This window comes from Corynebacterium sp. HMSC072G08, assembly GCF_001809185.1.
GTDB classification, from domain to species: Bacteria; Actinomycetota; Actinomycetes; order Mycobacteriales; family Mycobacteriaceae; genus Corynebacterium; species Corynebacterium phoceense.
In genome coordinates, this window is sequence record NZ_KV796382.1 from 1 (window position 1) to 45,735 (window position 45,735).

43 protein-coding genes are annotated in these 45,735 nt (G+C 63.1%); 26 read left to right on the plus strand and 17 right to left on the minus strand.

Going from position 1 to position 45,735, the window contains the following annotated elements; genetic code table 11:
• Nucleotides 1-23: 23 nt before the first annotated feature.
• Complete coding sequence (locus HMPREF2559_RS00795; RefSeq protein ID WP_070539235.1) at nucleotides 24-266, minus strand: hypothetical protein; 243 nt, start codon at nucleotides 264-266, stop codon at nucleotides 24-26.
• A gap of 218 nt (nucleotides 267-484) precedes the next feature.
• Nucleotides 485-1,144: an ACT domain-containing protein gene (locus HMPREF2559_RS00800; protein WP_066493331.1), complete on the minus strand. Its 660-nt coding sequence runs from the start codon at nucleotides 1,142-1,144 to the stop codon at nucleotides 485-487.
• Nucleotides 1,145-1,328: 184 nt separating this feature from the next.
• Here HMPREF2559_RS00800 and gatC point away from each other — a divergent pair, with 184 nt between their 5' ends.
• From gatC to HMPREF2559_RS00820, 3 genes are all read left to right on the plus strand, one after another.
• On the plus strand, nucleotides 1,329-1,625 hold the full coding sequence (gene gatC, locus HMPREF2559_RS00805; protein ID WP_066493333.1) for an Asp-tRNA(Asn)/Glu-tRNA(Gln) amidotransferase subunit GatC: 297 nt from the start codon (nucleotides 1,329-1,331) through the stop codon (nucleotides 1,623-1,625).
• Nucleotides 1,626-3,113 carry an Asp-tRNA(Asn)/Glu-tRNA(Gln) amidotransferase subunit GatA gene (gene gatA, locus HMPREF2559_RS00810; RefSeq protein ID WP_066493335.1) on the plus strand — a complete coding sequence of 496 codons (1,488 nt, stop codon included), beginning with the start codon at nucleotides 1,626-1,628 and terminating at the stop codon, nucleotides 3,111-3,113.
• 463 nt (nucleotides 3,114-3,576) lie between these two features.
• Nucleotides 3,577-4,680: a siderophore-interacting protein gene (locus tag HMPREF2559_RS00820; protein WP_353935769.1), complete on the plus strand. Its 1,104-nt coding sequence runs from the start codon at nucleotides 3,577-3,579 to the stop codon at nucleotides 4,678-4,680.
• A 104-nt stretch (nucleotides 4,681-4,784) separates the two neighbouring features.
• Here HMPREF2559_RS00820 and HMPREF2559_RS00825 read toward each other — a convergent pair whose 3' ends face one another.
• The 7 genes from HMPREF2559_RS00825 to HMPREF2559_RS00855 all read right to left on the minus strand — a co-directional run bounded on the left by HMPREF2559_RS00825 (nucleotide 4,785) and on the right by HMPREF2559_RS00855 (nucleotide 10,907).
• A complete protein-coding gene (locus HMPREF2559_RS00825; RefSeq protein ID WP_066493339.1) occupies nucleotides 4,785-5,498 on the minus strand; it encodes a hypothetical protein in 714 nt (237 codons plus the stop codon).
• A gap of 11 nt (nucleotides 5,499-5,509) precedes the next feature.
• Nucleotides 5,510-6,331, minus strand: coding sequence for an ATP-binding cassette domain-containing protein (locus tag HMPREF2559_RS00830; RefSeq protein WP_066493343.1), 822 nt, complete (start codon nucleotides 6,329-6,331; stop codon nucleotides 5,510-5,512).
• Complete coding sequence (locus HMPREF2559_RS00835) at nucleotides 6,328-6,687, minus strand: GntR family transcriptional regulator (protein ID WP_066493347.1); 360 nt, start codon at nucleotides 6,685-6,687, stop codon at nucleotides 6,328-6,330. Before HMPREF2559_RS00835 ends, HMPREF2559_RS00830 begins: the two co-directional genes overlap by 4 nt.
• 118 nt (nucleotides 6,688-6,805) lie before the next feature.
• Complete coding sequence (locus HMPREF2559_RS00840) at nucleotides 6,806-7,822, minus strand: ABC transporter ATP-binding protein (RefSeq protein ID WP_066493349.1); 1,017 nt, start codon at nucleotides 7,820-7,822, stop codon at nucleotides 6,806-6,808.
• A 7-nt stretch (nucleotides 7,823-7,829) separates the two neighbouring features.
• A complete protein-coding gene (locus HMPREF2559_RS00845; RefSeq protein ID WP_066493350.1) occupies nucleotides 7,830-9,431 on the minus strand; it encodes an ABC transporter permease in 1,602 nt (533 codons plus the stop codon).
• A gap of 1 nt (nucleotide 9,432) precedes the next feature.
• Nucleotides 9,433-10,470: an ABC transporter substrate-binding protein gene (locus tag HMPREF2559_RS00850; RefSeq protein ID WP_066493351.1), complete on the minus strand. Its 1,038-nt coding sequence runs from the start codon at nucleotides 10,468-10,470 to the stop codon at nucleotides 9,433-9,435.
• Nucleotides 10,471-10,583: 113 nt separating this feature from the next.
• Complete coding sequence (locus HMPREF2559_RS00855; protein ID WP_066493352.1) at nucleotides 10,584-10,907, minus strand: hypothetical protein; 324 nt, start codon at nucleotides 10,905-10,907, stop codon at nucleotides 10,584-10,586.
• A gap of 59 nt (nucleotides 10,908-10,966) precedes the next feature.
• Between HMPREF2559_RS00855 and HMPREF2559_RS00860 the strand changes: the two genes are divergently transcribed.
• The 3 genes from HMPREF2559_RS00860 to HMPREF2559_RS00870 all read left to right on the plus strand — a co-directional run bounded on the left by HMPREF2559_RS00860 (nucleotide 10,967) and on the right by HMPREF2559_RS00870 (nucleotide 14,540).
• A complete protein-coding gene (locus HMPREF2559_RS00860; protein ID WP_070539237.1) occupies nucleotides 10,967-12,367 on the plus strand; it encodes an MFS transporter in 1,401 nt (466 codons plus the stop codon).
• 25 nt (nucleotides 12,368-12,392) lie between these two features.
• Entirely contained in the window at nucleotides 12,393-13,424 is a 1,032-nt protein-coding gene (locus HMPREF2559_RS00865; protein WP_066493356.1) for a 6-phosphofructokinase, read from the plus strand.
• A gap of 123 nt (nucleotides 13,425-13,547) precedes the next feature.
• Nucleotides 13,548-14,540 (plus strand): bile acid:sodium symporter family protein, encoded by a 993-nt coding sequence (locus tag HMPREF2559_RS00870; RefSeq protein WP_066493357.1) that lies wholly within the window; start codon nucleotides 13,548-13,550, stop codon nucleotides 14,538-14,540.
• Nucleotides 14,541-14,543: 3 nt separating this feature from the next.
• Here the strand turns inward: HMPREF2559_RS00870 and HMPREF2559_RS00875 are convergent, their stop codons facing one another.
• From HMPREF2559_RS00875 to HMPREF2559_RS13445, 3 genes are read right to left on the minus strand one after another with little or no spacing between them, the layout of a single operon-like run.
• Nucleotides 14,544-15,338 (minus strand): DUF4261 domain-containing protein, encoded by a 795-nt coding sequence (locus tag HMPREF2559_RS00875; protein ID WP_066493358.1) that lies wholly within the window; start codon nucleotides 15,336-15,338, stop codon nucleotides 14,544-14,546.
• 17 nt (nucleotides 15,339-15,355) lie between these two features.
• Nucleotides 15,356-16,081, minus strand: coding sequence for a hypothetical protein (locus tag HMPREF2559_RS00880; RefSeq protein WP_066493360.1), 726 nt, complete (start codon nucleotides 16,079-16,081; stop codon nucleotides 15,356-15,358).
• 10 nt (nucleotides 16,082-16,091) lie between these two features.
• Complete coding sequence (locus HMPREF2559_RS13445) at nucleotides 16,092-16,295, minus strand: Wadjet anti-phage system protein JetD domain-containing protein (protein ID WP_082723344.1); 204 nt, start codon at nucleotides 16,293-16,295, stop codon at nucleotides 16,092-16,094.
• Nucleotides 16,296-16,477: 182 nt separating this feature from the next.
• On the opposite strand from HMPREF2559_RS13445, the gene gatB reads away from it, so the two are divergent.
• From gatB to HMPREF2559_RS00905, 4 genes are all read left to right on the plus strand, one after another.
• Nucleotides 16,478-17,983 carry an Asp-tRNA(Asn)/Glu-tRNA(Gln) amidotransferase subunit GatB gene (gene gatB, locus HMPREF2559_RS00885; protein ID WP_066493365.1) on the plus strand — a complete coding sequence of 502 codons (1,506 nt, stop codon included), beginning with the start codon at nucleotides 16,478-16,480 and terminating at the stop codon, nucleotides 17,981-17,983.
• A gap of 100 nt (nucleotides 17,984-18,083) precedes the next feature.
• Entirely contained in the window at nucleotides 18,084-19,136 is a 1,053-nt protein-coding gene (locus HMPREF2559_RS00890; RefSeq protein WP_066493370.1) for an NAD(P)-dependent alcohol dehydrogenase, read from the plus strand.
• Between the two features lie 629 nt (nucleotides 19,137-19,765).
• Nucleotides 19,766-21,163 carry a YkvI family membrane protein gene (locus HMPREF2559_RS00900; protein ID WP_066493374.1) on the plus strand — a complete coding sequence of 466 codons (1,398 nt, stop codon included), beginning with the start codon at nucleotides 19,766-19,768 and terminating at the stop codon, nucleotides 21,161-21,163.
• Nucleotides 21,164-21,238: 75 nt separating this feature from the next.
• Nucleotides 21,239-22,264, plus strand: a complete 1,026-nt coding sequence (locus HMPREF2559_RS00905; protein ID WP_066493431.1) for an aldo/keto reductase — start codon at nucleotides 21,239-21,241, stop codon at nucleotides 22,262-22,264.
• Between the two features lie 64 nt (nucleotides 22,265-22,328).
• Here HMPREF2559_RS00905 and HMPREF2559_RS00910 read toward each other — a convergent pair whose 3' ends face one another.
• Entirely contained in the window at nucleotides 22,329-23,003 is a 675-nt protein-coding gene (locus HMPREF2559_RS00910; RefSeq protein ID WP_066493376.1) for a LysE/ArgO family amino acid transporter, read from the minus strand.
• A 70-nt stretch (nucleotides 23,004-23,073) separates the two neighbouring features.
• Between HMPREF2559_RS00910 and HMPREF2559_RS00915 the strand changes: the two genes are divergently transcribed.
• Nucleotides 23,074-23,922, plus strand: a complete 849-nt coding sequence (locus HMPREF2559_RS00915) for an ArgP/LysG family DNA-binding transcriptional regulator (RefSeq protein ID WP_066493433.1) — start codon at nucleotides 23,074-23,076, stop codon at nucleotides 23,920-23,922.
• A gap of 3 nt (nucleotides 23,923-23,925) precedes the next feature.
• Here the strand turns inward: HMPREF2559_RS00915 and HMPREF2559_RS00920 are convergent, their stop codons facing one another.
• Nucleotides 23,926-25,032, minus strand: coding sequence for a glutathione S-transferase family protein (locus tag HMPREF2559_RS00920; RefSeq protein WP_070539242.1), 1,107 nt, complete (start codon nucleotides 25,030-25,032; stop codon nucleotides 23,926-23,928).
• 161 nt (nucleotides 25,033-25,193) lie between these two features.
• Here HMPREF2559_RS00920 and HMPREF2559_RS00925 point away from each other — a divergent pair, with 161 nt between their 5' ends.
• The 3 genes from HMPREF2559_RS00925 (at nucleotide 25,194) to HMPREF2559_RS00935 (ending at nucleotide 27,068) form a co-directional block, all read left to right on the plus strand.
• The gene (locus tag HMPREF2559_RS00925) at nucleotides 25,194-26,108 is read left to right on the plus strand and encodes a DoxX family protein (RefSeq protein WP_066493383.1); all 915 of its coding nucleotides are present in this window, start codon (nucleotides 25,194-25,196) and stop codon (nucleotides 26,106-26,108) included.
• A 199-nt stretch (nucleotides 26,109-26,307) separates the two neighbouring features.
• A complete protein-coding gene (locus HMPREF2559_RS00930) occupies nucleotides 26,308-26,757 on the plus strand; it encodes a hypothetical protein (protein ID WP_141759184.1) in 450 nt (149 codons plus the stop codon).
• A complete protein-coding gene (locus HMPREF2559_RS00935; protein WP_066509565.1) occupies nucleotides 26,757-27,068 on the plus strand; it encodes a transcriptional regulator in 312 nt (103 codons plus the stop codon). The genes HMPREF2559_RS00930 and HMPREF2559_RS00935 overlap by 1 nt, the downstream gene beginning before the upstream one ends.
• Here the strand turns inward: HMPREF2559_RS00935 and HMPREF2559_RS00940 are convergent.
• From HMPREF2559_RS00940 to HMPREF2559_RS00950, 3 genes are all read right to left on the minus strand, one after another.
• Nucleotides 27,032-28,279, minus strand: coding sequence for a glycosyltransferase family 87 protein (locus tag HMPREF2559_RS00940; RefSeq protein ID WP_070539244.1), 1,248 nt, complete (start codon nucleotides 28,277-28,279; stop codon nucleotides 27,032-27,034). The two genes, HMPREF2559_RS00935 and HMPREF2559_RS00940, sit on opposite strands and share 37 nt — an antisense overlap.
• A gap of 76 nt (nucleotides 28,280-28,355) precedes the next feature.
• On the minus strand, nucleotides 28,356-30,209 hold the full coding sequence (gene ilvD / locus HMPREF2559_RS00945; RefSeq protein WP_070539246.1) for a dihydroxy-acid dehydratase: 1,854 nt from the start codon (nucleotides 30,207-30,209) through the stop codon (nucleotides 28,356-28,358).
• Between the two features lie 29 nt (nucleotides 30,210-30,238).
• Nucleotides 30,239-30,721 carry a PH domain-containing protein gene (locus tag HMPREF2559_RS00950; protein ID WP_066493399.1) on the minus strand — a complete coding sequence of 161 codons (483 nt, stop codon included), beginning with the start codon at nucleotides 30,719-30,721 and terminating at the stop codon, nucleotides 30,239-30,241.
• Between the two features lie 370 nt (nucleotides 30,722-31,091).
• Here HMPREF2559_RS00950 and HMPREF2559_RS00955 point away from each other — a divergent pair, with 370 nt between their 5' ends.
• The 12 genes from HMPREF2559_RS00955 to HMPREF2559_RS01010 all read left to right on the plus strand — a co-directional run bounded on the left by HMPREF2559_RS00955 (nucleotide 31,092) and on the right by HMPREF2559_RS01010 (nucleotide 45,650).
• On the plus strand, nucleotides 31,092-32,954 hold the full coding sequence (locus HMPREF2559_RS00955) for an acetolactate synthase large subunit (RefSeq protein WP_083297737.1): 1,863 nt from the start codon (nucleotides 31,092-31,094) through the stop codon (nucleotides 32,952-32,954).
• 5 nt (nucleotides 32,955-32,959) lie between these two features.
• Complete coding sequence (gene ilvN / locus HMPREF2559_RS00960) at nucleotides 32,960-33,475, plus strand: acetolactate synthase small subunit (RefSeq protein WP_066493401.1); 516 nt, start codon at nucleotides 32,960-32,962, stop codon at nucleotides 33,473-33,475.
• A 131-nt stretch (nucleotides 33,476-33,606) separates the two neighbouring features.
• Nucleotides 33,607-34,623 carry a ketol-acid reductoisomerase gene (gene ilvC, locus HMPREF2559_RS00965; RefSeq protein WP_066493403.1) on the plus strand — a complete coding sequence of 339 codons (1,017 nt, stop codon included), beginning with the start codon at nucleotides 33,607-33,609 and terminating at the stop codon, nucleotides 34,621-34,623.
• A gap of 138 nt (nucleotides 34,624-34,761) precedes the next feature.
• On the plus strand, nucleotides 34,762-36,552 hold the full coding sequence (locus tag HMPREF2559_RS00970; protein WP_066493406.1) for a GmrSD restriction endonuclease domain-containing protein: 1,791 nt from the start codon (nucleotides 34,762-34,764) through the stop codon (nucleotides 36,550-36,552).
• Nucleotides 36,536-37,417 (plus strand): hypothetical protein, encoded by an 882-nt coding sequence (locus HMPREF2559_RS00975; protein WP_066509561.1) that lies wholly within the window; start codon nucleotides 36,536-36,538, stop codon nucleotides 37,415-37,417. Before HMPREF2559_RS00970 ends, HMPREF2559_RS00975 begins: the two co-directional genes overlap by 17 nt.
• A gap of 64 nt (nucleotides 37,418-37,481) precedes the next feature.
• On the plus strand, nucleotides 37,482-39,068 hold the full coding sequence (gene serA / locus HMPREF2559_RS00980) for a phosphoglycerate dehydrogenase (protein WP_066493412.1): 1,587 nt from the start codon (nucleotides 37,482-37,484) through the stop codon (nucleotides 39,066-39,068).
• A gap of 101 nt (nucleotides 39,069-39,169) precedes the next feature.
• Nucleotides 39,170-40,183: a 3-isopropylmalate dehydrogenase gene (locus HMPREF2559_RS00985; protein WP_066493414.1), complete on the plus strand. Its 1,014-nt coding sequence runs from the start codon at nucleotides 39,170-39,172 to the stop codon at nucleotides 40,181-40,183.
• 37 nt (nucleotides 40,184-40,220) lie between these two features.
• Complete coding sequence (locus HMPREF2559_RS00990; RefSeq protein WP_068801705.1) at nucleotides 40,221-41,645, plus strand: hypothetical protein; 1,425 nt, start codon at nucleotides 40,221-40,223, stop codon at nucleotides 41,643-41,645.
• Nucleotides 41,646-41,656: 11 nt separating this feature from the next.
• The gene (locus HMPREF2559_RS00995) at nucleotides 41,657-43,504 is read left to right on the plus strand and encodes a DUF294 nucleotidyltransferase-like domain-containing protein (RefSeq protein ID WP_066493421.1); all 1,848 of its coding nucleotides are present in this window, start codon (nucleotides 41,657-41,659) and stop codon (nucleotides 43,502-43,504) included.
• 23 nt (nucleotides 43,505-43,527) lie between these two features.
• Nucleotides 43,528-44,160 carry an exonuclease domain-containing protein gene (locus HMPREF2559_RS01000; RefSeq protein ID WP_066493424.1) on the plus strand — a complete coding sequence of 211 codons (633 nt, stop codon included), beginning with the start codon at nucleotides 43,528-43,530 and terminating at the stop codon, nucleotides 44,158-44,160.
• Nucleotides 44,161-44,241: 81 nt separating this feature from the next.
• Entirely contained in the window at nucleotides 44,242-45,039 is a 798-nt protein-coding gene (locus tag HMPREF2559_RS01005; protein WP_181734630.1) for a fumarylacetoacetate hydrolase family protein, read from the plus strand.
• 26 nt (nucleotides 45,040-45,065) lie between these two features.
• Nucleotides 45,066-45,650, plus strand: a complete 585-nt coding sequence (locus tag HMPREF2559_RS01010; protein ID WP_066493426.1) for a class I SAM-dependent methyltransferase — start codon at nucleotides 45,066-45,068, stop codon at nucleotides 45,648-45,650.
• Nucleotides 45,651-45,735: the final 85 nt, after the last annotated feature.

A 45,735-nucleotide genomic window follows, 5' to 3' on the forward strand; every position in this document is an offset into this window, starting at 1 on the left:
GTCTAGTTTTCATCGCCATATGTTCAAGCCAGTTCCCGGCGAGCTCGTGCTACGCCTCCCGGGTAGTGCTTCTCCAGCTCGCTTTCGACGTCGCGAAAGATGTGCTCGCACAGTTCGTCGAGTGGGGACTTGAGCGTGATGCCGTGGTGCGTGAGCTCGGAATAGGAGCGCATGTCCGGGCTGTAGACGCGCAGGCTTCCGCCCATGAACGAGGATTCGATAACGACGTTTCCGAAGATGAGGCTAGTGAGCTTCTTTTCCTCCATGCCGTCAGACTAGCGAAAACACGCGGGGAGTCGTCCGTTGCGGGTTGCTTCGCCCGTGCTCGGCGGTACAAGGGCGCGTGCGACGTCCATAGGAGTTCTTCCATTTCTACGGCGGGCCACATGAGGAAGAGCGTCAATGACGAAACGATCGAAGGCGATTGAACTTCGATCGTTTAAGGCATTATCCGATCGTAGCGGTGCGCGCCGCGATCGGATACTTATTTCACAAAAGCACCCAAAATCGTGCCCAAGTGCCCCAAGTGGTCGACCTCGGAGGCCAAGTAGTCGGGTCCGCCTACTCGGCCGATGACCATGACGAGGCCGGTGTTGCCGAGCGGAGTGGCGGCCAGCGCCGAATCGAGAAGGGCCCAGGACTCCGGGATCCAGTCTTCGCGTTCAGGGTGGAGGACGCGGGCGCTGTCCACAGCAATGGAGGAGGGGATGGTGCCATCGTCCTCGGGGGCGGCATCGGAAGCAGCAATGCGATGGATGGGCTCATTGTTGTCGATAACGATGGCCCACGTGGAGGTGAGCGATTGCGGCATGGCGGCGCAGACCTCCTGCATGGCGGCGGTCGTGTCATGCTTCGCGGCGACGCGGGCGAGCAGTGAGATCTGGCCGCGGCGGTCGACGGTGCCGCTGAAGGGGCGGATGGAGTCGATCTCGACGCCGTCGACCTCGTTGGCGGCGGTAAAGAGGACGTCTGCCATGGTGCCGGCGGGCAGCTCCACCACGATGTCATCGGTGACGGAACCCTCGGGGGATGTCTCAACAATATCCACCGACTGGATGTTCGCGCCGGCGATGCCAAATGCCTCGGCGAGCTGGCCGAGGCTGCCGGGTGTGTCGGGAAGGATGACTCGGATGAGGAAGGACATGGCAAACTTTCGATGGATTTGGGCGTTCCGCCCCATGGTACTCGTGTCGTGGATCACTCCACAAGGAATTGGTCCAACCCTATGGGTGAAGGGAGTGAGCGCCCCGTGCCGCCGCATGCTGGACAGTGCAGTAACATGGTTGCCTAGCTACACAGACGTATCTGAATTAAAGGATGGAGTTCGCGTGTCTGAGATTTCGCGTGAAGAGGTCGCGCACTTGGCCAAGCTTTCCCGCTTGGCTTTAAGCGACGAGGAGCTGGAGCAGTTCGCCAGCCAGATCGACAAGATTGTGGACTCGGTCTCGGCCGTGGGCAAGGTCGATGCTGAGGGCGTGGAACCTATGAGCCACCCGCACTCCGTGGACGCGCCCATGCGTGAGGACAAGGTTATTCGCTTGCTCAACGCCGAGCAGGCCCTGGACCAGGCGCCGGCTCGCGAAGACGATCGCTTCGTCGTTCCGCAGATTCTGGGAGGAGAGTAAATGTCGACTTTTATCGCACCTACTGAGGGGATTACCTCCCTTACCGCCGCTGAATTGGCGGAGAAGATTCACTCCCGCGAGCTGACCTCCCGCGAGGTCACTCAGGCCTTCCTCGATCGCATCGCGGAGACCAACGGCGAGCTCAACTCCTTCCTCCACGTCGGCGCTGAGGAAGCACTTGCTGCTGCCGATGCTGTCGATAAGGCCCTCGACGCTGGCGAGGCCCCGGCCTCTGCGCTGGCTGGCGTCCCGCTCGCGCTCAAGGACCTGCTCGTAACGACCGATGCCCCCACGACCGCGGCCTCCAAGATGCTGGAGGGCTGGATGTCCCCGTATGACGCGACGCTCGTGAAGAAGCTGCGCGCCGCTGGCATTCCGATCCTGGGCAAGACGAACCTCGACGAATTCGCCATGGGCTCCTCCAACGAGAACTCTGCCTACGGCCCGGCCCACAACCCGTACGACACGGACCGCACCCCGGGCGGCTCCGGCGGCGGCACCGCGGCGGCCCTGGCTTCCGGCCAGGCCCCGCTGGGCATCGGCACCGACACCGGCGGATCCATCCGCCAGCCGGCCGCGCTCACCAACACCGTGGGTGTGAAGCCGACCTACGGCACCGTCTCGCGCTACGGCCTCATTGCTGCGGCGTCCTCCCTGGACCAGGCCGGCCCGTGTGCCACGACCGTGCTTGATACTGCGCTGCTCCACGAGATCATCGCCGGCCACGACGCTTTCGACGCCACCTCCGTGGATAAGCCGGTTGCCCCGGTTGTCGCCGCCGCCAAGGAAGGCGCCAACGGCGACCTCACCGGCGTCAAGGTGGGCCTTATCAAGCAGTTCGAGCGCGACGGCTGGCAGGACGGCGTCATGGAGGCCTACCACGCCGCCGTGGAGCAGCTGCGTTCCCAGGGTGCTGAGATCGTCGAGGTTGACTGCCCGCACTTCGACGACGCTCTCGCTGCGTACTACCTCATCATGCCGTGTGAGGTCTCTTCGAACCTCGCTCGTTTCGATGGCATGCGTTACGGCCTGCGTGTTGGCGACGACGGCACGCACTCCTCCGAAGAGGTCATGTCCATGTCCCGTGCCGCCGGCTTCGGCCCCGAGGTCAAGCGCCGCATCATGCTGGGTACCTACGCCCTGTCCGTCGGCTACTACGACGCGTACTACCTCCAGGCGCAGCGCGTGCGTACGCTCATCGCCCAGGACTTCGCCAAGGCCTTCGAGGTCGCCGACGTCCTCGTGTCTCCGACCACCCCGACCACGGCCTTCAAGCTGGGCGAGAAGGTCGAAGATCCGATGGCGATGTACAACTTCGATCTGTGCACCCTGCCGCTCAACCTCGCCGGCGTGTGCGGCATGTCCGTGCCGTCCGGTCTGGCTTCGGACACCAACCTGCCGACCGGCCTGCAGATCATGGCGCCGGCGTTCCAGGATGACCGCCTGTACAAGGTGGGTGCCGCGTACGAGGCTGGCCGCAACAAGTAGGCCTTAACGCGCATCAAGCCCCAGTTCACGCTGTGAACTGGGGCTTTCGTCTATGTCCTACTGTGCCGTGTCGTGCTCACGCGCGTACGCATTGAGTGTTCCTTTTACTGGTGGCGTCACTGCGCCCAGTTCTACAAGTCCGGGCACGGCATGCACGTGCCTTTGTTAGGGTAGGGGCCACGTAGACCTTAAGGAGGAGATCGTGTTCCGCGCGGCCCAAATCGTATCCCTCGTGTCGTTTGTCGCTCTTGTGACGTTGTTTGTACTGGCGGCCAAGGGGCTCTTGCAGACGACATCGGCTAGCCCGGTTATCTTGGTGTCCATCGCCGCGGTGCTGGTGGTTTCCACAACGGTTATGGGAGTCTTGGGGCTTCGCGCGCGGAGGGACAACCACCCCCGCGATTAGAAATGCTCATTTGAGTTAGGGTAGCCTTTGCTTCTAGTTGAACCTAGAGGAGGCACCATGAGCGCTGAGCAGCAACCTGCATCCGCACCGATCAACCCGTCGCCTGAGTGGACTGAGGGATTCAAAGCCGGGTATGCCGCCGCCTACGCCGAAGGCTATCGTGAGGGCATGGCGGCGGGCCGCGCCGATCTCTATGCCGCCTCCTACGCGGACCGCAAGCGCGCGAAGCACGATGCTAAGGCGCGCCGCTACCAGGAGAAGGAAGAACGGCGCGCGCAGTTCCTTGCAGCGGGCTCTGTCCAGCAGGAGTCACGGCCCGAACCGCCAAAGAAGAAGGGTCGCACAGCCATCGAGGCGACGATTACGGGCAAGGAGCAGATCTCGCCCGACATGGTGCGCCTCTTTGCGACGGCGCCGGGCATCATTGGGCGTGAGCTCGATAAGACAGACCACTACATCAAGATCCTGTTTGTCCCGGAGGGTGCCGATTACTCCTGGCCCTTCGACCTGGGGCACATCAAGGACACGCAGCCCAAGCACCTGCGCCCCGTAACCCGCACGTACACGCTGCGCACCGTGGACACGACGACGGGCGAAATGTCCATCGACTTCGTACTCCACGGCGACACGGGCTTGGCTGGTCCGTGGGCGCGCGACGTCCAGGTGGGCGAGAGCTTCGCCTTTGCTGGCCCCGGCGGCGGCTGGGCGCCGACGGCCGACTACGACCACTTCGTGCTCGCCGGTGACGAGGCGGCTGCGCCCGCGGTTGCCGCGGCGCTGGAGAAGATTCCGGCGGGCTCGACGGCGGTCGCTTTTATTGAGGTCGAGGCACCGGGCCACGAAATTCCTATGCCGGAGAACCCCGAGTCCGAGGTCCGCTTCGTCTACCGCAACGGAGAGATGCCCGGCACCGCGCTTTCCGATGCCGTCCGTACCTACCAGGTCCCAGATGGCAACATCGGCTGGTTCGTCCACGGCGTGGCTGAGATGATCAAGTCGCTGCGCCGCTACCTCTTTGTTAACCGCGGCGTATCGAAGCGCGACGCGTCGATCTCCGGGTACTGGCGCCTGCGCATGACCGAAGACGAGTGGCAGGCCTCCAAGCGGGACTTTGTCGCCGAGCTGGAAGTCGAAGAGGAAGCCGCCACGCGCGAGCTCTAGCCCACGACGGCAATGTTCCGAAAGCAATAAGCCCTGGTCGCGAAAAATGAGGATTTTTCGTGACCAGGGCTTATTGCTATTGGCATAGTGCCTTTGTGAGGAGGCTAAGGATGAACGTGCCGCGGCAGGCGCCAGACAAGGAGCGCGCCGACAGTGACGGCAATCCCGCCGAAGACGAAAAGTCCCGGGAAGGGGGCCGAAACATACCCGACTGCAGCGTAAATCACCTTACTCGCGAGGAGTGCGAGCCAATAGACGAGGACAAGCAGAGCGAACAGTGCGAGGATTTGCGCTGGCAGGCCGCGAACGCGCAAGCTCGCGAACAAGAGACCAGTCCCGGCCCCCATGTACCCCGCGAGAAGATAGGTGACGATGAAGCCGAGGACGGTGAGGGCGATGAGGCGCCAATCAGGTTGGGCAGCGGCGTAATCGACGTGCCCGTCAGGTAAATAGACCTCTGGTGTGGAATCGAAATAGACCTCGAAGGAGCTGTCGACGGGAACGCCAATTCCTTGCGCGACGTAGTGCGCGGCCGCAGCGATGATGCCGAATACCACTGAGCCGCAAATGATGACACCGTGGGTTGCGCGTTGCCATATCTTCTGTGGCATGTCGAGGCTGCGCAGCGTGCGAAACTGCGTCGCGGTGAGAGTTGCGAATACGCCCCAAAGGAACGCTGACCAGATAATCCAGCCAGCCGGGTTGATAGTGACGGCGTGGTAGTCGCGGGGAATGAAGTAATCGCCAATGGCGAGAACAATGATGAGAATGCCGAAGACGAGGGGTAGCGGTCGCTGGGCGGCAAAAAGAGTGGGCATGATAGGGCTCCTTAGTGCTTGGCGGCGGTGACGATGGAGTCGATGAGCTGCGCGTCGTCGGGGTGTTCTACTGTTACGGTGGCGGGCAGATCGGCTGGGGCATGAGTGGCGCGAACGAGCGCGCGCGTCGTTGGGCCGAGCGTCTGGCGGTCGAGGACTTCGGCGTCTAGTTCCTTAATGGCCGCGTCAACGGCGCTGGTTTCTCCGGTGAGCGAAGGGAATAGCGCGCGTTGCTCATCGAGTTGGACGGGGCCGGTGGCGATGCCGGCCTGAAGGATGACGAGGGCATCGGCAAGCCCGGCGAGGTCCTCGGCGCGATGCGACGAGATGAGGAGCGTCCAGTCCGAGGTCTGCGCAGCATGGTCGATGAGTATCTCACGCAACGTGGAACGAGTCGGGGCGTCGAGGCCGTTGAAGGGCTCATCGAGCAGCGTGATGGGAGTGCGGGCCGCAAGTGCCGTAATCACGGCGAGGATCTGTCGCTGGCCGGTCGAGAGCTTAGAACACCGCGACTTCTCTGCCAGGTCGAAGCGCTCGAGCAGGTTTCGGGCGTAGTCGAGGTCGAGCGCGCCTCGTGCACGCCGGGCGATATCGAGATGGTCGGCCACGGTCCAGCCAGCGAGCGCAATATCGTGCCCGGTCCGAGCGAGGGCGGTCGTCGCGCAGTCGACCGTACCGTCGGACGCCGGTAGATGCCCCGCAATGACCCGCATGAGCGTGGTCTTTCCGGCGCCATTGGGGCCGATGACTCCGTAGAGTCCGGGGGCAAGCTTCAGCGAGTCGGCGCGTAGGAAGTCTTTGACGTGGACGTCGTCGAGCGAAATGGTGTTCACGGCTGGTCTCCTTCGGCACGGATGAGATCGATGAGTTCTGTCTGAGATAGGCCGAGCGCGCGAGCCTCGGCGAGAAGGGGTGCGATGAAGTCCTCGCGCAGTGCTGAACGGCGTTGTTTCTGGACGTGGTCGCGGGCCTCGGGCGTGACGAACATGCCGAGCCCGCGCCGCTTTTCCAGCAGTCCTTCATCGTGGAGCACCGTGAGCGCCTTGGCAGCTGTGGTCGGGTTGACCGAGTGGAACGCGGAGAGCTCGTTGGTGCTCGGGGCGCGATCGCCGGGGCCGAGCTGGCCCGAGATAATCATGTCCCGAATGCCGCCAGCGAGCTGTTGATACAAGGGGCGGGAGTCGCTCATGGAGCCTCCTTTCGTTGTGAGTGTTAGGGAAAGGTGTTTGGGTTAGGGGGTTTACCACCTATGTGGGTAACCTTAGAGAAAAGAAGACCCGCGGTCAAGAGGAACCGCGGGCGTGGGGCTAATACATAAGCGGCGTACTGATGCGAAGCCCCACCGTGTCGCCAACGTCGGGCCGCGTGGTGGTTGAGGCGCGGAAGGTCGTGTCGGCTCCGACCTGGGCAGTGACCGAGAAACGGTTGTATTCGAAGAGCGCCGAGGTCACGATGGCATCGACAGCACCGGGAGTGCCGGGAGCGGTGAGCTCGACGTGGGAAGGCAGGACACCGACGCACGAGATGTCTGCGGAATCGGGCGCGGGCCACGAAAGACCAAACGAAGGACAGATCACCTCGTGTGCGTCGCGGTGGGCGTCGAGGATTGTGGCATCCGCGATGAACGCGGCCACTTGGGGACTCGCGGGGCGGGCGAGAAGTTTCTGCGGTGTGGCAACTTGCTGGATGCGGCCCTTGTCGAGAACCACAATCCGGTCCGCGATGGCCAAGGCCTCGGCGCGATCGTGGGTGACGTGGACCGTGGTGAGACCTTCGCGACGGGTGAGCGAGACGAGTTCGCGGCGCAGAGAATCACGCAGCGGCTCGTCGAGGGCGGAGAGAGCCTCGTCCAAGAGCAGCACGGTGGGATCGGCGACGATGGCGCGGGCGAGTGCGACGCGCTGGCGTTGTCCGCCGGAAAGGCTGACTGGCTTGCGGCGGCCGAAGTCGCCGAGACCGACCAGTTCGAGTGCACGGTGGACGCGGGCGCTGCGGTCTGCATGGCCGACCTTGGCCATTTTCAGCGGGTAGGCCACGTTGTCAGCGACGGACATATGTGGCCATACGGCGTGTTGCTGGAAAACCATCCCCATACAACGACGCTCCGGCGGTGTGTTTGAGATGTCCTTTCCATCGATGGAAATGGTGCCGGAGGTCGGCTCGAGGAAGCCCGCGATGGAACGCAATAGCGTGGTCTTTCCAGAGCCCGACGGGCCGACGAGTGCGATGAACTCATTGGAGTCAACGTCGAGCGAGACGTCGTCGAGGCCTTTGGCGCCATCGCCGAAGTCGACGGTGAGATGGGAAAGCGTGATGGATGACATGAATGTCCTAGTTCTTCAGACGAGGCGGACGGATGGTGAGCGCGAGGCCGACCACGCCGATGAGTGCGAAGAGCAACGAGAGCGCAGACGCTTGGTTGTAATTGCCGGCCTGTTGGAGGTTGAATACCTGCACGCCCAGAGTGGTGGTACCAGGTGAGATGAGCAGAATGGACACTGTGAGCTCGCGTACCGCAGTGATGGCGACGAGGACGGCGCCGGAGATCGCGGCAGGAATCGCCATGGCGCCTGTGGTGGATAAAAGAGCCCTAACTGGTCCAGCACCGGAGATGCGAGCGGCCTCCTCGACGGCAACAGGCGTGTTCTGTAACGGCGCGCGCACCGCTTGTAGCACCAGAGCCGTGAACGCACAGACATAGGCAAGCAGGATGATCCATACGGTGTTGTAGAGCTCGGTGTAGCGCCCGACGATGAGCCAGGCGACGCCGATGATGAGGCCAGGCAGCGCCGTGGGAAGCAGCACGAGCAGCGTCATCGCGGTATTGCCGAACAACCGAGTGCGCGTGACAAGTAGACCAATGAGCCAGCCCAGCACGCCGCAGATGAGCGCGGCGCCGAGTGCGAGCAGAGCGGAGTTGGTGAATCCATCGATGACGCGGGGATTGGACAGCGCCTTGGAGAAGTTGCTGAGCGAGATGGTGTCGAGCGTAAACGGCACGCCTGGGGCCGGGAGCAGAGCTCGGTAGGCGAGTCCGAGGATGGGCCCGAGCGTAACTGCGAGTCCAACCACCCAGCCGACGAGAGTGACGGGCCAACGCGCCGCGCCCAGCCGGAAGCGGTGTGACGTGCCCGTGTCCTGCAGCTTGGACGCCGCCCACATAGCAACGAGGTAATCAGCGATGACCGCCCCCAGACCGAGGAAGAGCAAAACCACGCCGACGGTACAGACCACCTGGAGTGGATTGTCCACGGTTCCGGAGTCCATGAAGCGATAGATCATCGTGGCCAGGGTCTCGAAGCGGGCAGGCGAACCGAGGATGGAGGGGATGCCGAAGTCAGCGAGGTTGGCAACGGCAGTGAGCGTGAATGCTGAGAGCAACGCGGGACGTAGCAGTGGCAATGTGATGGTGCGTAGCACGGTCCACGTCGAAGCGCCTGCGACGCGCGCGGCCTGCTCAAGATCGGCGGGAATGGAACGCAGACCCGCGGAGACAATGACATAGACCGTGGGATAGGAATGAACCATGAGCAGGAAGGTCACGCCGTCCGCGCCATAGATATTCCACACATCATGGTCGAAGATCTTGTTGAAGCCCTGTGCCGGCCCGAAGAGCTGCATCCACGCAATCGCGCCAATAAACGGCGGAACAAGCAATGGGGAAAGCAAGAACAGGCGGAGAACACTGGAACCCGCCGCATCAGTACGGTCAAGAAGAATAGCGATGATGGTGCCTATAACCACGGCCCCGACAGCGGAAAGCACTGTTGAAAACAGTGAGTTCCAGGCGGCTTGACCAAGCCCTTGATCAAACAGCAGCGGGATCTGGTTGCCGCCCATCGCAAGGGATACGACAAACGCGAGAGGTGTGGCGAAAAGCCCGAGGACTATCAGCCACACCCCGCCCCGCAACAGCGATACGGAAGAGCGCACGTTACTTCACAGCATTCTGGAAGAGCTCAACCGCGGCATCCTTATCGCCGGTGATGGTCTTCAGATCCTGATCCATGAGCTTGATGTCCTTGAGCTCCGGGGTACCCTCCGGGGTGCCAACGTCTTGGCGCACCGGCAGGTAGGACTGCTCGACGGCGAGCTTCTGGCCCTCTTCGCTCAGCAGGAAGTTGATGTAGGTCTGGGCGGCTTCCTTGGCTTCAGAGTCTGCGAAAACGCCAGCGGGCTCCGTGATATAGGGAACGCCTTCGGTGGGGTAGACGGTTTCCACCGGAGAGCCGTCGGCAGCGAGGTTACGGATGAGGTAATCCACGACCACACCAGCCGGGCGCGAGCCGGAAGCGATTTCCTGGGAAGCCGGGCCGTTGGACTCGGCAATCATCGGAGCGTTCGCGCCCAGCTTGGTGATCCATTCCTCGCCCAGTGCCGGGTCGTTCTTCCATACCGAAGTATTGAAGGCTGCCGCGCCGGAGACGGCTGGGTTCGGCATGACGAGCTTGTCCTTGTACTTCGGATCTGTGAGATCTGCCCAGGACTTGGGTGCGTCTGCTTCGTCGATGACATCAGTGTTGTACGCGATAACCGTGGGGATAATGCGTGTGCCCACGTAGAGGTTCTTCGAATCCTTGGCTTGGTCAATAACTGGCTCAGCATCGACGTCGGTGAGTTCCGCGAGATCGCCGGCTTCGGCATACTTTTCGAACGTGGCGGCATCGGCAGCCCAGAAGACATCCGCGCCGATGTCGCCGGATTCCTTCTCCGTGGCGATGCGCGCGTTAAGGTCGCCCGTACCCGCGCGGTAGACTTCCACCTCGATGTCGGGATTGGCTTCCATGAACGCCGCGTTGATTTCGTCGACCTTTTCTTCCGGCTCTGATGTGTAGACAGTGATGGTTGTCTTCTCACCACTTGCTGCAGAGTTATCCGATACCCCTTTTTCGGACGCAGGTTCTGCGCAGGAAGCTAACAAGGTGACGGCTGAGAAGGCCGCACAGGCAGTCAGGAAGCGAGGCATAGACATGAAAATCCTCCACGGAGAGTGATAGTCGAGATTAATGACTCAAAGATCAAACCCCGTGAAGGTGAACAGTGGCTCGCGACCGTATGAATTATGGATGAATTCGTGTTACCTAGCTAGCGAATGTCGGACAGGGAGTACGCAGCGCCAGCGGCAGCACCGGTGACGGCGAGGACAGCTGGCCACGCACCGATCTTCTTAGCCAGCGGGTGTGAGGCGCCGAAGGCACCAAGATAGATGGCGGACAGCGCCGTGGTGGTGATTGGATCGGTCTTGGCGAGCCAGCTGCGGCCGGCCCAGAGACCAGCGGCGCCGAGGACAACGCCGCCGAGCGGGCGGATGCCGGTTTCGCGTGCGGTGAGCCAACCGCCGATGAGGCCGAAGGCGACGGTGGTGGCGGTGGAGACGGTCTGCGGTTTCTTAATGTCGATGGATCCCATGGCACACAGTGTAGGCGCGGCCGCGACCACTTGGGGCGGCTTCGCTAGACTCGCGGGCTATGACCGTGCCCACATTTGCCTCTCACTCTGAAGTCCCACCGGAACGCGACGCGTGGCGTGCGATGTTCGCGCTTTCGCTGGGATTCTTCGTCTCGCTGCTCGACCAGTCGATGATTGCGGTCGCCCTGCCGGGCATCCAGCACGGACTTGAGGCAACGGTGGGTCAGGTGATGTGGGTGAGCTCCATCTACCTGCTCGCCGTCGTGACCCCGCTGCTCTTTACCGGGCGCTTGGGCGATATCTATGGACAAAAGAAGATGTTCCAGTTCGGTATTGCCCTGTTTGGCGTCGGTGCGCTGGCCTGCGCGTTGGCGCCTAATATCGGGTTTCTCATCGCGGCGCGAGGGCTGCAGGGACTCGGTGCTTCATTGCAGATGCCGCAGACGATGGCCGTTATCAACCGCATCTTTGCGCGCGAGCGCCGCGGGCATGCGCTTGGCGCGTGGGGGATCATCGGCTCCGTCGCGTCGCTCGCGGGCCCGCTGCTTGGTGGTTTCGTTGTGGGCGCTTTTGGCTGGCAGGCGGTGTTCTGGGTGCACGTCCCGTTTGTCATTGCGGCCATCGTGCTTTCGCAGCGCTGGGTCCCAGTGCTGGCGACCACGGCGCGCCGGGTGGACTACGCGTCCGTCGCGGTCTCGTTCGTGGCGCTTGCGGCACTCGTCTACGGCATCCAGGAAGGCCCGGGGACCGGCTGGGCTGGCTGGGTCTGGGGCCTGATGGCCGTGGGCATCGGCGGGCTTGTGGCATTCGTGTGGCTGCAGTCGACGGCGGGGAAGCGCGGTACCGAGGCGCTCGTGCCTCTGCCGCTGTTTAAGGACCGTAATTATTCGGCCGGGTCTTTGGCGATTGTGGCCATGGGATTCATGGCGGCGTCGATGATGCTGCCGGTGATGATGTGGCTTCAGGAGGTCAAGGGCTTGGGCGCTGGCATGGCGGGCATGATTGTCGCGCCGATGGCGATTATCTCGCTGGCCGTCTCGCCGATCGCGGGCGCACTGGCTGACAAGGTGGATCCGCGGCGTCTCGCCACGACCGGTTTCGTAGTGCTGATCGGAACGCTCATTGGGATTTGTGTGTTGATGCGCTCTGACGCTGGGGCATGGTGGCTGTGCGTGCCCATGGCGCTGTTGGGCGTCGGGCAGTCCTTTATCTGGGGCTCGAATGCCGCGACGACGATGCGCGATACTCCGGCGCCGCTCATGGGCGCGGCCTCGGGTGTCTACAACACCTCGCGGCAGGTGGGCTCCGTGATTGGCGTGTCAGCGGTGTCCGCGGTCGTGCAGTCGGTGGAGGGCTCTGGCGGCATGGCGAACTCGCTGTTCGTCATTGTCGCGGCGCTGGTTGTGGGACTTATCGCATCCTTGTTCTTCAGAGACACGTTGGCAGCTGCTGCACGATAGGCGCCAGCGCGGTAAGTTGGAATCTATGCGCCTTGCAGTACTTACCTCCGGTGGCGATTGCCCCGGTCTCAATGCCGTTATTCGCGCCGTCGTGCGCACCGCCTCCAACGAGTTCGGCGACACCGTCGTCGGCTACGAGGACGGTTGGGTTGGTCTCATGGAAGACCACCGCCGTGACCTCTATGATGATGCGGAAATCGACCGTATCCTCCTGCGCGGCGGTACCATCCTCGGTACCGGCCGCCTGCACCCGGATAAGTTTAAGGCGGGCATCGACCAGATAAAGGCCAACATGGCTGACGCTGAGGTAGACGCGCTCATTGCCATCGGCGGTGAAGGCACGCTCAAGGGCGCGAAGTTCCTTTCTGACAATGGCATCCCGGTCATCGGTGTTCCGAAGACCATTGACAACGACGTCAACGCCACCGACTACACCTTCGGTTTCGATACCGCGGTTTCCGTTGCGACGGACGCCATCGACCGTCTGCACACCACGGCAGAGTCCCACAATCGTATCCTCATCGTCGAGGTTATGGGCCGCCACGTGGGCTGGATTGCGCTGCATGCCGGCATGGCCGGTGGCGCGCACTACACCGTGATTCCTGAGGAGCCGTTCGATATCGCGGATATTACGAAGGCGATGGAACGCCGCTTCCAGATGGGTGAGAAGTACGGCATCATCTGTGTGGCCGAGGGCGCTCTGCCCAAGGAAGGCACGATGGAGTTCCAGGAAGGCGGCGTTGACCAGTTCGGCCACCAGACCTTCAACGGCATTGGCCAGGTCATTGCCAGCGAGATTCACAAGCGTACGGGTTATGACGTGCGTACCACGGTGCTTGGCCACATCCAGCGCGGTGGTACCCCGACTGCGTACGACCGCGTTTTGGCGACGCGCTATGGCGTTCACGCTGCGCGCGCCGCACACCGCGGCGAGTCTGGTATGTGTGTTGCGCTCCACGGTGAGAACATCGACCTCGTTCCGCTCGAAGACGCAGTGGGCAAGCTGAAGATCGTGCCGAATGGCCGCTATGCCACGGCGCGTGCGCTTTTCGGATAAACATTTCACAGCTTCGTCGAAGGCCGCTTGAGGATTTTCTCAGGCGGCCTTGTGCATGTCTGCTTGGTCATGTTCCAAAATGTGAGATTGATTTCTCAACCTATGGGCGCTAGTGTTCATTCCATGAGCACGCAGAGTGATTCCCGACAGGTCGCCGCGGCCACTCCGGCGACGCAGACGACGGCAGCGCAGGACCGTGCCGCGCTTATTGCCGCGCTCGGTTTCCCGGTGCTCGTGATTATTGGCGGCATCGTGGGCTACCTCGCGCCCGATACTGCGCATTCGTTCGCGTCGTGGGTCACGTCATTGCTGGGCGTCATCATGTTTGGCATGGGTCTTACGCTGCGTCCCGTCGACTTCGTAGTGGTGGCCAAGCGTCCGCTGCCGGTGCTCATCGGCGTCGTCGCACAGTTCGTCATCATGCCGCTGGTCGCTGTGGTCGTCGTCAAAGTTCTGAACCTGCCGGCGGGTATCGCGGCGGGCGTCATCCTCGTGGGCTGTGCGCCTGGCGGTACGAGCTCCAACGTCGTGTCCTACCTAGCCCGTGGCGATGTTGCGCTGTCGGTGACGATGACATCCATCTCGACGCTGCTCGCGCCGGTGTTGACGCCGCTGCTCACGCTGTGGCTGGCGGGGGAGTACATGCCGGTGAGCGCGGGCTCGATGGCCATGTCCATCGTCAAAGTCGTGCTGGTGCCGGTCGTCGGCGGTCTGCTCGTGCGCATGCTCGTCCCGAAGATCGTGGAGAAGATCCAGGCAGCGTTGCCGTGGATCTCCGTGGCGGCGATCGCAGCTATCGTGTGCATCGTGGTGGGCGGCGCGCACGACAATATCGCGACTGCGGGTGCGCTGGTTCTCGCGGCCGTCATCCTGCACAACGGCTTTGGTTACCTGCTGGGCTACCTCACGGGTAAGTTCACCGGCCAGCCGGTGGCGGCGCGCCGCACGATGGCCGTCGAGGTAGGCATGCAAAACTCCGGTCTGGCGACCTCGCTGGCGAGCGCCTACATGAATCCGCTGGCGGCGCTGCCGGGGGCGGTGTTCTCCGTGTGGCACAACCTGTCTGGCGCACTGTTGGCGGCAGGCTGCCGCTGGTCGGACGCGCGCAAGGCCTAGGCCCTAGGTCAGGTGGACCTCGACGGTAGGGATGTCGGAGGAGACGAAGTTCGTGGCCTCGGTGATGCTGATAGGCGGCTGGCCCTCGCCGAAGGAAAGTGTGTCGCCGGGCTTGAGTAGCGGGCCGCGGGCGGCGTAGTCGATGAGGTTGGCCATGCGGTAGTAGAGGTCCGTCGGGTCGCCGGTAAAGCCTTGAATCTGGATTTCCGGGTGGCCGAGGGCCGGCATGCCCACGGTGCCCGCGTTGATGGTGCGGCCCTCGCCGGGCGTGATCCATGCCGTGGCGAGATAGTGTGGGGCTTCGTCGCGCGCGACGGCCTCGGCATAGATATCGGGCTGGGCGATGACGCGGCCCAGATCGTTGCGTACGCCCACGACGCCGGGCAGCGTGCAGAGCGCCGCGGTGGCCTCGGCGAGGATGCGCAGCTGGGCGAAGACACCCTCGCGCGACTCGTTGTCTGTGCCAGGAAGCGCGGGCTCGACCTGGGCGATGCTTACGATGGAGCGTACCTTCGTCGGATCAAAGCTTCCCGTGAGAATGGGGTGCGCGATGGGAGCCGACTCGCCCACCATCGTGCCGGCAGTCTGCGCGAAGGCGATGGTGGCCACGTTGTTGATGGCCACGGAGAAGGCCCCGTCATCCTTGGGCGCCGGGGTGAAGGAACCGAGGCGCGGACCAAAGTAGTTGGAGAGCGCGGTGCGGATCTTCATCATGACGTCGGCCTCGCTGTCGAGGAGGACGAGCGTAAAGCGTTGACGGGCGAGGTGGGCGCGGTTGACGGCAAAGGGAGTAGGCACGGCGGATTCCTTCGAAGCTAGACGGCGGGCAGAGTAAGAGCAGGGACGTCCTTGCCCACGACCCACGTGGACTCGACGAGCGTGCGGGGCTGTTCGCCCTCGGCCAGAAGCACTGTGGCGCCGGCGGTTGGGGGATTGGGGGACAGGGCGGCATCGGCAAGCTGGGTGAGGCCTTGGAAGAGCTCCATGGGGCCGGTGCTGCCGGGCGCGACCTGGAGCTCCGGCAGGCCGTAGCGGTGCAGGCCCATGGTGTAAGCGCCGTAGCGACCGTCTTCCTCGTAGAGCCAGACCGGGGCGAGTGCGTAGGACAGTGGGCCCTCGTCAACGGCTGCTCGGAAGACGTCGGCGTCGACTGTGGCGGCCGCGCCCGTGTTGTGAATGGCGAGGGCGTCGGGAACGAGCGCGGCGGTGAGGCGCGCGTGGGTAAGGGCGAACTCGACGGGGCTGACCAGGAGGTTCTCTGTGGCGTAGGTGATGACGACGACCATGCCGGTGGCGTCTTTAAGGTGCGGGGCGCTGGCGCGTGCCAGCAACGGGTGGCCGGTCTGCGCGTCAGGGAGGACGGACTCCGTGCGCCGGATAAGGACGAGGTAGTCGTTCTCCACGAGGGCGAAGAGGCCGGTGCCTTCCTCGACCTCCGCGGGAAGCTCGAGAAGCTGGGCGTCGAGAGCGTTCAGCCTTTCACCGAGCTGGTCGAGGGTGGGCAGTGTGGGGTAGAGACCCAAAGCGAGGCGCGGTTCCATGGCGCCCAGATTATGCGAAGAGCGCCTGTAGTGCAGCCGTCGCGTGGTCAAAGGTAATTCTTTCCTGCTCAATGCGGAGACACCCGGTGGAGGAATGCTCGGTGAGCCAGTCGAGGCAGTGGTGCTCGGCGGGCGTGAGGTGGGTGAGGGCGGAGGTGGAGGGGCGGGGCTCCTCGACGGCGAGCGCTAGATGTCCTAGGCAGAGGAGTCGAATTTGAGACGAGTCAGGGTGTGCACATTCGCCGTCGCGGCAATGTTTCCTGTGCTTAGCGTCATGAAGATGAGACTATCGGAGGGAGCCGACATGAGGCAGCGGAATAAGCAGAGAAGTGGACCTGTGTTCGAAGTTCGATCCGCATGGCGCCTCGCGTCGGGCGACGTATTAAGATAGCCCCCATGACTGCTGCGATGTATGACCTGATGGACTACGACGAGGTCCTCGAAAAGTTTGAACCGGTGATGGGCATGGAGGTCCACGTCGAGCTCAACACGAATACGAAGATGTTCTCTACCTCCGCCACGAACTTCAACGCGGCCCCGAACTCCAACGTGGACCCGGTCTGTCTGGGTCTGCCGGGCGCGTTGCCGGTTGTCAACCACGATGGCGTCGAGGGAGCCATGAAGATTGGCCTGGCGCTCAACTGCAAGATTGCAGAGTCCTCCCGCTTCGCGCGCAAGAACTACTTTTACCCGGACCAGCCGAAAAACTACCAGATCTCCCAGTACGATGAGCCGATTGCGTACGACGGCTACCTCGACGTCGTTCTTGAGGACGGCACCGAGTGGCGCGTGGAAATCGAGCGCGCCCACATGGAGGAAGACACCTCCAAGCTCACCCACATCGGTGGCGCGGACGGCCGCATCTCCGGTGCAACCTCCTCGCTCGTGGACTGCAACCGTGCAGGCATCCCGCTTATTGAGATCGTGACCAAGCCGATCATCGGCGCGGGCGAACGTGCCCCCGAGGTCGCCAAGGCCTACGTCGGCGCCCTGCGCGAGCTCGTCGCGGCCCTCGGCGTCTCCGATGCCCGCATGGACCAGGGTTCCATGCGTGTCGACTCCAACCTCTCCCTGCGCCCTATCGGCCAGGAGGAGTTCGGTACTCGTACCGAGACCAAGAACATCAACTCGCTGCGCTCCGTCGAGCAGGCCGTGCGCTTCGAGATGCAGCGTCAGGCGCAGGTCCTCGAAGACGGCGGCACCATCGACCAGGAGACCCGCCACTACCAGGAGGTCGACGGCACGACCTCCAAGGGCCGTCCGAAGGAGACGGCGGAGGATTACCGCTACTTCAATGACCCGGATCTCCCGCCGGTGAAGGTCTCCCGCGAGTGGGTCGAGGAAGTCCGCAAGACCCTTCCGGAGATGCCGTGGATCCGCCGCGCCCGCATCCAGGAAGAGTGGGGCCTCAAGGACGAGGAGATGCGCGACCTCGTTAACGCCGGTGCACTTGACCTCATCATCGCCACCACCGAGTCTGGCGCGAAGCCGGACGAGGCCCGTTCCTGGTGGGTCTCTTACCTCTCCGGTAAGGCTAATGAGGCCGGCACGGAGCTCGCCGCCCTGGACATCACCCCGGCCCAGGTTGCCCGCGTCATCGCTCTTGTGAACGAGGGCAAGCTCACCAATAAGCTGGCCCGTCAGGCCGTCGACGGCGTCCTGGCCGGCGAGGGCGACGTCGACGAGGTTGTCGCAGCTCGCGGCCTTGAGGTCGTCCGCGACGACGGTGCCATCGAGGCCGCTGTCGACGAGGCACTTGCCGCCAACCCGGACATCGTCGAGAAGTACAAGGCTGGCAACAAGAAGGTCACCGGCGCCATCGTCGGTGCCGTCATGAAAGCCACGCGCGGCAAGGCTGACCCGGCTCAGGTCAACCAGCTCATCGCGAAGAAGCTGGCTTAAAGCGTAGAGCTTTCCCGTGCCACCGCTGCGGCGGTGGCATTTTTATTGGGAACACTTTCCATTATGCGAGGTCACAGGCTATTTCTGTACCCTCGATTGCATGACAATTTCTACCAAGGTCCTCCAAAAGACCTCTCCTGATGCCCCCTTTAAGGTCGCGACCATCGAGCGTCGCGACCCGCGCGCTGACGATGTCGTCATCGACATCAAGGCTGCGGGCATCTGCCACTCCGATATCCACACCATTCGCAACGAGTGGGGCGAGGCGCACTTCCCGCTTACCGTCGGCCACGAGATCGCCGGCGTCGTCGCGGCCGTCGGCGAGAACGTGACGAAGTTCAAGGTCGGCGACCGCGTCGGCGTGGGCTGCCTCGTCAACTCTTGCGGTGAGTGCGAGCAGTGTCGTAACGGACAGGAGCAGAACTGTCTCAACGGCAACGTGGGCACGTATAACTCGGAGGACGTCGACGGCACGATTACTCAGGGCGGCTACGCCCAGAAGGTCGTCGTCAATGAGAACTTCGTGTGCACCATCCCGGACTCCATCGACTTCGATCACGCCGCACCGCTGCTCTGCGCCGGTATTACGACCTACTCGCCGCTGGCCCGTTGGGACGTCAAGCCTGATCAGAAAGTCGCCATCGTGGGCCTGGGTGGCCTTGGCCACATGGGCGTGCAGATCGCCGCGGCCAAGGGCGCGGACGTCACCGTCATCTCGCGCTCGACTCGCAAGGAAAAGGAAGCCCTGGAGCTCGGTGCCAACCGCCTTCTGGCTTCGGGCGACGATCCGGACTTCTTCAAGAACCACCGTGGCGAGTTCGATCTCATCCTGTCGACCATCTCCGCGCCGTACTCGCTCGACCAGTACCTGGGCCTGCTCAAGCCGCGCGGCATCATGTCCGTCGTGGGCTTGCCGCCGGAGGAGATGGGCATCCACATGAACCGCCTCATCGGCGGCGGCAAGGTGCTCACCGGTAATAACATCGGCGGCATCGCCGAGACCCAGGAAATGCTCGACTTCTGCGGCGAGCACGGCATCGGCGCCGTTATCGAGAAGATCGGCGTGGACGACGTCGACGCCGCCTACGACCGCGTGGTGAAAGGTGACGTGAAGTTCCGCTTCGTCATCGACACCTCCACCTTCGACGCCTAAGAATTCCACGCTCATGCCCGGCTCCGGCCGGGCGTGTTGCGTTTTCACAGCTGCCCGGACGTACCGTGGAGTTGTCGCACCATGTGCTGAAGGATTTCAACAAAGCAGGGGAGTCCGTCCTCGCTGAGATGGCTCTCGCGAAGGAAAAGTCCGATGCCCCGCTCGATAAGGCCCTCGCGGCTTTCGATACCGACTTCGCGAGGAGCGTAAAGGCCGAACGCGCCGCTCGCGTCGAGGGCTTCCGCCAAAGCGTCCGCGACGCTTTCGGTCGCCTCTCAGCCCGCGTCGGCTTAGCTTTGGGTTTATGGCGCCTTGGACGTCGTGAGAAGGCCCGAAGCGCCATAAACCCAAAGCCAAGGAGGCAATGCGCGCCCGGCTGAAAGCTGGCTGTGGGTTCTTATTGTTTCGGCCCGTGCAGCGTGGCCTGAATTGATAGAACCCACAGCCGCGAGTCGCCTCATCCAAGCCAGAGAATCGTGGTCTACCCCACGCTAGTGCATAGATGCAGGAAATCTCACCATTCCACAACCGGCGCGGGGGAGTAGCCGGGGGTATTGTGGATGGCGATTGCCTTCCGCCGAGGGGTGCGGTGTGAGTGCATGGAAAACTGCTGTCAACTAAAGGAAAACGTGTCTTTTAACAAGACAATTGGTATCGCATTATCATTCGTCGGCTTGCTCGTCGGCGCTGGATTCGCCACGGGACAGGAGGTGGTCCAGTACTTCACGTCCTTTGGTGTGAGCGGCGTATGGGGCATCATCGTCGCAGGCCTCATCATGGCCTTGGCCGGCACGGTGTTCCTCCAGCTGGGTTCGTACTTCCATGCCTCGGCGCACTCGGACGTATTCCGCCACGTCACGCACCCGATTATCTCGCGGTTCCTTGACGTCTGCGTCATCTTCACGCTGTTCGCCGTCGGCTTGGTCATGCTCGCCGGCGCGGGCTCGAACCTGTCCCAGCAATTCGGCATTGACGCGTGGATAGGCTCGGCTATCATGGTCGTCCTCGTCCTTGTCGCGGGCATGCTCGACGTTGACAAGGTCTCGCAGGTTATCGGTGCGCTTACCCCGCTCATCATCATCGCGGTCCTCGGCGTAGGAATTCACGCCCTGCTGAATATGCCGGCCGATCCGGTCGAGTCGATGAATATCGCAGCCCAGACGGAAAGCCCCATTAACAACTGGCTGGTCTCCGCGCTCAATTACTGCGGTCTTGCGCTCATCCTCGCCGTGTCCATGTCTCTCGTCATTGGCGGCGACAACATCAGCCCGCGCGAGGCAGGCTGGGGCGGCCTTATCGGTGGCATCTCCTACGCCATCCTCATGGGCATCGCCGGATTCGTGCTGCTCATGCGTCCGGACGCCGCGGGCTCGGATATCCCGATGCTCACCCTCGTCAACGAGATCAACCCCACGCTGGGTCTGCTGATGGCCATCACCATTTACCTTATGATCTTCAACACGGCCATCGGCATGTTCTACGCGCTGGGCAAGCGCCTGACCTCCACGCGCCCGCACCTCTACCGTCCGGTCTTTATCGTAGGCACGCTGGTTGGCTTCGCCTTCTCCTTCGTCGGCTTCAAGGAGCTCATGGGTTCCGTCTACCCGGTCCTTGGCTACTTGGGCATCGTCATGGTCGCCGTCCTTGTCGCCGCGTGGCTCCGTGGTCTGTCCAAGATTCAGGACGAGTCCATTCGCCGCGACCGCATCCGTGCGTTGCTCGCGCTCAAGCTGCACCCGGATAAGGAATACGACGAGAAGTTCGACGAAGAAATCGGCCAGCATGTGGTCGACTCCAACATGGAGGACGAGGCCCTTTACGAAGAACTCGTCACCGAGGTGACGGAGAAGCTCGATGCCGATGAGGACGTTGATTTCTCCCTCGACGATTTCGACGAGGATGCCCACGATGTCACGGATTACACCGAACTCGACGGCGTTGAGGAAGGACGTTCCGACGAAGAAATCGCGGAGTTCCTCGAGGACACCGTCAAGAACATCGACGAAGAGCCGACTGCTTCCAAGTAATCGTTAGAGGCCGACCGTAGGGTTCCCAAGCATGGGCCCTGCGGTCGTTTCGCATATAAGGGCACAATGGGCAGCATGGATGACTACACGCTCGCCGCCGACCGCTATGACGACATGACCTACCGCCGGGTTGGCACCTCCGGCCTCAAACTCCCGGCCCTGTCTTTAGGCCTGTGGCAAAACTTCGGCCACGACACCACCCTCGACGCCCAAGCCGCCATCCTTCGCGCGGCCTTCGACCAAGGCATTACGCACTTCGACCTTGCGAATAACTACGGTCCCGGTCCCGGCGCCGCCGAAGAGAACTTCGGACGCCACTTCGCCAGGGACTTCCAGCGCCACCGTGACGAGATGATTATCTCTACCAAGGCGGGCTTTGAGATGAACCCCTCGCCCTACGGCACAGGCGGTTCGCGCAAGTACCTCGTGAGCTCCCTCGACGCCTCGCTGCGCCGCCTGGGCCTCGACTACGTGGACATCTTCTACCACCACTGCCCGGACCCCGAGACCCCACTCGAGGAGTCTCTCGGCGCCCTGCGCGACATCGTGGCGGCGGGCAAGGCCCTCTACGTTGGAATCTCCAACTACGACGCGGAGCTCACGGCCGAGGCCGCGGACTTCATGGAGGAGGAAGGCTGCCCGCTCCTTATCCACCAGCCGCGCTACAACATGCTCGACCGCTGGGTGGAGGAGGATGGCCTCCTCGAGGTCGCCGCGGACGCAGGCTTGGGCGTCATCTGCTATTCGCCACTGGCGCAGGGGCGTCTCACGGATCGCTACCTCGACGGCATCCCCGCGGACTCCCGTATCGCCCGCGCTCCCGGCAACGGTGCGCTTGAAGCAGACTGGCTTTCCGATGCCGCCTTAACCTCCCTGCGTGCACTCAACGACATTGCAGGTGAACGCGACCAAACGTTGGCACAAATGGCACTGGCCTGGATTCTGCGCGACCGCGGCGAACAGACCGTCACCTCGGTCGTCAACGGCGCCTCGAGTGTCGCCCAACTCGAGTCGAACCTGCACGCACTCGATAACCTCGACTTCAGCGACGCTGAGCTGGAGGCCATCGATTCAGCTCTCGTAACGAACGACGAGAAGTAAACAGTCCCCCTCTCATGCACAAGCTCGATCGTGCATGACGGGGCTGTTTTCTTTGTATCTGTGCTTAGTGCAGCAGCAGCTTAAGGGTGAGCCCCGTCATGACGCAGCCAATCGCGAAGTTGATGCCGCGCCACACGTTGGGGCGGGCGAGGACGTGGGCGAAGCGCTGGGATCCGAAGCCGACCAGGGGGAACCAGCAGAAGGACGCGCAGATGGAGCCGGCGGCGAAGACCCAGCGGCCTTGTTCGCCGTATTGGTTGGCGATACCGCCGAGCATGACGAGCGTGTCCACATAGGCTGCGGGGTTGAGCCACGTGAGCGCCATGGCGCCGAGGACCGGCTTGACCCAGGTCGCAGCCGGAGCGGTGCGCACCAGGGTCTGGACGGCGGAGGAAGAATTGGGGGAGGTGGAGGGGGCATCGGAAGGCTCGGTGTGCTCAATGACGAGGGTGTCGCCCTGAGGCTTGAAGGCGTCGCGAAAGCAGAGGTACGTGAAATAGGCGAGGTAGATAACGCCAGCGTACTTGAGGACTGTGAGGACCATGGGATGGCGGTCCACGAGGTAACCCACGCCGACGGTGCCGGCGAGGATGAGGATGACGTCGGAGAGTGCGCAGGCCAGCACAATCGCGCCGATATGGTTGCGTTTAATGCCCATCTTGATGATGTAGGCATTCTGGGGACCGATGGCGATGATAAGCGACAGACCGAGGGCGAAACCGGCGACGAGGATTGACATGCTTTGAAAAGTAGTACGGGGGTTATATGAAGTCCATTTACATCTTCTTCATTCGATTAAGATGAGCTTCATGAACCAGGTACAGGTGGATACGCTGCTTGCCATCGTGGAAGAAGGCAGCTTTGAAGTGGCGGCGGCGGTGCTGGGGATTTCACCCTCGGCGGTAAGCCAGCGCATCAAGGCGTTGGAGTCCGATACAGGACGCGTGCTGCTGCGACGCACGACGCCGGTCGAACCCACAGAGGCCGGCGAAATCCTCGTGCAGACCGCGCGACGGATCGCGTTGGTCCAGGCGGAGGCGCAGGCGCAGCTTGATGCGCGAGTGCGTTCTATTCCGTTATCGGTGGGAGTCAACGCAGACAGCCTGCATTCGTGGTTTCAACCGGTCATCGGGAAGGTGGCAGGGCTGGGCGGTGCGACGTTGCGGCTGCGCGTGGAAGACGAGACGGAAACGCTGGGCATGCTGCGCCGCGGCGACGTGCTGGGCGCCGTGACGAGTGAACATACTCCGGTCGCAGGCTGCGAGGCGTCGCGGCTGGGGACCATGCGCTACTACGCGATGGCCTCGCCGGGATTGCATAAGCGCGCGTGGGAAGAAATGCCGATGGTGCTATACAGCAAGCAGGACCCCGTGCTGAAATCGACGCTCCGCGGGTTGGGTCTGGAGCTGCGGGAGATGCGCGGACGGCGTAACTTCGTGCCTGCCATCGATGCCTACAACGAAGCCGTGCGGGTTGGCTTGGGCTGGGGCATGATCCCAGAAATCCAGGCCGAGGCGCTTCTAGAAAGCGGCGAGCTCGTCGTCCTCGACAACGTGCATCTCGACCTGGAATTGTGGTGGCAGCGCTGGCGCTTGGACTCGGAGATGCTCGATAAGCTCACCGAGTTTGTGCACGAGGCTGCGGCAGAACTGCGTTAGGCGTTACTTGCCTGCGACGGCGGGACCGAAGAGATCAATCTGGAACTGCTCCGGGTTCTTGATGTGCTCGCCGGCGGGAAGCGCGCCGGGCAACGTGGTGCCCTCAGCGAACGGGGCACCGCCGAGGCGGTCGCGGTCGTGCGGCTGCGCCAGCCACGACATGTCCGGACCAACGGGCACGATCTTGGTGGGGTTAATCTCCGTGTGCACCATGTAGTAATGCTGCTTGATCTCGGTGAAGTCGGTGGTGTCGCCGAAGCCCGGGATCTGGAACAGCTCCTGCAGGTAGCCGCGGATATTCGGCATTTCTGCCGTCTTCTCGCGTGAGCATTTGAAATGGCCGTAGTAGACCGGATCGAAGCGGATGAGGGTGGCAAAGAGACGGATATCCGTCTCCGTGATGTGGTCGCCCACCATGTAGCGCTGCGTGCCCAGGCGCTCCTCAACGAAGTCGAGCGCCTCCCAGAGTTGGTTGTAGGCTTTCTCATAGGCCTCTTGGGAACCCGCGAAACCAGCGCGGTATACGCCGTTATTGATGTTGTGGAAGATGTACTCGTTGAGCTTTTCCATCTCCTCGGCGTGCTGAGTGGGGTAGAGATCTGGCGCGCCCGCGCGCTGGAAGTCGGTCCACTCCGTGATGAAGTCACGGACGATCGTGTTGTACGAGTTCGTCACCACGCGCTTCGTGGATTCCTCCACGATGGCCGGCACTGTGATGCCGCGCGGGTAGTTGGGGAAGCGGTTGAAGTAGGCCTCCTGAAGGCGCTTCGTACCGAGTACCGGATCGACCTCGCCGGGATCCAGATCGAAGGTCCAGGAGCGCACGTCGTGTGTCGGGCTGGCTAGACCGAGCGAGAGCGTGTCCTCGAGCCCCATGAGTCGACGGGTGATGACGGCGCGGTGTGCCCACGGGCAGGCGCGTGCCGCGACGAGGCGGTAGTGGCCGGCTTCCATGGGCCAGAAGAACGTGCCGTCGTCCTGTGTGGTCGGCTCGGAGACGCTGGGGGAGATGCGGTCTTCGATGTAGGTGGTGTCGCGGACGAATTCGCCGTCCGGAGAGGCATTGCGCGCGTCGCCGGCCCAATCCGTTGCGGTGTCCTGAGTGGCCATTGCGGGTCCCTGCCTTAAAGTTGCGCCTAAAGTTGTGCATGTGTCAACAAAATATTTAACCTTAGAATAGTCCGAGCTTTCCCGTCGTGCAAAACAACGCCTCGGTAACAATCGGCGCGCCCCACGGCAAACTCCCAGGAACTGCTCTACATTCGGAAAGTATGACCGACAAAAACAGGCCCGATAACGCACGCGACTTCGACGACGTCGACGTCCCGACCTATAGCCCGAGCACCGGCTCCTCGCCTGCGAGCAAGTCTTTCGGCGACCGCGCCCAGCCCCAGCAGGTGGGAGGCTCGCCGGAGACCATTAGCTTTGACTCGGCCGCAAAGAAGCAGCCCCCGGCGGAGACCACGCAGTTCGCGCAGACTTCCGAGGATTACTCCAAGCCCGCTGAGGTGCGCAACGAGACGGTTGACATGGCCGCCCCTACCCAGCACTTCGACCCGAATACGAACGCCGCGCCCGTCGCCGTCGCTGAGGCGGAGGAGGGTCCGACCCCGGAGGAGCAAAAGGCTGCCGATGCCCGTGCCAAGCGTGAGCAGCGGAAGGCTGACCCCCGCCGCGGCACCCTCGACTTCGGCCTCCTCTTCGTCCGTATCGCGCTGGCCCTGTACCTCATCGTCGCCGGTGTTGGCACCTTCTTCGGCCTCGGTGAAGCCCAGGGGCTTTCCGAGCTGGAGACCTCGTTCGCTGGCTACGCCCTGCCGCAGGTCCTCGCCATCGCGGTGCCGACGCTCCAGCTCATCGCCGGCGTCTTCCTGCTGCTCGGCCTGGTCACCCCGCTGGCATCCATGCTGGGCCTGGTTGTCACCGGCTTTGCTGCCATTCATGAGCTTACGCAGTCGAGCGCTGGCCTCAACCTGTTCAACTGGCCGGACGCCATGTGGCTGTCCATCGTCCTCTTGCTGGTAGCCTTCGCCCTGCAGTTCACCGGCCCGGGCGTTATCTCCTTCGACTTTGGTCGCTCCTGGGCTCGCCGCCCGCTGGCCTCGTCCTGGATCTTCGTCGTCATTGGTATCGCTATCCTCGTCGTCGCCTGGTGGTTCGGCGCTGGGGTTAATCCGCTGAGCTAAAAGCTTGGCCGTGTCCCCTTCAAGGCCCGTCGCAGTTCGCTGCGGCGGGCTTTTGCTTTGTCTTGCTTAGCCACAACGTCCGAATAGGCGGCGAAAAATCGAAAATTCTCGACCTTATTCGGGGGTTTTGGCTAATCACCCTCTTGCTTTCCAGAGTGGAAAATGAAACAATTTCCACAGAGGAAAACAAGGAGGAATGATGAACGATGAAGTTCGTGAGGCCCTGGAATACCAGGCCGGAGTTCAGGAAAAGGCACATCGGACGACCGCCGCGCCGGTGTGGATGGCGGTGCTCTTTGGCCTTGTCTACGGCGTTTCCATTTTCGTTCTTGCACTGAACCGAGGAGGGTGGCAGAGCTTTCTCACGATGGGAGGGTTGTTCGTAGTTCTCTGCGTCCTGGCGTGGCAGATTGCCCGTCTGTCCAAGGTGCGCCCGGCTATGCGCCAGGATCCGTTTACGCAGCCGAAGGTGAGCAAGAGTTTCTACGCGGCCCTCAGCTTCATGTTGTGGCCGTTGTTCGTCGACCTCATCAATAACTTCTTTGATCCCATGCCGGTGTGGCCGTGCGTTCTCTTCGGGGCGTGCGCTACGGCGCATAGTGCCTGGATGCTCCGCAGCGGCGCGTTGATGAACCCCGGAGTGCAGTGATGGCGGCGCTTGATCCGGTCATTCACCCGCTCAATCGCTTCAAAATCTGCGCGGCGCTCAACGCGTTTGGGGCGGTTGAGGGGCAGGTCCGCAAGGAGATGAAGTTCGCGGCGCTGCGTGATGAGGTAGGGATCTCGGATGCGACGCTGTCCAAGCAGCTGGGCACGCTCGAGGACCATGGTTATGTCTCACGCTTTCGTGAGTATGGCTCCTCGCGCGGTAAGGACACCGTGTGGGTCATGCTCACCACGGCCGGAAAGTCGGCGTTCGAGGGTCACTTGGCGGCGCTGCGCGAGATGGTCGGGGACTGAGTGCGGGCGAAGCACAGAGCGAAGAGCGTGAAAGCGATAACGGCCAGCCACACGAAGTCATCGACGAGGAACTTCTGGAAGAAGGGCATGTCGTAGACGTCGATTTGGTCGCCGAACCACCACTTGGGCGGGACGGTGAGCAGCATGGCGGCCCAGGCGACGAGGACGGCCATGAGCCCGCCGGTAAGCCACGTACGGGTTTCGCAGACGCGGTAGAAGAGTACCGGGATGATGAGCGCGAGCCATACCCAGTGGTGGGACCAGGAGACGGGGGAGATGAGCAGCATGACGACGGCGGCGGTCATCCAGGCTTCGGTGTCCCAGCCGCGGTGGACGAGGCGGCGGATGAGCAGCGCACCGAGGACGACGGTGAGCAGCGCCGCGGCGAGCCACAGGAGGTTGATAAGCGTGCCGTGGGCCTCGGCGGCCTCTTTGGAGGTAAACAGACGCTGGATGACGGCCTTGAGCGAGGAGTTGGACTGGTAGTCCGTGCCCACGCCGAAGTCGCCGCCGGAGCCCATCTGCAGCAATTTGGTGGAGAAGAACTCGACGAAGACTTGCCAGCGCACCGCGGCGGCGATAAGCGTCGCGATGACGGCCGAGGCGGCTGCGGTGAGGATGGGCTTCCATTCCTTGCGGACCAGGAAGTAGAGCAGGATGGCCAGCGGCGTGATCTTGATAGCGGCGGCGACGCCGATGAGCCAGCCTTGGGGGAGGAAGCGCTTGCGGGGAACAAGATCGGCGACGACGAGCGCCATGACCACGATGTTGATTTGGGCGAAGCCATCGTTGAGGCGGACGGGCTCAAAGTTAAGGCCTAGGGCCCAGACGGGCAGGATGGCCCACCAGATGTCGCTGCGCTTCGTCACGGCGCGGAAGATACCGAAGAGGCAGGCGAGGATCGCGAGGTCCGAAATGACGATCATGATGTCGCCGGCCATCGAATCCGTGATGCCGGAGAAGATGGTGAGTGGCACCATGAACAGCGCGCCGAAGGGCGGGTAAATAAATGGCAGCTTGAGGTCGCCAGCCATCATGGGTTCCGCGTAGACGGACCGGCCGTCGAGGAAGGCCTTCACACCTTCGCGGTAGATGATCATGTCCACTGGGAAGTCCGTCACGAGGACGTGCTGAATGATGGTGGCGAGGCCACCCAGCGCGCCGAGGACGGCGAGGGTGAGGCGGAAGGCGGGATTCTCAAGCAGTTTCATCGCTAGATAACTCTAGGCCATCCGCGCGTGAAAACGGCGAAGCCCTCCTGTCGGGGCAACAGGAGGGTCGATATGCCTAGTTGACGAAGCCGTCGACAACGCGGACGGCGCCGCGGTCAGCGGAAGTCGCCATGTTGGCGTAGGCGCGCAGCGCCTTGGTCACTTGGCGGTCGCGGTTGACCGGAGTCCAGGGCTTCTCGCGGGACTCCTGGGCGTTGCGACGATCCGCGATGACGGTCTCATCGACCTCGAGGGTGAGTTTGCGCTCGTGGATGTCGATGGTGATGGTGTCGCCATTTTCGACCAGGCCGATGAGTCCGCCGTGGGCGGCCTCCGGGGAGATGTGGCCGATGGACAGGCCGGAGGTACCGCCGGAGAAACGGCCATCCGTGATAAGCGCACAAGCCTTGCCCAGGCCGGAGCCCTTGAGGAAGGAAGTCGGGTGGAGCATTTCCTGCATGCCCGGGCCGCCGGCCGGGCCCTCGTAGCGGATGACGATGACGTCGCCCGGCTGGACCTCGTGCTTCAAGATGATGGAGACGGCTTCTTCCTGGGACTCGACCACGCGGGCAGGTCCGGAGAACTTCCACAGTTCCTCGTCGACGCCGGCGGCTTTGACGATGGCGCCATTGGGGGCCAAGTTGCCGCGCAGGACAACGAGGCCGCCGTCGGAGGAGAAAGAGTGGTCCACGGAGTGGATGCAGCCGTTCTCCGCGTCGGTGTCGAGGTTCTCCCACTGGGAGGACTGGGAAAAGGGCTCGGTGGTGCGTACGCCGCCAGGGGCTGCATGGAAGAGCTCGGTGGCTTCATCGATGGCCTTGCCGCCACGGATGTCCCAGTCGTTGAGCCAGCCGTCGACCGTGTCGTAGGCGACGGTATGGACGGACTCGTCGATGAAGCCGCCGCGGCGCAGCTCGCCGAGGATGGCGGGGATGCCGCCGGCACGGTGGACATCCTCGATGTGGTAGTTGCCGTTGGGGGCCACCTTGGAGATGCACGGCACCTTGTAGGACAGCTCGTTGATGTCCTCGAGGGTGAAGTCGACCTCGCCCTCCTGGGCGGCGGCAAGCGTGTGGAGGATGGTGTTGGTAGAACCGCCCATGGCCATGTCGAGCGCCATGGCGTTGGTGAAGGCTTCCTTCGTCGCGATATTGCGCGGCAGGACGGACTCGTCTTCCTCACCGTAGTAGCGCTGGCACAGATCCATGATGGTGGCGCCGGCCTTCTCAAAAAGCGAACGGCGAGCGGTGTGGGTGGCCAGCGTGGTGCCGTTGCCCGGCAGGGAGAGGCCGAGGGCCTCGGTGAGGCAGTTCATGGAGTTCGCGGTAAACATGCCGGAGCAGGAGCCACAGGTCGGGCAGGCGGCCGCCTCGATGGCGGTCAGCCCTTCGTCGGAGACCTGTTCGTTGGCGGTCGCGTTGATGGCGGTGATGAGGTCGGTGGGTGCATGTGCCACGCCGTCGACGACGACGGCCTTGCCGGCCTCCATCGGGCCGCCGGAGACGAAAATGGTGGGGATGTTGAGACGGAGTGCTGCGTTGAGCATGCCCGGGGTGATCTTGTCGCAATTGGAGATGCACACGAGGGCATCGGCAGTGTGCGCGTTGATCATGTACTCAATGGAGTCGGAGATGATCTCGCGCGACGGCAGCGAGTAGAGCATGCCCTGGTGGCCCATGGCGATGCCGTCATCAACGGCGATGGTGTTGAATTCCTTGGGCACGCCGCCCGCGGCGCGGACGGCCTCGGCCACGATGTCGCCGACGTTCTTGAGGTGGACGTGGCCCGGAACGAACTGGGTGTAGGAGTTGGCGATGGCGACGATCGGCTTGCCAAACTCGTGTTCCTTGGTCCCGGTGGCGCGCCACAGGGCGCGGGCGCCGGAGGCCTGGCGGCCGACGGTGGTTACTTTGGAGCGCAGGGGAAACATGGGGAGTCCTTGTTTATGGTCGGGTGGGTTTAAGCGTCGGGGTGCGTGCGCTTGTAGTCGGCGAATTCTTCCTTGGTGAGAAGAATCTGCTCGCCGTCGCGGTGGATGATGACGACCTTTTCCTCAGCGGCGTACTGGCCGGCGGTGAGAGCGTCGGGGATGCGGCCGCGGGAGGCATCGGAAAGTTTAGGCAGCGAGTTGAACGTGACGCCGGGCAGGCTGTGGTCCTTGCCGGCGGCATCGGAAGCGAATGTGCGGGAACCCTTGAAACCGATGCCGCGGAAGTTATCCCAGTCGAGGTGCACGTTGCCGCGGAAGGCGTAGCCAATATCAATGCCGTCTTCGGAGACTGTGGTGTGGGCTTTGAGAACCCACCAGATCCACAGGACAGGGAAGATCAACAGCCAACCGAGTTGGAGCGGTGCCCACGCGATGCCGATGATGGCGATCATCGCAATGAGCACAATGGCGAGGATATGGGTGCGATCCGGCCTGAAGGTGTGCGCATTCATGTCAGTAGACACTAGTGGACACGGCGGGGAGGTGTGTAACGGGGGCGACCGACCGAGTGTGAGAAATCCGGCTCACCTCGCGAGATATGGGTTTCAATGTATGGAATGGGGGTATCAAGTGGCGGGATAGCCTATCGAGTGTAAGATAGAAACCATGATCATTATTCGACTTCAGCTTGTAGTACCGGACGCGGCGCCTGCCGCAACGGCATAAGTTGTCGTTGATTAGAGCAAGCGCCCTCGCCAGTTGCACACACCGCAACTGAGACGGGGGCTTTGTTGTTGGAGGACCACCCTCATCCTTCACAGATCGCACGGCGCCATACCCGCGGCACCGTAAAAATAAACAAGTTTTGACCCCAAGGAGTAATTGACCGTGGCAGCATCACCGTCGCCGACCCCGGCTTCGCTCGCCAAGTCGACGTCCGGCGCCAAAAAGAGCACCGAGCGCATGACTGGCGCGCAGGCCATCGTCCGCACCCTCGAAGATCTGGGCACTGACCTTGTATTCGGCATTCCGGGCGGCGCCGTGTTGCCGCTGTACGATGCCCTCTATGCCTCGACGAAGCTGCGTCACGTGCTCGTCCGCCACGAGCAGGGCGCGGGTCACGCGGCGGAAGGCTATGCACAGGCCTCCGGCAAGGTGGGCGTGTGCATCGCGACCTCCGGCCCGGGCGCGACCAACCTCGTCACCCCGATTGCGGATGCGAACCTGGACTCGGTCCCCATCGTCGCCATTACCGGCCAGGTGGGCTCGAGCCTGCTGGGCACGGACGCTTTTCAGGAGGCGGATATCCGTGGCGTGACCATGCCGATTACGAAGCACAACTTCATTGTCACGGATCCGCAGGAGATCCCGGAGGCCATCGTCGCGGCCTTCCATCTTGCCGCCACGGGGCGTCCGGGTCCTGTCCTCGTCGACATTCCCAAGGACGTCCAGAACGGCTACCTCGATTATTCCTGCCCGCCGCAGCTGGACTTGCCGGGCTACAGGCCGACCACGACGCCCCACCCGCGTCAGATTTCTTCGGCGGTCGAACTCATTGCGAAGTCCGAGCGTCCGGTGCTGTACGTGGGTGGCGGCGTCATTAAGGCCAACGCGCACCGCGAGCTCCTGGAGTTCGCGGAGTACACGGACATTCCGGTGGTGACGACGCTCATGGCGCTGGGTTCTTTCCCGGACTCGCACCCGCTGCACATGGGTATGCCAGGCATGCACGGTACGGTGCCGGCTGTGGCCGCCATGCAGCGTGCGGATCTCCTTATTACTATTGGCGCGCGCTTCGACGACCGCGTGACGGGCGACTTGAACACCTTTGCGCCGGGCGCCAAGGTTATTCAGGCGGATATCGATCCAGCCGAGGTGGGTAAGCTGCGCGAGGTTGACGTCCCGATTGTGGGTGACGCCCGCGAGGTGCTGCTGCAGATGACGAAGACGTACCAAGGCAAGGCGAAGCTCAACCCGCCGGACATCGAGGATTGGATTGCGTACCTGGAGGATATGAAGGAGCGCTTCCCGCGCGGCTGGAAGCCCACCGCGGACGGCAAGCTTAACCCGCAGTTCGTCCTAGAGAAGCTCTCGGAGACCGTCGGGCCGGAGGCTATCTACGTCGCTGGCGTGGGCCAGCACCAGATGTGGTCGGCGCAGTTCATCGACTTCGAGAATCCGCGCACGTGGATCAACTCGGGCGGTGCGGGCACGATGGGCTATTCGGTGCCAGCGGCACTTGGCGCCAAGGCCGCCATGCCGGAGAAGGAAGTCTGGGCTATTGACGGTGATGGTTGCTTCCAGATGACGAACCAAGAGCTGGCCACCGCCGCGGTGGAAGGCTTCCCGTTGAAGGTTGCCGTGATTAATAACGGCAACTTGGGCATGGTCCGCCAGTGGCAAACCCTCTTCTTCGACGAGCACTACTCGCATACCAAGCTGCGCGAGGCCGACCATTACCTGCCGGATTTTGTGAAGTTGGCGGAAGCATTGGGCTGCGAGGCGATTCGCGTGACTACTGAGGACGAGGTCGTGCCCGCTATTGAGCGCGCCCGCGCTATCAATGACCGCCCCGTTGTCATCGACTTCATTGTCGGCGAGGACGCACAGGTGTGGCCGATGATTGCGGGAGGAGCTTCGAACGAGGAGATTCAGTACGCGCTGGGTCTGCGACCGCTCTTTGATGACAACACGTCCGCGGCGGAAGAACCCGCCGAAATCCACGAGGCCCTGGAGGAGGCTTAAATACCATGGCAGCAACCGATATCACTCGCCACACCCTCTCCGTCCTCGTGCAGGACGTGGAAGGCATCATCTCCCGCGTCACCGGCATGTTTTCCCGTCGCGGCTACAACCTCATCTCGCTTGTGTCAGCGAAGACGGAGGTGGAGGGCATCAATCGCCTCACCATCGTCGTCGATGCGAATGACATCGTGACGGAGCAGGTGACCAAGCAGCTCAACAAGCTCATCCACGTCCTCAAGGTCGTGGAGCTCGATGAGGAGACCACTATTTCGCGCGCGATCATGCTCGTGAAGGTCTCGGCTAATAACGACAACCGCGCGCAGGTCGTCGGTGCGGTCGATATCTTCCGTGCTCGCGTTGTCGACGTCGCTCCCGAGTCTGTCGTCATCGAGGCGACGGGCACCCCGGGCAAGCTGCGTGCGCTGCTGGACGTGCTCGAGCCTTTTGGTATTCGCGAGCTTATTCAGTCTGGTCGCGTCGCATTGGGCCGCGGTCCGAAGTCGATGGCGCCCACCAAATAACCCCACACCCACAATTTCCCACCAATTGAGACAAATTGAAAAATTTGTCTCAGATAATGAACACTTTTCGTCTATAGTGTGCTAGAAATAAAGAAAGCACCCGCACGAACCAACAGTAAGGATTGACACTCATGGCAATTGAGACGTTCTACGACGCAGATGCAGATCTGTCCATCATCCAGGGCCGCAAGGTCGCCATCATCGGCTACGGCTCCCAGGGCCACGCCCACGCGCAGAACCTGCGCGACTCTGGCGTTGAGGTTGCTGTCGGTCTGCGTGAAGGCTCCAAGTCTCGCGCGAAGGCAGAAGAGGCCGGCTTCAAGGTCCTCACCAACGCGGAGGCCGCCAAGTGGGCCGACGTCATCATGCTGCTGGCTCCGGATACCTCCCAGGCGCAGATCTTCACCGAGGACATTGAGCCCAACCTGGAGGCGGGCAACGCCCTGTTCTTCGGTCACGGCCTCAACATTCACTTCGGCCTCATTAAGCCGGCCGCTGACATCACCGTCGGCATGGTTGCGCCGAAGGGTCCGGGCCACCTCGTCCGTCGCCAGTTTGTCGACGGCAAGGGCGTTCCTTGCCTCATCGCCACTGCGCAGGACCCGAAGGGTGAGGGTCACGACCTGTCCCTGTCCTACGCCGCTGCTATCGGTGGCACCCGCGCCGGCGTTATCCCCACCACCTTCAAGGCGGAGACCGAGACTGACCTCTTTGGCGAGCAAGTTGTCCTCTGCGGTGGCCTGGAGTACCTCATCATGGGCGGCTTCGAGACCCTCGTTGAGGCTGGTTACGAGCCGGAGATGGCCTACTTCGAGTGCCTGCACGAGATGAAGCTCATTGTCGACCTCATCTTCGAGGGTGGCCTGGCCAATATGAACTACTCCATCTCTGATACCGCTGAGTTCGGTGGTTACGTCTCCGGCCCGCGCATCATCGACGACTCTGTCAAGGCTCGCATGAAGGACGTCCTCAAGGACATCCAGGACGGCACCTTCGTCAAGCGCCTCGTCGCCAACGTTGAGGGCGGCAACAAGGAGCTCGAGGGCATGCGCGCCGAGGTCTCCAACCACCCGATTGAGGAGACTGGCTCCACGCTTCGCGACATGATGAGCTGGGTCAAAGTCGACGCTCACGAGCAGACCGCTTAAGCTCTTCGCACTCAAGCCCTCCTGCGGTCAACGCGGGAGGGCTTTTGCATGCCTGCTTTTGGCTCCGTTTGTGTGAGATATGCCCAGGGATCGCTTTTATACGGGCGGGCATTCCCTTTGCGGGGTACTCTCGGTCACATGGGTTTTACAACGCCAAGCTTTGATCTCACCGACCTGTTCGCCCGCATCGAGCGCGGCGATATTCAGTTGCCCGATTTTCAGCGTCACTACGCCTGGGATGAAGATCGCATCCGCTCGCTCATCGTCACCGTCCTGCGCGGTTACCCGGTGGGCGCGCTCATGGTGCTCGATACTCGTAACGAGCCCATGCGTTTCCGTCCGCGCCCGCTCACCGGTGCGCCGAATACCGGCGTGAACCCGGGCCTGTTGCTCCTCGATGGCCAGCAGCGCCTCACCACGCTGTACCACTGCTTCCGCGGCGAGGGCCGGGTCAATACCAAGGACTTCCGCAATAAGAAGATCACCCGCACCTTCTACGTCGATGTGCGCAAGGCCGTCGCCAACGAGCTCATGCCGGACGAGGCCGTGTTCGCGGTGAATCAGGATGGCATGATGCGCTCGCACTTCGGCCCGGACCTGGACCGCATCCCGGACCGCGCCACCGCGCTGGAGGCTGGCTGCATTCCGGTCGCCGATCTCCTCTTTGAGGACGGCACCAAGGCCCTCTTCGAGTTGGCTGCCTCCGGCGACGCGGAGCTTGCCGATGCCGCCGTGGCGTTCCACAACCGCATACTCCGCCCGCTTGCAGGCTACGACATCCCGATCATCCGCCTGTCCCGCGAGACCGAGCGTGCTGGCGTGGGCCAGGTCTTCGCCCAGGCGAATAGCTCCGGCCTGCAGATGGATGTCTTCGATCTGCTCACCGCGGTCTTCGCCAGCGAGGACGAGAACTTCCACTTGGCAGATGACTGGGCCGAGACCGAGAAGCTGCTGCGTCGCCACGGCGCGCTCGACGCCATCGGACGCACGGAGTTCCTCTCTGCCGTCTCTCTGCTCGCGACCTCGCTGCGCGGACATGCCTCCGGCACGCGCGAAGACATCCTGTCGCTGTCCCTGCCGGAGTACAAGGACGCGACGAAGACGCTGCGCGTGACCATGGCGGAGGTCGCCTCCTTCCTGTCCGAGCGCTGCATTTTGAGCCACGACCAGGTGCCGTTCTCCAAGCAGATCGTGCCGCTGTCTGTCATCCTTGCGCGCCTCGTCTCCGAGCCCGGAGCGTTGTCCACGCAAGAGGCGTGGGACAAGATCAACCGCTGGTTCTGGTCCGGCGTCTTTGGCGAGCTCTACGGTTCTTCCGCCGTGGCGCAGCGCTCCGGCCGCGACGTCGACGAGGTTGTCGCCTGGGTGTTGGGTACCACGGACGTAGAGCCGAAGACCGTGCGTGACACTGACTTCCGCGAATCCCGCCTGCTGTCTGCCGATTCCACGACGGGCATTTTCAAAGCGCTCGACGCGCTGCTCATGGCCCGCGGCGCCCGCGACTGGCGCACCGGCCGCGTCTTCGACAAGAACTCCTTTGCCGAGCTCAAGCCGGGTTTCTTCCCAGTCTTCCCGCTCGCCTGGTGCGAGAAGAACGGCGTCGATCCCGTCCTCGCGGCGTCCGTGCTCAACCGTACGCCCATGGGCAAGCGCACCGAGGTCGTCCTCGAGGGCCGCTCGCCGCAGCGCTACCTGCCGCGCCTGCAGTCCAAATCCATCCTCGATGACGCTGATTTCGACGCCGTCCTCGCCTCGCACGAGATCGACCCGACGACGCTCCACACCTCGGATTGGGAAGGCTTCTTCGCCGACCGCCGCGAGCGTTTCATTGGCATGGTTGAGTATGCCATCGGCAAGCCGGTCATCCGCGACGTTAACGAAAACGACCTGGGCGGCGGTGACGAGGGGCCGAATGCCTTCGTGCGGTAGATTTCTCGCCGCCTGTGCCTGCACGCTGCTCCTCGCGGGCTGCGCGCACGTAGCTGTGCCGACGAATATCACGGAATTGCCGGACTCGGAGATCAACCTCGAGCAGGCCCGCGCACAAAACGTCAACGGCTTCGTGTCGAAGGATTTTGAGGGACACATCAGCGTGCTCACGGACGCGACGGGCGTCGACGCCGTGCACACTTTCTTCCCAGACTCGGAATCGCTCATCATTGCAGAAGATTCCGATGCCGCCGCGCTGCGCGCCGCGTCCCTGTCCGTCGCTCAGCGCGTACCCATGGTGACGTATGCGGAAGACGCGCGCACGGATATCGTGGCGCTCATCAGCGAGCTGGGGGTCTCGCGCGTCGTCCTCATCGGCGACGTGCCGCTGGCCTCCAACACGGCCGGTTCCCTGACTGTTATCAAGGACAATGGGGTCACCCGCGCGATGGGGGAGTTCACCGCCTTCGAGTTCACGAGCCAGGTCATTGCGGACCCGCAGCGCATGGTCGCCGCGGTTGCGAACCTCGATAGTGCGAAGCATATCGAGCTCAAGGCAGCGTGGCAGCCGCTCACGCGCTACGAGGATATCAACCGCGTCGAGCCGCTGCCTGCGCAATCGCGCCGCGACGCCCAGATGGCGCCGATTGTTGTTGCGACGCCCACGACGCCCATTGCCGCGGTCGCGAATGCCGTGGCCTTTGGCGCGTCCGTGCGTGTCATGCCCTCGGGCGACCCGACCGCGTCGAAAGCGGCGTACGCGATGGTGGCGGGTCTAGAAAACGGCCCGCTCGTGGCGTTGGGCAGTGATTTCGGTGATGCTAGCCTATTGTCCGACCGAATTGGACAAGGCTGGCATGAATAGATTACAATTCGGCGTATCTTATACACCCCACTGACATTTCCCTCAAGGGAAAAGAAGGAAAGTAATGTCGAAGCCGGTAGTCCTCATCGCTGACAAGCTCGCTCAGTCCACCGTGACTGCACTGGGAGAGGAGGTGGAGGTCCGCTGGGTCGACGGTCCCAACCGTGCCGAGCTCCTCGCCGCCGTTCCGGAGGCTGACGCGCTGCTCGTCCGTTCCGCCACCACGGTCGATGAGGAAGTCCTCGCCGCCGCGACCAACCTCAAGATCGTCGGCCGTGCCGGTGTGGGTCTCGACAACGTGGACATCCCGGCCGCCACTGCGCGCGGCGTCATGGTTGTCAACGCTCCGACGTCGAACATCCACTCCGCCTGCGAGCATGCCATCGCGCTGCTGATGGCCACCGCCCGTCAGCTTCCTTCGGCTGACGCCTCACTCCGCGGTGCCGAGTGGAAGCGTTCCTCCTTCAAGGGCGTGGAAATCTACGGCAAGACCATCGGCATCGTCGGCTTCGGCCACATTGGCCAGCTCTTCGCGCAGCGCCTCGCCGCGTTCGAGACCACCATCATTGCGTACGACCCGTACGCGAACCCGGCCCGCGCCGCCGCCCTGGGCGTCGAGCTCGTCGAGCTCGAAGACCTTATGGCGCGCGCTGACTTCGTGACCATCCACCTGCCGAAGACCCCGGAGACCACGGGCATGTTCGACGCGGAGCTGCTGGCCAAGGCGAAGGAGGGCCAGATCCTTATCAACGCGGCCCGCGGAGGTCTCGTCGACGAGCAGGCCCTCGCAGACTCCATCAAGGCTGGCCACCACCGTGGCGCCGGCTTCGACGTCTATGCCACCGAGCCGTGCACCGACTCGCCGCTCTTCGCGCTGCCGCAGGTCACGGTCACCCCGCACCTCGGCGCCTCCACGGTTGAGGCACAGGACCGTGCCGGTACCGACGTCGCTGCCTCCGTTCTTAAGGCGCTCAACGGCGAGTTCGTCGCGGACGCCGTCAACGTCCAGGGCGGCCGCGTCGGCGAAGAGGTCGCCGGCTGGCTCGAGATTGCCCGCAAGCTCGGTCTCACCGCTGGTGCGCTGCTCGACAAGGCACCGGTGGCCATCGAGGTTGAGGCGTGTGGCGAGCTGTCCACCGAAGACGTCGAGGCCCTGGGCCTGTCCGCCGTCCGTGGCCTGTTCTCCCGTGTCGTTTCCGAGCCGGTCACCTTCGTCAATGCCATGCAGATCGCAGAGACCCGCGGCGTCGACGTTTCCGTGCGCACCAACGCCGAGTCCAAGGGTCACCGTTCCTCGCTGCGCGTGAAGGTCATCGCCGCCGACGGCGACTCCTCGCAGCTCACCGGTGCCCTTACCGGCATCGACGGCGTCGAGAAGTTTGTCCGTATCAACGGCCGCGGCGTCGACATGCGCGCCACCGGCCGCAACATCTTCTTCCGCTACGCGGACAAGCCGGGCGCACTGGGCACCGTCGGTACCGCGCTGGGTGCCGACGGCATCAACATCCAGGCCGCTGCCCTGACTCAGGGCAAGGTTGCGGAGTCCGCAGTCCTCATCCTCCGCGTCGATCGCGAGGTCCCGGAGGCTCTCGTTGAGTCCATCTCGGCGAAGCTCGAGGCTGAGGCCTTCCAGTTCGATCTCAGCGAGTAAACACCCCACTCTGAAAACGGGCGTCACCTTTCATGGTGGCGCCCGTTTCTGCGTGCTACACTGGCTACAAAATCCATCAGGTGAGAAAGGAATCCCGCAAAATGAAACTCGCGGTCATTGGCGGCGACGGCATCGGCCCAGAAGTCACGGCAGAAGCGCTGAAGGTTCTCTGCGCCGTGCGCGACGATATCGAGACGACCGAGTACGACCTCGGTGCGCGTCGCTACCTGCGCAACGGGGAACTGCTCACCGAGGATGATCTGGCCTCCCTGCGCGAGCATGACGCCATTCTGCTCGGCGCCATTGGCGCCCCGGGCTCTGTACCGCCGGGCATTCTCGAACGCGGCCTGCTGCTCAAGATGCGCTTCGCACTTGACCACCACGTCAACTTGCGTCCGTCCAAGCTGTATCCGACGTCGACCTCGCCGCTGGCGAATCCGGGCGACATCGATTTCGTTGTGGTGCGCGAGGGGACCGAAGGTCTGTATTGCGGTAACGGCGGCTCGTTGAGGGTAAATACCCCCCACGAGGTCGCTTCCGAGGTCTCCCAAAATACCCGCTTCGGCGTCGAGCGCGTCGTGCGTGATGCCTTTGCGCGCGCTCAGAAGCGCCGCAAGCACGTCACGCTCGTGCACAAGACGAATGTGCTCGTCAACGCCGGTTCGCTGTGGCAGCGCACCGTCGACGAGGTTGCGCAGGAATTCCCAGATGTGACGGTCGACTACAACCACATCGACGCCGCAACCATCTACATGGTGACGGACCCGTCCCGCTATGACGTCATCGTCACGGATAACCTGTTCGGCGACATCTTGACGGACCTCGCTGGCGCCGTGACCGGCGGCATCGGCCTGGCGGCCTCCGGCAATATTGATGCCTCCGGCACCAACCCGTCCATGTTCGAGCCCGTCCACGGCTCGGCCCCGGATATTGCGGGCCAGGGCATTGCGGACCCGACTGCCGCCATCCTGTCGGGCGCCATGTTGCTGCGCCACCTGGGTGACGAGGCGGGTGCGCAGCGCATTGAGAAGGCGGTTGCCGAGGACGTATCCGCCCGCGGCGATGCCCCCATTCGTACGACTGAGGTGGGCGACCGAATCGCCGCCGTAGTCTAGACCAAATTTTGCGGGAGCGCCCTGTAGTATCAGCCCAATGACTACAGTGCGCTCCCTTCGTACGTTTTCCGCCGCCGTCCTCGCCGCGAGTGCCCTAGCTCTCGGCAGTTGCTCGAGCACGCCTGAGACGCAGACTTCCGAGGAAGTCGCAGCCCCCAGCACCCCCACAGTCGACCCCGACGCGTCATCGTTCTTTGACGCTGCGGAAGAAGCCGTCGTCACGGATAAGGACCAGGCGCTCACCGGCGCCCAGACTGCGGTCGAGAAGGGCATCCCGATGTTTTTCGATGGTCCAGATACCGCAGCGAAATTGGAAAAACTCGGCGTGACCAAGGTCTACACGGCCGGCAACGTGGGGACCTATGAGAATGCGGAGACGCTGGAGCAGGGGGCATCGGCAAGCGAGCATTTTGGGGACATGCAGACCGTTGCTGGCATGACGCCGCCGGAGCCCCGTGACCTCACCGCGCTCGTTACGGCGAAGACTGGATTGGCAGATATTGCCACGGCACGCGCCGCGGGCGCGACCGTGATGCCGCTTGCGGTGGGTGACCCGCGCGTGACGAAGGCGTCCATGGACGCCGTGTCCAAGGGCAACGTCGTGGCGCTGGGCCCGGGGTTTGGCACACAAGAAAACTTTGATCGTAGAGTCGAGCTCGCCGCGAATGGCGAGCTGCCTGGCGGCGGCGGACTCGTATTCCCGGGCCGACGCATGGTGGCGCTCTACGGGCACCCGTCGGGCCCTGCGCTCGGCGTGATGGGCGAGCAGGACCCGGCCGGCTCGGTCGCGAAGGTCAAGGAGCTCGCGGCGCAATACCAGGAGTTCACGGATTACCCGGTTATCCCAGCCTTCGAGGTCATCGCGACGGTGGCCTCCGGCGGCCCGGGACCGGATGGCAACTACTCGAATGAGTCGGACCCGGCGGAGCTGGAGCCCTACGTCGACGCGATTGTGGACGCGGGCGGGTACGCCATCCTTGACCTGCAACCGGGCCGAGCGAGCCTGTTGGAACAGGCACAGCGCTACGAGGACCTGCTCTCGGGCCCCAACGTGGGACTTGCGCTTGACCCCGAGTGGAAGATTGGTCCGGATGAGCTGCCGATGGAAAACGTCGGCCACGTCGAAGCCGCAGAGGTCAACGAGGTCGCAGACTGGCTGGCGGGGTTAGTCTCTGAGAAGAAGCTGCCGCAGAAAGCGCTCGTGCTGCACCAGTTCCAGCAGCAGATGATTCGCGACCGCGAGACAATAAAAACCGACCACCCGGAGCTTGCCTTCGTCCTTCACGCGGATGGCCACGGTCCGACCGGCGTCAAGATGGAGACATGGAACGTCATGCGGGAAGGATTGAGTTCGGACTACTTCATGGCGTGGAAGAACTTCATTGATGAAGACGAGCCCATGCTTACCCCAGAGGGAACATTTTCTGTCGAACCGCGCCCCTGGTTCGTCAGTTACCAGTAATCTAGCTCACTATGAGCCATCCTACCGTCGAGCTTGAGGAGGTCACGGGCTTCCTCGCCCAACACGAACCCTTTTCGCGCCTACCCCATCTCGCCGCGTTGACGTCAGAGCTCAGCGTGCTCTACGCCCGCCGCGGCACGCAGCTGCTGAGGGCGGGCGAACGGGGCGATAACCTCTACATCATTCGCTCCGGCGCGGTGGATGTCATCAGCGAGGAAGGCCAGCTCGTGGACCGCCGCGGGGCGGGGGAGTCTTTTGCGTATTCGACGCTCGTCGAGGATCCAGTTTCATGCTATACCTTTGACGTGGTCGAGGACTGCCTGCTCCTTGTGCTGCCGCGCGCTGCTTTTCAGGCAGTCTCCGCGGAGAACCCGGACCTCGCGCGCTTTTACGACACGGAGGCCCGCCGCGCTTCCCACCTCGCGCACGAGCTGCAGGAGGACTCGACGGAGCTGCTGCGCACGCGCCTGTCTGAGATGACGCTGCGGCCGGTACAGTCTGTGTCTCCCGATGCCACCATCGTCGAGGCCGCCCGCGCGATGACGCAGGCGGAGACATCGTCGCTGCTCGTCCTCGACGACGGCCAGCTGCGCGGCATCGTCACGGACCGTGACTTGCGCACCCGGGTTCTTGCGGCGAACCTGGATCCCTCCGAGCCCGTGCGTCGCATTATGACGGAAAATCCACTGTCCGTGCGCCCCGACGCCATGGCCATGGAAGTCCACCTTCTCATGACGGAGCGCGGCTTCCACCACATGCCGGTGGTCGGCGACCGCGTCCTCGGCGTCGTCACGGATTCGGAGATCGCCCGGCTCCTGCATGCGGATCCCATTTTTGTTGCCGCGGATTTGTCCCGCCGCAGCAGCCTCGCCGAACTCCGCGGCGCCTTTACGGAGGCCGCCACGCTCGCCGTGCGCTATATCGATCGCGGCTCGAGCCCCCAGGAGGTCGCGAACATCATTACGATGGCCGCGGACGCCTTGGCCCGGCGTCTGTGCCAACTCGGGGAGCTCGAGCTTGGCCCGCCGCCCGTGCCATATGCCTTCGTTGCGGTTGGCTCCCAGGGCCGCCGAGAAATGGGTCTCGCCTCGGACCAGGACAACGCGCTTGTCCTCGACAACTCCTATGACGCGGAGGCTCACGGCGAGTACTTCGCGCGCCTGGCCGAGTTCGTCTGCCGTGGCCTCGACGCAGGCGGCCAGTCCCTGTGCCCGGGCGACATGATGGCGATGAATCCCCGCTGGCGCATGACGGTCGTTCAGTGGGAACAGACCTTTGCAACGTGGACCGCCGCCCCGGAGCCCGATGCCTTGCTCCACGCCCAGGTATTCTTCGACTTCCGCGCGGTCGCGGGCACCCTCGCGCTGGGCGAGCGCGTCCACGCCTCGGCCGTCGCGGCGGCGACCTCGCAGCGCCTTCACGCACACCTGGCGAGCCTTGCCGCCCGCCGCGAGCCGCCGCTCACGTTCTTCCGCGGCCTCGTGGTCGAGCGTGACGGCCAGCACGTCAACACCCTCGATATCAAGAAGGGCGGCACCGCCGGCATCGTCCAAATGGCGCGCCTCTTCGCCCTTGCCGCAGGTTCGACAGCCCTCGAGACCGATGATCGTCTTTCCTCGACTGCCGGGAAAAGCGTTTCTGCCGCCGGAGCCCACGAGCTTACCGATGCCCACTCGGTCCTCCGCGCACTCACCCTCCGCCACCAATCGCTCCAGGTCCGGGCTGGGCAAACCCCGAACTATCGCATCGACCCTGCGCAGCTCAGCCGTCTCGAACGCGAACAGTTGCGCGATGCCTTTCGCATTATCAAGTCGATGCAGAACGCCTTGGCCACCAAGTATCCTGTACGCAATATCTAATTTTTGAGGGAGGAGGCTCGTCCATGCTGACTCGTTTCTTTACGCGTAGAAAGTTGGACCTCGACCCGCCCGAAAAATCCACGCCGCTCGCCAAGGTGGAGTTTCTTGCCGTCGATTTTGAAACCACCGGCTTCGACTCCAGTCGCGACCGCATTGTTTCCATGGGCTGGGTTCCCGTGCGTGGCCAGCTCATCGCGCTTGGTCTGTCTGGCTACCACGTCATCCGCGGCGTCGAGGTGGGGGAGTCCGCCACCATCCATGGCATCACCCACGACGAGTCCGCCCACGGCACTCCGCTTGCCGATGCCCTCGATGCCCTCCTCGCCGCACTCCACGGCCGCGTCCTCCTCGCGCACTTCGCCAGCATCGAGGCAGACTTTCTCGACGCCGCCTGCCTCGAGCTGCGCGGTGAGCTACCCACGCTCACCATTGCGGATACCTTCGCGCTGGAGCGGCGCCGCATGGAGCGTACCGGCGCCGTGCCCCGCGGCGAAGACCTTCGGCTCGCCCGCGTGCGTGAGCGCTATGGGCTACCACGCTACGGCAGCCACAACGCGCTGTCCGATGCCCTTGCCTGCGGCGAACTCTTTCTCGCTCAGCAATCCCATATCAACGCCGCACGCCTCAGCGACGTCGTCACCGAGCGCAGAATTTAATGCATAGCTCTTTCCAGGCGACACAGCTGTTAATCCCACCTTTGCACGTTTGCTAACCCTGCCCTGAGTATGATTGCCTCCATGCGCTTAGGACGAATTGCACACCAAGAAGGACTTTGTTTCGCCATCATCGAGGGCGAGCCCGGCTCGCTCGTCGCGAAGGAAATTTCCGGCACCCCGTTTACCCCGCCGGAGACCACCGGCCGCGAGTTTAAGGAAGGCGAGTTCCGCCTCCTCGCGCCGACGTTGCCCACCAAGGTCGTCGCGCTCGGCCGCAACTACGCCGACCACGTCGCCGAGGTCTTCGCCAAGTCAGCAGACGACCTGCCGCCGACCATTTTCGTCAAGCCGTCCACCGCCGTCATCGGCCCCGGCGCTCCCATCAAGATCCCGGAGTTCGCCACCAACGTCGAGTTCGAGGGCGAGCTCGCCGTCGTCATCTCCAAGGTCTCCAAGAACATCGATCCGGAGCACTGGCAGGACCACGTCCTTGGCTTCCTCATTTGCAACGACGTCTCCTCCCGCGACCTCCAGTTCAAGGATGGCCAGTGGGCACGTGCCAAGGGCATTGACACTTTCTGCCCGCTTGGTCCCTGGATCGAGACCGACATCAACAAGTTCGATCTCGATGACACCAAGATCAACGCCTACCTCACCCACGACGGCGTCCGCGAGCAGAAACAGGACTCCAACACGAACCAGATGATCGTGAAGATGGGCGGGATCCTCGCCGAGATCTCCCAGTCCATGACCCTACTGCCCGGCGACGTTGTCACGACCGGTTCCCCGGCTGGCACCGCGCCCATGGTCCCGGGCGACTCCATCGAGATCGAGATTCCCGGCATCGGTTCGCTCACGAACCCCATCGAGCGCGCCTAGGCACTCCTGCCAGTAGCATCGATGCAATGACACAGCACCATCATCACCACGAGCACAAGGGTCCTGGATACCAGCCCACCGCCGAGGAAATGGAAGCCCGCTACCTCGAGTCCGAGCAACTGTGGTCCGGCAACCCCAACTCCACGCTTGTCGATTACGCGGGCACGCTCAAGCCCGGCACCGCCCTTGACATCGGCTGCGGCGAAGGCGCGGACCTTGCCTGGCTCGCCGCGCACGGCTGGGACGCCGAAGGCATCGACTTCGCGCCTACCGCCGTTGCCCGCACCCGCGCACACGGATTAACCGCTCGCGTCGCGGACTTCGCCGAGCTCGGCGGCACAACCTATGACTTGGTCTCGGTCCACTACGGAGGGATTCCCGCGACCGCGGAGGCAGTCTCGCTCCTCGAGTCGCTTGTCGCTCCTGGTGGTACGCTCCTCTTCGTCCACCACGAAATGGAATCCGATGAGGTGGCCATGCCAGAATGGCTCGCCGAACAACTCACGCAGCTCGAGGTCGTCGAATTATCCCGCCGCGAACGTCACGTCACGCACGGCGCCGGGGCCATGCACCACAGAGACGTTATCCTTGTCGCTCGTCGTCATTCCTAGTCGGCGAAGCTGGTCTCCTCCGGTTCGGGCAGCGGGATGAGGTTGCGCTCGGCGGCGAGCTGTTCGGTGCGCTGGGCAATGGTCT

What these genes read in the sequence shown, in the direction of transcription:
- HMPREF2559_RS00795 (WP_070539235.1), bottom strand. Translation starts at nt 266, where the DNA reads ATGGAGGAAAAGAAGCTCACTAGCCTCATCTTCGGAAACGTCGTTATC.
- HMPREF2559_RS00800 (WP_066493331.1), bottom strand. Translation starts at nt 1,144, where the DNA reads ATGTCCTTCCTCATCCGAGTCATCCTTCCCGACACACCCGGCAGCCTC.
- gatA (WP_066493335.1), top strand. Translation starts at nt 1,626, where the DNA reads ATGTCGACTTTTATCGCACCTACTGAGGGGATTACCTCCCTTACCGCC.
- HMPREF2559_RS00820 (WP_353935769.1), top strand. Translation starts at nt 3,577, where the DNA reads ATGAGCGCTGAGCAGCAACCTGCATCCGCACCGATCAACCCGTCGCCT.
- HMPREF2559_RS00825 (WP_066493339.1), bottom strand. Translation starts at nt 5,498, where the DNA reads ATGCCCACTCTTTTTGCCGCCCAGCGACCGCTACCCCTCGTCTTCGGC.
- HMPREF2559_RS00835 (WP_066493347.1), bottom strand. Translation starts at nt 6,687, where the DNA reads ATGAGCGACTCCCGCCCCTTGTATCAACAGCTCGCTGGCGGCATTCGG.
- HMPREF2559_RS00840 (WP_066493349.1), bottom strand. Translation starts at nt 7,822, where the DNA reads ATGTCATCCATCACGCTTTCCCATCTCACCGTCGACTTCGGCGATGGC.
- HMPREF2559_RS00850 (WP_066493351.1), bottom strand. Translation starts at nt 10,470, where the DNA reads ATGTCTATGCCTCGCTTCCTGACTGCCTGTGCGGCCTTCTCAGCCGTC.
- HMPREF2559_RS00855 (WP_066493352.1), bottom strand. Translation starts at nt 10,907, where the DNA reads ATGGGATCCATCGACATTAAGAAACCGCAGACCGTCTCCACCGCCACC.
- HMPREF2559_RS00860 (WP_070539237.1), top strand. Translation starts at nt 10,967, where the DNA reads ATGACCGTGCCCACATTTGCCTCTCACTCTGAAGTCCCACCGGAACGC.
- HMPREF2559_RS00865 (WP_066493356.1), top strand. Translation starts at nt 12,393, where the DNA reads ATGCGCCTTGCAGTACTTACCTCCGGTGGCGATTGCCCCGGTCTCAAT.
- HMPREF2559_RS00870 (WP_066493357.1), top strand. Translation starts at nt 13,548, where the DNA reads ATGAGCACGCAGAGTGATTCCCGACAGGTCGCCGCGGCCACTCCGGCG.
- HMPREF2559_RS00880 (WP_066493360.1), bottom strand. Translation starts at nt 16,081, where the DNA reads ATGGAACCGCGCCTCGCTTTGGGTCTCTACCCCACACTGCCCACCCTC.
- gatB (WP_066493365.1), top strand. Translation starts at nt 16,478, where the DNA reads ATGACTGCTGCGATGTATGACCTGATGGACTACGACGAGGTCCTCGAA.
- HMPREF2559_RS00890 (WP_066493370.1), top strand. Translation starts at nt 18,084, where the DNA reads ATGACAATTTCTACCAAGGTCCTCCAAAAGACCTCTCCTGATGCCCCC.
- HMPREF2559_RS00905 (WP_066493431.1), top strand. Translation starts at nt 21,239, where the DNA reads ATGGATGACTACACGCTCGCCGCCGACCGCTATGACGACATGACCTAC.
- HMPREF2559_RS00910 (WP_066493376.1), bottom strand. Translation starts at nt 23,003, where the DNA reads ATGTCAATCCTCGTCGCCGGTTTCGCCCTCGGTCTGTCGCTTATCATC.
- HMPREF2559_RS00915 (WP_066493433.1), top strand. Translation starts at nt 23,074, where the DNA reads ATGAACCAGGTACAGGTGGATACGCTGCTTGCCATCGTGGAAGAAGGC.
- HMPREF2559_RS00920 (WP_070539242.1), bottom strand. Translation starts at nt 25,032, where the DNA reads ATGGCCACTCAGGACACCGCAACGGATTGGGCCGGCGACGCGCGCAAT.
- HMPREF2559_RS00925 (WP_066493383.1), top strand. Translation starts at nt 25,194, where the DNA reads ATGACCGACAAAAACAGGCCCGATAACGCACGCGACTTCGACGACGTC.
- HMPREF2559_RS00930 (WP_141759184.1), top strand. Translation starts at nt 26,308, where the DNA reads ATGAACGATGAAGTTCGTGAGGCCCTGGAATACCAGGCCGGAGTTCAG.
- HMPREF2559_RS00935 (WP_066509565.1), top strand. Translation starts at nt 26,757, where the DNA reads ATGGCGGCGCTTGATCCGGTCATTCACCCGCTCAATCGCTTCAAAATC.
- HMPREF2559_RS00940 (WP_070539244.1), bottom strand. Translation starts at nt 28,279, where the DNA reads ATGAAACTGCTTGAGAATCCCGCCTTCCGCCTCACCCTCGCCGTCCTC.
- ilvD (WP_070539246.1), bottom strand. Translation starts at nt 30,209, where the DNA reads ATGTTTCCCCTGCGCTCCAAAGTAACCACCGTCGGCCGCCAGGCCTCC.
- HMPREF2559_RS00950 (WP_066493399.1), bottom strand. Translation starts at nt 30,721, where the DNA reads ATGAATGCGCACACCTTCAGGCCGGATCGCACCCATATCCTCGCCATT.
- ilvN (WP_066493401.1), top strand. Translation starts at nt 32,960, where the DNA reads ATGGCAGCAACCGATATCACTCGCCACACCCTCTCCGTCCTCGTGCAG.
- ilvC (WP_066493403.1), top strand. Translation starts at nt 33,607, where the DNA reads ATGGCAATTGAGACGTTCTACGACGCAGATGCAGATCTGTCCATCATC.
- HMPREF2559_RS00970 (WP_066493406.1), top strand. Translation starts at nt 34,762, where the DNA reads ATGGGTTTTACAACGCCAAGCTTTGATCTCACCGACCTGTTCGCCCGC.
- HMPREF2559_RS00975 (WP_066509561.1), top strand. Translation starts at nt 36,536, where the DNA reads ATGCCTTCGTGCGGTAGATTTCTCGCCGCCTGTGCCTGCACGCTGCTC.
- serA (WP_066493412.1), top strand. Translation starts at nt 37,482, where the DNA reads ATGTCGAAGCCGGTAGTCCTCATCGCTGACAAGCTCGCTCAGTCCACC.
- HMPREF2559_RS00985 (WP_066493414.1), top strand. Translation starts at nt 39,170, where the DNA reads ATGAAACTCGCGGTCATTGGCGGCGACGGCATCGGCCCAGAAGTCACG.
- HMPREF2559_RS00990 (WP_068801705.1), top strand. Translation starts at nt 40,221, where the DNA reads ATGACTACAGTGCGCTCCCTTCGTACGTTTTCCGCCGCCGTCCTCGCC.
- HMPREF2559_RS00995 (WP_066493421.1), top strand. Translation starts at nt 41,657, where the DNA reads ATGAGCCATCCTACCGTCGAGCTTGAGGAGGTCACGGGCTTCCTCGCC.
- HMPREF2559_RS01000 (WP_066493424.1), top strand. Translation starts at nt 43,528, where the DNA reads ATGCTGACTCGTTTCTTTACGCGTAGAAAGTTGGACCTCGACCCGCCC.
- HMPREF2559_RS01005 (WP_181734630.1), top strand. Translation starts at nt 44,242, where the DNA reads ATGCGCTTAGGACGAATTGCACACCAAGAAGGACTTTGTTTCGCCATC.
- HMPREF2559_RS01010 (WP_066493426.1), top strand. Translation starts at nt 45,066, where the DNA reads ATGACACAGCACCATCATCACCACGAGCACAAGGGTCCTGGATACCAG.